Source organism: Streptomyces sp. NPDC058373 (assembly GCF_042723275.1).
Classification (GTDB): Bacteria; Actinomycetota; Actinomycetes; order Streptomycetales; family Streptomycetaceae; genus Streptomyces.
The window spans coordinates 57,672-114,874 of record NZ_JBHXJE010000014.1 but is presented as its reverse complement, the minus strand read 5'-3'; the positions used below and the strand labels follow the sequence as shown (position 1 = coordinate 114,874).

General features: G+C 73.3%; 49 protein-coding genes and 1 riboswitch (2 of these 50 cut by a window edge). Of the genes, 37 read left to right on the top strand and 12 right to left on the bottom strand.

The window, feature by feature from the left end:
• Window positions 1-526 carry the 5' end (the start) of a DNA topoisomerase (ATP-hydrolyzing) subunit A gene (locus ACFWMZ_RS11815; RefSeq protein WP_383176210.1) on the bottom strand. 1,922 nt of this gene lie to the left of the window's left edge, so 526 of the gene's 2,448 nt are visible here — the first part of the coding sequence; the start codon lies at window positions 524-526; the stop codon falls past the left edge of the window.
• Between the two features lie 197 nt (window positions 527-723).
• Between ACFWMZ_RS11815 and ACFWMZ_RS11810 the strand changes: the two genes are divergently transcribed.
• From ACFWMZ_RS11810 to ACFWMZ_RS11795, 4 genes are all read left to right on the top strand, one after another.
• Complete coding sequence (locus ACFWMZ_RS11810) at window positions 724-2,079, top strand: M16 family metallopeptidase (protein ID WP_383176213.1); 1,356 nt, start codon at window positions 724-726, stop codon at window positions 2,077-2,079.
• Window positions 2,080-2,095: 16 nt separating this feature from the next.
• Window positions 2,096-3,463 (top strand): M16 family metallopeptidase, encoded by a 1,368-nt coding sequence (locus tag ACFWMZ_RS11805; RefSeq protein WP_383176384.1) that lies wholly within the window; start codon window positions 2,096-2,098, stop codon window positions 3,461-3,463.
• Window positions 3,464-3,708: 245 nt separating this feature from the next.
• Window positions 3,709-3,861: riboswitch (cyclic di-AMP (ydaO/yuaA leader) on the top strand.
• A 13-nt stretch (window positions 3,862-3,874) separates the two neighbouring features.
• Complete coding sequence (locus tag ACFWMZ_RS11800) at window positions 3,875-4,648, top strand: M23 family metallopeptidase (RefSeq protein WP_383201072.1); 774 nt, start codon at window positions 3,875-3,877, stop codon at window positions 4,646-4,648.
• A 213-nt stretch (window positions 4,649-4,861) separates the two neighbouring features.
• Complete coding sequence (locus tag ACFWMZ_RS11795; protein ID WP_383176219.1) at window positions 4,862-5,548, top strand: GntR family transcriptional regulator; 687 nt, start codon at window positions 4,862-4,864, stop codon at window positions 5,546-5,548.
• A gap of 861 nt (window positions 5,549-6,409) precedes the next feature.
• On the opposite strand, the gene ACFWMZ_RS11790 is transcribed toward ACFWMZ_RS11795, so the two are convergent.
• Window positions 6,410-6,691 (bottom strand): HPr family phosphocarrier protein, encoded by a 282-nt coding sequence (locus ACFWMZ_RS11790; protein WP_383176386.1) that lies wholly within the window; start codon window positions 6,689-6,691, stop codon window positions 6,410-6,412.
• A gap of 228 nt (window positions 6,692-6,919) precedes the next feature.
• Here ACFWMZ_RS11790 and ACFWMZ_RS11785 point away from each other — a divergent pair, with 228 nt between their 5' ends.
• The 3 genes from ACFWMZ_RS11785 to ACFWMZ_RS11775 all read left to right on the top strand — a co-directional run bounded on the left by ACFWMZ_RS11785 (window position 6,920) and on the right by ACFWMZ_RS11775 (window position 11,652).
• Window positions 6,920-9,799 carry a GNAT family N-acetyltransferase gene (locus ACFWMZ_RS11785; RefSeq protein ID WP_383201069.1) on the top strand — a complete coding sequence of 960 codons (2,880 nt, stop codon included), beginning with the start codon at window positions 6,920-6,922 and terminating at the stop codon, window positions 9,797-9,799.
• Between the two features lie 72 nt (window positions 9,800-9,871).
• Window positions 9,872-10,471 (top strand): DUF5998 family protein, encoded by a 600-nt coding sequence (locus ACFWMZ_RS11780; RefSeq protein WP_383176225.1) that lies wholly within the window; start codon window positions 9,872-9,874, stop codon window positions 10,469-10,471.
• Window positions 10,471-11,652: an alkaline phosphatase family protein gene (locus ACFWMZ_RS11775; protein ID WP_383176228.1), complete on the top strand. Its 1,182-nt coding sequence runs from the start codon at window positions 10,471-10,473 to the stop codon at window positions 11,650-11,652. Before ACFWMZ_RS11780 ends, ACFWMZ_RS11775 begins: the two co-directional genes overlap by 1 nt.
• A gap of 42 nt (window positions 11,653-11,694) precedes the next feature.
• Here the strand turns inward: ACFWMZ_RS11775 and ACFWMZ_RS11770 are convergent, their stop codons facing one another.
• Window positions 11,695-12,435, bottom strand: coding sequence for a VOC family protein (locus tag ACFWMZ_RS11770; RefSeq protein WP_383176389.1), 741 nt, complete (start codon window positions 12,433-12,435; stop codon window positions 11,695-11,697).
• Between the two features lie 380 nt (window positions 12,436-12,815).
• On the opposite strand from ACFWMZ_RS11770, the gene ACFWMZ_RS11765 reads away from it, so the two are divergent.
• Window positions 12,816-13,643, top strand: coding sequence for a sulfurtransferase (locus ACFWMZ_RS11765; RefSeq protein ID WP_383201066.1), 828 nt, complete (start codon window positions 12,816-12,818; stop codon window positions 13,641-13,643).
• Window positions 13,644-13,733: 90 nt separating this feature from the next.
• On the opposite strand, the gene sepH is transcribed toward ACFWMZ_RS11765, so the two are convergent.
• On the bottom strand, window positions 13,734-14,768 hold the full coding sequence (sepH, locus tag ACFWMZ_RS11760) for a septation protein SepH (protein ID WP_383176234.1): 1,035 nt from the start codon (window positions 14,766-14,768) through the stop codon (window positions 13,734-13,736).
• A 477-nt stretch (window positions 14,769-15,245) separates the two neighbouring features.
• Here sepH and ACFWMZ_RS11755 point away from each other — a divergent pair, with 477 nt between their 5' ends.
• Window positions 15,246-16,454, top strand: coding sequence for a hypothetical protein (locus tag ACFWMZ_RS11755; RefSeq protein ID WP_383201063.1), 1,209 nt, complete (start codon window positions 15,246-15,248; stop codon window positions 16,452-16,454).
• A 19-nt stretch (window positions 16,455-16,473) separates the two neighbouring features.
• On the opposite strand, the gene ACFWMZ_RS11750 is transcribed toward ACFWMZ_RS11755, so the two are convergent.
• Window positions 16,474-17,820, bottom strand: a complete 1,347-nt coding sequence (locus ACFWMZ_RS11750) for a D-arabinono-1,4-lactone oxidase (protein ID WP_383176240.1) — start codon at window positions 17,818-17,820, stop codon at window positions 16,474-16,476.
• Window positions 17,750-19,021, bottom strand: coding sequence for an MFS transporter (locus tag ACFWMZ_RS11745; protein ID WP_383176243.1), 1,272 nt, complete (start codon window positions 19,019-19,021; stop codon window positions 17,750-17,752). The genes ACFWMZ_RS11750 and ACFWMZ_RS11745 overlap by 71 nt, the downstream gene beginning before the upstream one ends.
• A gap of 119 nt (window positions 19,022-19,140) precedes the next feature.
• Between ACFWMZ_RS11745 and ACFWMZ_RS11740 the strand changes: the two genes are divergently transcribed.
• Both ACFWMZ_RS11740 and ACFWMZ_RS11735 read left to right on the top strand, forming a co-directional pair.
• Window positions 19,141-20,256, top strand: a complete 1,116-nt coding sequence (locus tag ACFWMZ_RS11740; protein WP_383201060.1) for a ferrochelatase — start codon at window positions 19,141-19,143, stop codon at window positions 20,254-20,256.
• Between the two features lie 58 nt (window positions 20,257-20,314).
• Window positions 20,315-21,124: an inositol monophosphatase family protein gene (locus ACFWMZ_RS11735; RefSeq protein WP_383176249.1), complete on the top strand. Its 810-nt coding sequence runs from the start codon at window positions 20,315-20,317 to the stop codon at window positions 21,122-21,124.
• A gap of 111 nt (window positions 21,125-21,235) precedes the next feature.
• Here ACFWMZ_RS11735 and ACFWMZ_RS11730 read toward each other — a convergent pair whose 3' ends face one another.
• Window positions 21,236-21,412, bottom strand: a complete 177-nt coding sequence (locus tag ACFWMZ_RS11730; protein ID WP_383176252.1) for a hypothetical protein — start codon at window positions 21,410-21,412, stop codon at window positions 21,236-21,238.
• Window positions 21,413-21,732: 320 nt separating this feature from the next.
• Between ACFWMZ_RS11730 and ACFWMZ_RS11725 the strand changes: the two genes are divergently transcribed.
• The 4 genes from ACFWMZ_RS11725 (at window position 21,733) to ACFWMZ_RS11710 (ending at window position 25,302) form a co-directional block, all read left to right on the top strand.
• The gene (locus ACFWMZ_RS11725; RefSeq protein ID WP_383176255.1) at window positions 21,733-22,386 is read left to right on the top strand and encodes a response regulator transcription factor; all 654 of its coding nucleotides are present in this window, start codon (window positions 21,733-21,735) and stop codon (window positions 22,384-22,386) included.
• A 5-nt stretch (window positions 22,387-22,391) separates the two neighbouring features.
• Window positions 22,392-23,642, top strand: coding sequence for a sensor histidine kinase (locus ACFWMZ_RS11720; RefSeq protein ID WP_383201057.1), 1,251 nt, complete (start codon window positions 22,392-22,394; stop codon window positions 23,640-23,642).
• 394 nt (window positions 23,643-24,036) lie between these two features.
• Complete coding sequence (locus ACFWMZ_RS11715) at window positions 24,037-24,333, top strand: DUF4193 domain-containing protein (protein WP_003951337.1); 297 nt, start codon at window positions 24,037-24,039, stop codon at window positions 24,331-24,333.
• A 12-nt stretch (window positions 24,334-24,345) separates the two neighbouring features.
• Window positions 24,346-25,302, top strand: coding sequence for a hypothetical protein (locus ACFWMZ_RS11710; protein ID WP_383176261.1), 957 nt, complete (start codon window positions 24,346-24,348; stop codon window positions 25,300-25,302).
• 369 nt (window positions 25,303-25,671) lie between these two features.
• Here ACFWMZ_RS11710 and ACFWMZ_RS11705 read toward each other — a convergent pair whose 3' ends face one another.
• Window positions 25,672-26,130, bottom strand: a complete 459-nt coding sequence (locus tag ACFWMZ_RS11705; protein ID WP_383176264.1) for a DUF3093 domain-containing protein — start codon at window positions 26,128-26,130, stop codon at window positions 25,672-25,674.
• Window positions 26,131-26,188: 58 nt separating this feature from the next.
• Here ACFWMZ_RS11705 and ACFWMZ_RS11700 point away from each other — a divergent pair, with 58 nt between their 5' ends.
• From ACFWMZ_RS11700 to ACFWMZ_RS11655, 10 genes are all read left to right on the top strand, one after another.
• The gene (locus ACFWMZ_RS11700) at window positions 26,189-26,773 is read left to right on the top strand and encodes a PaaI family thioesterase (protein ID WP_383176267.1); all 585 of its coding nucleotides are present in this window, start codon (window positions 26,189-26,191) and stop codon (window positions 26,771-26,773) included.
• Complete coding sequence (dut, locus tag ACFWMZ_RS11695; RefSeq protein ID WP_383176270.1) at window positions 26,770-27,285, top strand: dUTP diphosphatase; 516 nt, start codon at window positions 26,770-26,772, stop codon at window positions 27,283-27,285. Before ACFWMZ_RS11700 ends, dut begins: the two co-directional genes overlap by 4 nt.
• Window position 27,286: 1 nt before the next feature.
• Entirely contained in the window at window positions 27,287-28,042 is a 756-nt protein-coding gene (locus tag ACFWMZ_RS11690) for a DUF3710 domain-containing protein (RefSeq protein ID WP_383176273.1), read from the top strand.
• A gap of 231 nt (window positions 28,043-28,273) precedes the next feature.
• Window positions 28,274-28,918, top strand: coding sequence for a TetR/AcrR family transcriptional regulator (locus ACFWMZ_RS11685; protein ID WP_383201054.1), 645 nt, complete (start codon window positions 28,274-28,276; stop codon window positions 28,916-28,918).
• 16 nt (window positions 28,919-28,934) lie between these two features.
• A complete protein-coding gene (locus tag ACFWMZ_RS11680; RefSeq protein WP_383176279.1) occupies window positions 28,935-29,726 on the top strand; it encodes an SDR family NAD(P)-dependent oxidoreductase in 792 nt (263 codons plus the stop codon).
• Window positions 29,727-29,806: 80 nt separating this feature from the next.
• Window positions 29,807-30,550, top strand: a complete 744-nt coding sequence (locus ACFWMZ_RS11675) for an ABC transporter ATP-binding protein (protein WP_383201051.1) — start codon at window positions 29,807-29,809, stop codon at window positions 30,548-30,550.
• A gap of 70 nt (window positions 30,551-30,620) precedes the next feature.
• A complete protein-coding gene (locus tag ACFWMZ_RS11670; RefSeq protein ID WP_383176286.1) occupies window positions 30,621-33,179 on the top strand; it encodes an ATP-binding protein in 2,559 nt (852 codons plus the stop codon).
• Window positions 33,180-33,208: 29 nt separating this feature from the next.
• Window positions 33,209-33,904, top strand: coding sequence for a response regulator (locus ACFWMZ_RS11665; protein WP_383176289.1), 696 nt, complete (start codon window positions 33,209-33,211; stop codon window positions 33,902-33,904).
• Between the two features lie 48 nt (window positions 33,905-33,952).
• Window positions 33,953-34,360, top strand: a complete 408-nt coding sequence (locus ACFWMZ_RS11660; RefSeq protein WP_383176292.1) for an OB-fold nucleic acid binding domain-containing protein — start codon at window positions 33,953-33,955, stop codon at window positions 34,358-34,360.
• Window positions 34,361-34,363: 3 nt separating this feature from the next.
• Window positions 34,364-35,155, top strand: a complete 792-nt coding sequence (locus tag ACFWMZ_RS11655) for a DUF3159 domain-containing protein (RefSeq protein WP_383176295.1) — start codon at window positions 34,364-34,366, stop codon at window positions 35,153-35,155.
• Window positions 35,156-35,281: 126 nt separating this feature from the next.
• On the opposite strand, the gene ACFWMZ_RS11650 is transcribed toward ACFWMZ_RS11655, so the two are convergent.
• Window positions 35,282-35,995 carry a potassium channel family protein gene (locus ACFWMZ_RS11650; RefSeq protein ID WP_383201048.1) on the bottom strand — a complete coding sequence of 238 codons (714 nt, stop codon included), beginning with the start codon at window positions 35,993-35,995 and terminating at the stop codon, window positions 35,282-35,284.
• A complete protein-coding gene (locus tag ACFWMZ_RS11645; protein WP_383176301.1) occupies window positions 35,992-36,663 on the bottom strand; it encodes an NAD-binding protein in 672 nt (223 codons plus the stop codon). Before ACFWMZ_RS11645 ends, ACFWMZ_RS11650 begins: the two co-directional genes overlap by 4 nt.
• 476 nt (window positions 36,664-37,139) lie before the next feature.
• Here ACFWMZ_RS11645 and ACFWMZ_RS11640 point away from each other — a divergent pair, with 476 nt between their 5' ends.
• Both ACFWMZ_RS11640 and ACFWMZ_RS11635 read left to right on the top strand, forming a co-directional pair.
• Complete coding sequence (locus tag ACFWMZ_RS11640; RefSeq protein WP_383201045.1) at window positions 37,140-39,209, top strand: APC family permease; 2,070 nt, start codon at window positions 37,140-37,142, stop codon at window positions 39,207-39,209.
• Between the two features lie 91 nt (window positions 39,210-39,300).
• On the top strand, window positions 39,301-40,638 hold the full coding sequence (locus ACFWMZ_RS11635; protein ID WP_383201042.1) for a class I SAM-dependent RNA methyltransferase: 1,338 nt from the start codon (window positions 39,301-39,303) through the stop codon (window positions 40,636-40,638).
• Between the two features lie 311 nt (window positions 40,639-40,949).
• Here ACFWMZ_RS11635 and ACFWMZ_RS11630 read toward each other — a convergent pair whose 3' ends face one another.
• Entirely contained in the window at window positions 40,950-41,390 is a 441-nt protein-coding gene (locus ACFWMZ_RS11630; RefSeq protein WP_383201039.1) for a hypothetical protein, read from the bottom strand.
• A gap of 976 nt (window positions 41,391-42,366) precedes the next feature.
• Here ACFWMZ_RS11630 and ACFWMZ_RS11625 point away from each other — a divergent pair.
• The 8 genes from ACFWMZ_RS11625 (at window position 42,367) to ACFWMZ_RS11590 (ending at window position 53,874) form a co-directional block, all read left to right on the top strand.
• Window positions 42,367-44,499: a glycosyltransferase gene (locus tag ACFWMZ_RS11625; protein WP_383201036.1), complete on the top strand. Its 2,133-nt coding sequence runs from the start codon at window positions 42,367-42,369 to the stop codon at window positions 44,497-44,499.
• Window positions 44,500-44,530: 31 nt separating this feature from the next.
• Entirely contained in the window at window positions 44,531-44,902 is a 372-nt protein-coding gene (locus tag ACFWMZ_RS11620) for a sugar isomerase domain-containing protein (RefSeq protein WP_383201033.1), read from the top strand.
• A gap of 308 nt (window positions 44,903-45,210) precedes the next feature.
• Window positions 45,211-46,500, top strand: coding sequence for an ABC transporter substrate-binding protein (locus ACFWMZ_RS11615; protein WP_383201030.1), 1,290 nt, complete (start codon window positions 45,211-45,213; stop codon window positions 46,498-46,500).
• A gap of 32 nt (window positions 46,501-46,532) precedes the next feature.
• Window positions 46,533-47,474 carry a carbohydrate ABC transporter permease gene (locus tag ACFWMZ_RS11610; RefSeq protein WP_383201027.1) on the top strand — a complete coding sequence of 314 codons (942 nt, stop codon included), beginning with the start codon at window positions 46,533-46,535 and terminating at the stop codon, window positions 47,472-47,474.
• Window positions 47,475-47,487: 13 nt separating this feature from the next.
• Complete coding sequence (locus tag ACFWMZ_RS11605) at window positions 47,488-48,315, top strand: carbohydrate ABC transporter permease (RefSeq protein ID WP_383201024.1); 828 nt, start codon at window positions 47,488-47,490, stop codon at window positions 48,313-48,315.
• Between the two features lie 89 nt (window positions 48,316-48,404).
• Entirely contained in the window at window positions 48,405-49,409 is a 1,005-nt protein-coding gene (locus ACFWMZ_RS11600; protein ID WP_383201084.1) for a LacI family DNA-binding transcriptional regulator, read from the top strand.
• Window positions 49,410-49,524: 115 nt separating this feature from the next.
• On the top strand, window positions 49,525-51,459 hold the full coding sequence (locus ACFWMZ_RS11595) for a cellulase family glycosylhydrolase (RefSeq protein ID WP_383201021.1): 1,935 nt from the start codon (window positions 49,525-49,527) through the stop codon (window positions 51,457-51,459).
• A gap of 48 nt (window positions 51,460-51,507) precedes the next feature.
• Entirely contained in the window at window positions 51,508-53,874 is a 2,367-nt protein-coding gene (locus tag ACFWMZ_RS11590) for a glycoside hydrolase family 3 N-terminal domain-containing protein (protein ID WP_383201018.1), read from the top strand.
• A gap of 369 nt (window positions 53,875-54,243) precedes the next feature.
• On the opposite strand, the gene ACFWMZ_RS11585 is transcribed toward ACFWMZ_RS11590, so the two are convergent.
• Window positions 54,244-55,218: a mannose-binding protein gene (locus ACFWMZ_RS11585; RefSeq protein ID WP_383201015.1), complete on the bottom strand. Its 975-nt coding sequence runs from the start codon at window positions 55,216-55,218 to the stop codon at window positions 54,244-54,246.
• A 599-nt stretch (window positions 55,219-55,817) separates the two neighbouring features.
• Between ACFWMZ_RS11585 and ACFWMZ_RS11580 the strand changes: the two genes are divergently transcribed.
• Both ACFWMZ_RS11580 and ACFWMZ_RS11575 read left to right on the top strand, forming a co-directional pair.
• Window positions 55,818-56,570, top strand: a complete 753-nt coding sequence (locus tag ACFWMZ_RS11580) for a type VII secretion system-associated protein (RefSeq protein ID WP_383201012.1) — start codon at window positions 55,818-55,820, stop codon at window positions 56,568-56,570.
• Window positions 56,567-57,203, top strand: the 5' portion of a protein-coding gene (locus tag ACFWMZ_RS11575) for a ricin-type beta-trefoil lectin domain protein (protein WP_383201009.1). 560 nt of this gene lie beyond the right edge of the window; the window shows 637 of its 1,197 coding nt (coding positions 1-637); its start codon is at window positions 56,567-56,569; the stop codon falls past the right edge of the window. Before ACFWMZ_RS11580 ends, ACFWMZ_RS11575 begins: the two co-directional genes overlap by 4 nt.

Sequence of the window (57,203 nt, the reverse complement as noted above, 5' to 3'; positions counted from 1 at the left end):
TGGGGAAGGCGGCGGGGAGCACCACCGGTTCCTGCTCCTGGCCGTCGTAGTTGGGCGCGAAGTCGACCGTGCTCTCCTCGATCGACTCCGTCATCAGGGAGGTGGCGTCGGCCATCCGGCACTCGGTGTACCGCATCGCGGCCGGGGGGTCGTCGTTCCCCAGCGAACCGAAGTTGCCGTGGCCGTCGACCAGCGGCAGCCGCATGGAGAACGGCTGCGCCATGCGCACCAGCGCGTCGTAGATCGAGGTGTCGCCGTGCGGGTGGAGCTTGCCCATCACGTCGCCGACCACCCGGGCGCACTTCACGTAGCCGCGCTCGCGGCGCAGCCCCATCTCGTTCATCTGGTAGACGATCCGCCGGTGCACCGGCTTCATGCCGTCCCGCGCGTCGGGGAGGGCACGCGAGTAGATCACCGAGTAGGCGTACTCCAGGAAGGAGCCCTGCATCTCGTCGACAACGTCGATGTCGAGGATGCGCTCCTCGAAGTCGTCCGGTGGCGGGGTCTTCGTGCTGCGGCGGGCCATCGCTGCTGCGGCTCCTTCACCAACAAGGTCTGGACATGACGCCGACCATTGTGGACCGCGCCACGGACAACGCCGACCGCGCCCCGTCCTTCGCGTGCCTTCCGGCGGGAACTTCGCCCCCTGTCGGCACGGTTGCATAGAGTGACAGGACTGAGAGGACTTCTCCAGAATTCGCGAGCGAAGGGACGTACCTGCCCATGGGTGACACGGCCACAGCGCGGGCCGCCTCCGGCGGCCTGACAGCGACCGAGCACCGCCTGGCCAACGGCCTGCGCGTGGTGCTCTCCGAGGACCACCTGACCCCGGTCGCCGCGGTCTGCCTCTGGTACGACGTCGGCTCGCGCCACGAGGTCAAGGGGCGCACCGGCCTCGCCCACCTCTTCGAGCACCTGATGTTCCAGGGCTCCGCCCAGGTGAAGGGCAACGGCCACTTCGAACTGGTCCAGGGCGCCGGCGGCTCGCTCAACGGCACCACCAGCTTCGAGCGGACCAACTACTTCGAGACCATGCCCGCCCACCAGCTGGAGCTCGCCCTCTGGCTGGAGGCCGACCGCATGGGCACCCTCCTGACGGCCCTGGACGACGAGTCGATGGAGAACCAGCGCGACGTCGTCAAGAACGAGCGCCGCCAGCGTTACGACAACGTGCCCTACGGCACCGCCTTCGAGAAGCTCACCGCCCTCGCCTACCCGGAGGGCCACCCGTACCATCACACGCCCATCGGCTCGATGGCCGACCTGGACGCGGCCACGCTGGAGGACGCCCGGCAGTTCTTCCGCACGTACTACGCGCCGAACAACGCCGTGCTCTCCGTCGTCGGCGACATCGACCCGGAGCAGACCCTCGCCTGGGTCGAGAAGTACTTCGGCTCGATCCCCGGCCACGACGGCAAGCAGCCCCCGCGGGACGGCTCGCTGCCCGACACCATCGGCGGTGAACTGCGCGAGGTCGTCCGCGAGGAGGTCCCCGCGCGCGCCCTGATGGCCGCCTACCGCCTCCCGGAGGACGGCACCCGCGCCGCCGACGCCGCCGACGTGGCGCTCACCGTCCTCGGCGGCGGCGAGTCCTCCCGGCTCTACAACCGCCTGGTCCGCCGCGACCGCTCGGCCGTCGCCGCCGGTTTCGGCCTGCTGCGGCTGGCCGGCGCGCCCTCGCTCGGCTGGCTGGACGTCAAGGCTTCGGGGGACGTCGAGATCCCCGTCATCGAGGCCGCCGTCGACGAGGAGCTGGCCCGCTTCGCCGCCGAGGGCCCGACGGACGAGGAGATGGAGCGCGCCCAGGCCCAGCTGGAGCGCGAGTGGCTGGACCGGCTCGGCACCGTGGCCGGGCGCGCCGACGAACTCTGCCGGTACGCCGTCCTCTTCGGCGACCCGCAGCTCGCCCTCAGCGCGGTCGGCCGAGTGCTGGAGATCACCGCCGACGAGGTCCGCCAGGCCGCCGCCGAGCGGCTCCGCCCGGACAACCGCGCGGTCCTCGTCTACGAGCCGCTCACCCCCGAGGAAGCCGACAACACCGACGCCGCGACCGGCGAGGAGGCCGCAGCCAGTGAGTGACGTCATCACCCCCGCCATGGATCTCCACCCGCAGCCGGCCGGGGGAGCGCCCCGCCCGTGGGCCTTCCCCGCCCCCGAGCGCACCACCCTGGACAACGGCCTGACGGTGCTGCGCTGCCACCGCCCCGGCCAGCAGGTCGTCGCCGTCGAGGTGCTCCTCGACAGCCCGCTGGACACCGAGCCCGCCGGGCTCGACGGCCTCGCCACCATCATGGCGCGCGCCTTCAGCGAGGGCACCGACCGGGACAGTGCCGAGGAGTTCGCCGCCGAGCTGGAGCGCTGCGGCGCCACCCTCGACGCCTACGCCGACCACCCCGGCGTCCGGCTCTCCCTGGAGGTCCCGGTCTCCCGGCTGGAGAAGGCGCTCGGGCTGCTCGCCGACGCGCTGCGGGCCCCCGCCTTCGAGACGGCCGAGGTCGAGCGGCTGGTCCGCAACCGCCTCGACGAGATCCCGCACGAGCAGGCCAACCCGGCCCGCCGCGCCGCCAAGGAGCTGTCCCGGCAGCTCTTCCCGGCCGACTCGCGCATCTCCCGGCCCCGCCAGGGCACCGAGGAGACCGTCGAGCGGATCGACGCGGCGGCCGTCCGCGCCTTCTACGAGCGGCACGTCCGCCCGGCCACCGCCACCGCCGTGGTCGTCGGCGACCTGGAGGGCACCGACCTCGACGCCCTCCTCGCCCAGAGCCTCGGCGCCTGGCAGGGCGACGCGGGCCGGCCCAACCCGGTCCCGCCGGTCACCGCCGACGACACCGGGCGCGTCGTCATCGTGGACCGCCCCGGCGCCGTCCAGACCCAGCTGCTCATCGGCCGTGTCGGACCCGACCGGCACGACCGGGTCTGGCCCGCCCAGGTGCTCGGCACGTACAGCCTCGGCGGCACCCTGACCTCCCGTCTGGACCGCGTTCTGCGCGAGGAGAAGGGCTACACGTACGGCGTGCGGGCCTTCGCCCAGGTGCTGCGCTCCACCCCGGAGGGGACCGGCGCGGCGATGCTCGCCATCAGCGGCTCCGTCGACACCGAGTCCACCGGACCGGCCCTGGATGACCTCTGGAAGGTGCTGCGCACCCTCGCCGCCGAGGGGCTGACCGACGCCGAGCTGGACACGGCCGTCCAGAACCTCGTCGGGGTGGCGCCGCTCAAGTACGAGACGGCCGCCGCCGTCGCCTCCACCCTCGCCGACCAGGTCGAGCAGCACCTGCCGGACGACTTCCAGGCGCGGCTGTACCGCATGATGGCCGACACCGGCACCACCGAGGCGACCGCCGCCGTGGTCAGCGCCTTCCCGGCCGACCGGCTGGTGACGGTGCTGGTCGGCGACGCCTCGCGGATCGCCGAGCCCGTGCGCGCGCTCGGCATCGGCGAGGTCAGCGTGGTCACCGGCTGACGAACGATCAGCTCCTCTCGGCTGACATCCGCTCAGCCGCGGACGCGGAACCCCGGAAGCCCTCGCGGCGGCCGGGGTTCCGTCATGTCCACGCCTCGCCGCTGATGTCCGGTTCGCGGGGGTGACACCCTGTCTGCCCTGTGGTGTGCGCTACAAAAGCGGCGTTCGGTTTGTAGCGCGACAGAAGTGCCGATTAACGTCTCTGCGGCTGTCCGGCCGACGCATCCGCCACACCCGTGGCGAACGGGCAGTCATCGCCGAATCCCCGCAGGGCGCGAGCCCGGGGAACCGGGGACCCACGTCCCAGGGGTGAATCGGGTGCCTCTCGCGAGGGGCCCGTAGGAGACCTTCCTGCTCCGAACCCGTCAGCTAACCCGGTAGGCGAGAAGGAAGGAAAGGACCAGCCGCTCCATGGCGTTCACCCGTCCCACCGGGAAGCACCGGCGTCCCTCCCGCCGGGCCACCCGCACCGGGGCCGGCCTGGCCGGCGTCGCCGCCCTCACCACCACCGGCGTGGTGAGCACCCTCGCCTCCCCGGCCGCGGCCGCCGAGGCCCCCGTGCACACCGGCTTCACCCAGGCCATCACCATCGGCGACAGCCTCGCCGACCGGATCGGCGACCAGGCCGCCGCCCAGCGCCTCGCCGCCGAGGACGCCGCCGCCGAACAGGCCGTCGTCGAGGCGGCGCGCCTCCGGGCCGCCGAGGCCAAGCGGGCGGCCGAGAAGAAGCGTGCTGAGAAGGTCCGGGCCGCCCGCGCCGCCGAACGCGAGCGCCTCAACCGGTACGTCAGCCCCGTGGAAGGCTCCTACGTCTCCACCGGCTACCAGACCGGCGGCAGCCTCTGGTCCTCCGGCAGCCACTCCGGCGTCGACTTCCACGCCCCCTCCGGCAGCGTGGTCCGCGCCGTCGGCGCGGGCACCGTGGTGGAGACGGGCTGGGGCGGCGCCTACGGCAACGAGGTCGTCATCAAGATGCACGACGGCACCTACACCCAGTACGGCCACCTGACGTCGGCCACCGTCCAGGTCGGTCAGACCGTCACTCCGGGCCAGCAGATCGCGGTCTCCGGCTCCACGGGCAACTCCACCGGCCCGCACCTGCACTTCGAGGCCCGCACCGGCGCCGAGTACGGCACCGACATGGACCCCGTCGGCTACCTGCGCGGTCACGGCGTCGACGTCTGACCCACCCCGCCCGCGCACTCTTCCCGAAGGCCCCGGATTCTTCCCGAACCGGGGCCTTCGGCATACCCGGGCGCACGCCGCCTGCTAACGCTTTCCGGCCAAAAGATATCCATGAATTACCTGGCGCCGTCGGAAATCGGCCCGTCCTGCCTTAGAGTCGCGGAAAGAGAACTCGGACGTCCGCGTTTCGCGGTACGGAGGCGGAGGATGGGTATGGGTGTTCCCGCGCAATCGGTATGCACCGCGATCAGGGAGGACATCGTCTCCGGTGTGCACGAGCGCGGCTCCCGCCTCACCGAGGAGCAGCTCGCCCGCCGGTACGGCGTCTCCCGCGTCCCGGTCCGCGAGGCGCTGCGCACCCTGGAGGCCGAGGGGTTCGTCGTCACCCGCAGGCACGCCGGGGCGTGCGTCGCCGAGCCCACCGAGCAGGAGGCGGCCGACCTGCTGGAGATCCGCCTGCTGCTGGAGCCGCTGGGCGCCGCCCGCGCCGCCAGGCGCCGCACCGACGCCCACCTGAAGGTACTGCGGGGCCTGGTCAGGCTGGGCCAGGAGCGCGCCCGGCTGGGGCAGGGGGAGGACCTGCGGTCCCTGGGCGTCTGGTTCCACGAGACACTGGCCCAGGCCTCCGGCAGCCCCGGCCTCACCGCCCTGCTGACCCAGCTGCGGCAGAAGGTCACCTGGATGTACGCGGTCGACCCGCCCGCCGCCCCCGTCGAGTCCTGGGCCGAGCACGGGGCGATCGTCGACGCGGTGGCGCGCGGCGACGCGGAGCGGGCACGCGCCCTCACCGCCCAGCACGCCGAACGCGCGACAGCGGTCCACCGCCTCCGCTTCGGCCCCCGGTCCGCCGGCGTGAGCAGTTCGCAACATGCCGTCAACACTTCGGGGGGCCGCAATTAACACGGGCACCGTATACAAAGAAAAGCGAATTCCGAACGGCGTCGCAGGCGGCTTCCGCGGCCTGCACGTGTTCCGTGAATTCCCACGCCCGAGGCGGGAGGAATGACACACCGGCAGCGGGCTGATTCGGCATGCGCGAATTACCTGGACGCCACAGGAATTCCAGCAGTGCGGGCGGGACGCCCCGTTCCGGGTGCCTCCCGGTCCGCCATGCATCGGCCCCGTATCCGCGCAATGGCCCGTCTTCTGAATGTCGCGGGGACTTCCGGCCGTCGGGGTCGGGGCGGGGAAGAGCCTCGGGCGCTTCGGGCTGGGCTCCGGCGGGGACACGTGCGGGCCCTCGGCCATGCGCTGGCGGGTCGTCACGGCGTCCGGAACTCACGCGTACGACAGCGCGCCGCACCTGACCACCGGACACGGCGGCAAGCGGGCGGGACGGCACGAACCCATGCGGGGCCGGACTCCGCGGGCGCAGAACGGCACCGTCGGGCGGGGCCCTGACGCGAGTGCGGCACGCGACCGGGGGCCGGCCCAAGCCCCTGTGCGGGCGCGGGAGGCACGCCGGCGCTCGAAGCCCCGAAGCGGGCGGCGAATGTGTCCCCGCGACCGGAATCCCGAGACGGCGGCGAACGCGCCTCGGGCGAGGAGCCCGCAGGTGGACGCGGCGCACCCCTTTCGGTTGCCGGAGCCCCCGACCTGACGCCCCGTCCCGAGCGGCCGAGTCTCCGGCGCGGGCGCGGGAGCGAGACGACCCAAGCCGTCAGGCGGCCAGCCCCCGGGGCCGAGCCCGTGGCGAACCCACCCGCCCCCGCGCCTCACGCGCGGCCAAAACCGCCCCCGGGCGGGTCGCCCCCCGCCCCCTCAGACGGTCTCGGGAAGCTCGTCCAGCCCCTCGGCCACCAGCTTCGCCAGCCGCTCCAGGGCGGCCTCGGCGCCCTCGGCGTCGGCGGCCAGGACGATCTCCTCGCCGCCCTGCACGCCGAGGCCGAGGACCGCCAGCATGGAGGCGGCGTTGACCGGGGCGGTGTCCGGCTTGGCGATGGTCACCGGCACGCCGGAGGCGGTGGCGGCCCGGACGAAGATGGAAGCGGGGCGGGCGTGCAGGCCCTCGGCCCAGCCGACGTTGACGCGGCGCTCAGCCATGTTGTTGCTGCCCTTCACGAATCGGACGTTCCGTCCGTCATCTGCCGGACGATGTTGTCTAGACCAGACTCCCACACGTCGGGGAGCGGTCCCGTCAGGGACATCCGCACCCGGCCCGCGCCCCGCCGAGTCCCCGCCCCGCGACGCCCGCCCCACCCTGCGGCGGCCCGCGGAACAAGGCCCAGCCTGCCCCGTGCCCGACCGCCCCGCGACCCGTACGCTGCTCCCATGCAGACCCCGTCGGACCAGCACGCCTACCCCGCCCACTGGGAGGCCGACGTCGTGCTCCGCGACGGCGGCACCGCGCGCATCCGGCCCATCACCGCCGACGACGCCGACCGGCTGGTCAGTTTCTACGAGCTGGTGTCGGACGAGTCGAAGTACTACCGGTTCTTCGCGCCCTACCCGCGGCTGTCCGCCAAGGACGTCCGCCGCTTCACCCACCACGACCAGGTCGACCGGGTGGGGCTGGCCGCGACGGTCGGCGGCGAGTTCATCGCCACCGTCCGCTACGACCGGATCGACGCCCGCGGCATGCCCGCCTCCGCCCCGGCCGACGAGGCCGAGGTCGCCTTCCTCGTCCAGGACGCCCACCAGGGCCGCGGCGTCGCCTCCGCCCTGCTGGAGCACATCGCTGCCGTCGCCCGCGAGCGCGGCATCCGGCGCTTCACCGCCGAGGTGCTCCCCGCCAACACCAAGATGATCAAGGTCTTCACCGACGCGGGCTACCAGCAGAAGCGCAGCTTCGAGGACGGCGTGGTCCGCCTGGAGTTCGGCCTGGAGCCCACTGACCGCTCGCTCGCCGTCCAGCACGCCCGCGAGCAGCGCGCCGAGGCCCGCTCGGTCCAGCGGCTGCTGGCCCCCGGCTCGGTCGCCGTGGTCGGCGTGGGCCGCGCCCTGGGCGGCGTCGGCCGCAGCATCCTGCGGAACATCCTGGGCGCCGGGTTCACCGGTCCGGTGTACGCCGTCAACCAGGGCTTCCCCGACACCGGCGACACCCTCGACTCCGTCCGCGCCCACCGCTCCGTCCGCGACATCGCCGAACCCGTCGACCTGGCGGTCATCGCCGTCCCCGCCGAACGGGTGCCCGAGGCCGTCGCCGAGTGCGGCGAACACGGTGTCCAGGGGCTCGTGGTGATCTCCGCGGGCTACGCCGAACAGGGCCCCGAGGGCCGCGAGCGCCAGCGCGCCCTGATCCGCCAGGCCCGCTCGTACGGCATGCGGGTCATCGGCCCCAACGCCTTCGGCGTCATCAACACCACCCCCGAGACCCGCCTCAACGCCTCCCTCGCCCCCGAACTCCCCGTCCCCGGCCGCGTCGGCCTCTTCACCCAGTCGGGTGCCATCGGCATCGCCCTGCTCTCCGCCCTCCACCGCGACGGCGGCGGCGCCGACGGCGTCCCCAACCCGACCGGCGTCTCCACCTTCGTCTCCGCGGGCAACCGCGCCGACGTCTCCGGCAACGACGTCATGCAGTACTGGTACGACGACCCGCACACCGACGTCGCCCTGATGTACCTGGAGACCATCGGCAACCCCCGCAAGTTCGCCCGCCTCGCCCGCCGCACCGCCGCCGCCAAGCCGCTGGTCGTCGTCCAGGGCGCCCGGCACAGCGGCATCACCCCCACCGGCCACCCGGCCCCCGTCACCCGCCTGCCCTACGCCACCGTCTCCGCGCTGCTGCGCCAGGCCGGCGTCATCCGGGTGGACACCGTCACCGAGCTGGTCGACGTCGGCCTGCTCCTCGCCGGGCAGCCGCTCCCCGCCGGACCGCGCGTCGCCATCCTCGGCAACTCCGAGTCGCTCGGCCTGCTCAGCTACGACGCCTGCCTCTCCGAGGGACTGCGCCCGCTGCCGCCCCGCGACCTGACGACCGACGCCACCCCCGAGGACTTCCGGGCCGCGTTGGCCGCCGCCCTCGCCGACGACGGCTGCGACGCCGTGGTGGTCACCGCCATCCCCTGGGTCGGCGCCGACGGCGTCCCCGAACGCCCCGACGGCGAGGCCCTCGGCGCCGCCCTGCGCGCCGCCCACGCCACCGCCCCCGACAAGCCCGTCGTCGTGGTCCACGTGGAACTCGGCGGCCTCGCCGAAGCCCTCTCCGCCGCCGCGGGCACCGGCCCGGGCAGCCCCGCCACCCAGCGCGGCCCCGCCCCCGGCCCCGCCGCCCCGGACCCCGGCGCCGCCACGGACGACGAGGCGCCCCCGGCCCCCCGCACCCGCCGCATCCCCGCCTACCCGGCCGCCGAGCGGGCCGTCCGCGCCCTCGGTGAGGCCGTCCGGTACGCCCAGTGGCGCCGCGAGGCGCAGCGGCCCGGCGGCGTACCGGAGTACGAGGACATCGACGAGCGGGGCGCCGCCGCCGACATCACCCGGCTGCTGGCCGCCGCCGACGCCCAGGCGCCCGGCGGCGCGCCGCGCGCCCACACCCTCGGCGCCGACGACACCCGCGCCCTCCTCGCCCGCTACGGCGTCGACGTCCGCCCCACGCTGCCCGCGCCGGACCCCGACACCGCCGTCCGGGCCGCCGCCCACCTGGGCTACCCGGTCGCCCTCAAGACCACCGCGCCCCATCTGCGCCACCGCGCCGACCTGGGCGGGGTCCGCCTCGACCTCGCCGACGAGACCCAGCTGCGCCAGGCGTACGCCGAGCTGACCGGCCTCTTCGGCACCCCGGCCGAGCTGCGGCCGGTGGTCCAGCCGATGGCGCCGCGCGGCGTCGACACCGTGGTGCGCACCGTCATCGACCCGGCTGCCGGGGCGGTCCTCACCTTCGGCCTCGCCGGGGCCCCCTCCGAACTCCTCGGTGACACCGCCCACCGCCTCGTCCCCGTCACCGACCGGGACGCCACCGCGATGGTCCGGTCCATCCGGACCGCCCCGCTCCTCTTCGGCTGGCGCGGCTCCGCACCCGTCGACACCCCGGCCCTGGAGGAGCTGCTGCAACGGGTCTCGCGGCTGGTCGACGACCACCCCGAGGTGGTCGACGTGCAGTTGGAGCCGGTGGTCGTCGCCCCCCGCGGCGTCAGCGTCCTCGGCGCCGCGGTCCGCCTCGCCCCGCCGCCCGCCCGCGACGATCTGGGCCCGCGCACCCTGCCCGCCTACTGACCCTCGCGCGGGCACAGGACACCTCGTCCGGGCCGTCCCCAGCGGTCGGTGCGCCCCCGTAGGATGGTCGGCATGGCAAAGACCGGTACGACGACCCAGGGGCTGCGCGCGGCGATCGAGCGCAGCGGCTACTACCCGGCCCTCGTGGCCGAGGCGGTGGAGGCCGCCGTGGGGGGCGAGCCCGTCGCGTCGTACCTGGTCCATCAGGAGACCACCTTCGACGCGAACGAGGTCCGCCGCCACGTCACGGTCCTGGTCCTCACCCCCACCCGGTTCATCGTCAGCCACACCGACGAGCAGGCCGCCGACTCCGGCTCGCCGACGCCCCTCGCCACCACCTCCACCGAGTCGGTGAAGACCGGCCGGATCTCCTCGGTGGTCCTCAGCCGCGTCGTCGCCAACCCGGAGTCGTACACCCCGGGCACCCTGCCCCGCGAGGTCGTCCTGACCATCGGCTGGGGCGCCGTCGCCCGCATCGACCTGGAGCCCGCCGCCTGCGGCGACCCCAACTGCGAGGCCGACCACGGTTACACCGGCAGCTCCACCGCCGACGACCTGAGCCTGCGCGTCAGCGAGGCCGGCGACGGCCCCGACACCGTCCGGCAGGCCCTCGCCTTCGCCCAGGCACTCTCGGAGGCGACGGCCGCCACCGCCACGCCGGCCGGCCGCTGATGGGCCACTCCGTCTGGCCCGAGCCCCTCTCCGTCGCCTCCGCCCCGGTCCCCGCCTACGGCACCGGCTCCCTCGCCGACCTGCTGCCGACGCTGGCCGCCGGTTCCGGCGTAGCGGGCCTGACGGCGACCCTCCCCGAGCTGCCGCCCGCCGACCGCAACTGCGTCTTCCTCATCGACGGGCTCGGCTGGCACCAGCTCCTCGCCCACCCGGCCGAGGCGCCGTTCCTCTCCTCCCTCATCGCCACCTCGCGTGGCGGCACCGGCCGGCCGCTCACCGCGGGCTTCCCCGCCACCACCGCCACCTCGCTCGCCTCCGTCGGCACCGGCCGCGCCCCCGGCGAGCACGGCCTGCCGGGGTACACCGCGCTCAATCCGGACAGCGGCGAGTTGATGAACCAGCTCCGCTGGAAGCCGTGGACCGACCCGCACGCCTGGCAGCCGTACCCCACGGTCTTCTCGCTGGCCGACGCGGCCGGGGTGCACACCGCCCAGGTCTCCGCCCCCGGCTTCCACCACACCCCGCTCACCCGGGTCGCCCTCAGCGGCGGCACCTTCCACGGCCGCCTCTCCGGCGAGGAGCGGATGGACCTGGCCGCCGCCCAGCTCGCCGCCGGGGACCGCGCGCTGGTCTACACGTACTACAGCGAGGTCGACGGCAAGGGCCACCGCTTCGGCGTCGACTCCGACGCCTGGCGCGGCCAGCTGATGTACGTCGACGGGCTCGCCCAGCGCCTCGCCGAGCAGCTCCCGCCGCGCAGCGCCCTCTACGTCACCGCCGACCACGGCATGGTCGACATCCCCTTCGGCGACCACCACCGCTTCGACGTGGACGAGGACTGGGAGCTGAACGCCGGCGTACGCCTCCTCGGCGGCGAGGGGCGCGCCCGCCACGTCTACGCGGTCCCGGGTGCCGCCGCCGACGTGCGCACCGTCTGGCGCGAGGTGCTGGGGGAGCAGTGCTGGGTCGCGGGCAAGGACGAGGCGATCGAGGCGGGCTGGTTCGGCCCGCACGTCGAGAAGCGGGTCCGCGACCGGCTCGGCGACGTCATCGTCGCCGCCCGCGACGACGTGGCGATCACCGCCACCCGCCGCGAGCCCAACGAGTCGGCCCTCACCGGCATGCACGGTTCGATGACTCCGGCCGAGCAGCTGGTGCCGCTGCTGGAGGTCCGCACCTGACGCCCCGGCCCGGGCGGGGCACCGCCCGGGCCCGGTCGGCCGTCAGGCCGCGTTCCCGGCCGCCCTCGGCCCCAGGGGGCGGGCCACCGTGAAGACGGCGCCCGACGGGTCGGCCACCGTGGCGGTCCGCCCGTGCGTGCCGTCGCGCGGCGGTCGCTGCACCCGCCCGCCCAGCTCGATGACCCGGTTGACGGTCTCGTCCGGGTCCTCGACGGCGAAGTGGGTCCGCCAGTGCGGCGCCTCGTGCTCACCGAGCGCCTGCCCGGCCCCCTGCACGGAGGCGACCGGACGTTTCTCCAGCAGCAGCGTCACCGAGTCCTCCTCGGTCGCCACCGGCTCCGCCTCGAAGCCGAACGCCGTCTGGTAGAAGGGGAGGACGCCTGAGGTCGCCGGTGTCACCAGCTCGTTCCAGAGCACCGACCCGGCTACCCCCTCGACGGCGGCACCCCGGTGTTCGCGGCCCTGCCAGATCCCGAAGATCGCACCGGACGGATCGGTGGCGATGGCCATCCGCCCGGCGTCCTCCGCGTCCAGCGGACCCACTCCGACCGTGCCGCCGCAGTGCCGCACCGTCCCGGCCGTCTCGTCCGCGTCGTGCGCCGCCAGATACGGCGTCCACGCCACCGGCAGCCGCCGCCCCTCGGGCATCCGCCCGATCCCGGCCACCACCCGGCCGTCCAGCAACGCCCGCGTGTACGGTCCCAGTTGCTGGGGCCCGGGCCGGAACTCCCAGCCGAACAGCCGCCCGTAGAACTCCTGGGTCGCTTCCAGGTCGTTGACCATCAGGCTCACCCAGCAGGGTGTTCCGGGCACCGGCCGCTCCAGGCTGCCGGCCGGCTCGCCTCTCCGGTCCATTCCCTGCCCCCGCACCGCTCTCATCTGCCACTCTCTCCTCGGACCGTCCGTCGATGGGCGCGCCGCGCTCCGCCGGTCCGCCGCCGTCGGCGTCCCGCACGGCCGGGCGCCACACCCGGACCGCACCACGCGTAAGCGCAGCCTGCCCGATCCGTCGTTTCTCATCCGTTGCCACGCCATGGCCCTGAGGTCACAGTCCGGGATCACCCGGTGTACGTGAGTCCGTACAGACGGTACGCCGTCCGGTCGGTCCGGTCAGCTTCTGCGGGAGAGCGGAGGGCCGCGCGCCGGTGCGCGAGGATGGCCCCATGAACGCGATCATCTCCGCAACCGAACTCGCCGGGGAGCTGGCGGGCCCCCGCCCGCCCGTGCTGCTCGACGTCCGCTGGCAGCTCGGCGGCCCGGACCAGCGCCCCGCCTACCTGGCCGGCCACCTTCCCGGCGCCGTCCACGTGGACCTCGACCGCGAGCTGTCCGGTGGCCCCGGGCAGGGCGGCCGCCACCCGCTGCCCGACGTGGAGCGGTTCGGCGCCGCGATGCGCGCGGCCGGGGTGGGCACCGCCCGCCCGGTCGTCACCTACGACGGTGGGCAGGGCTGGGCCGCGGCGCGCGCCTGGTGGCTGCTGCGCTGGGCCGGACACCCCTCGGTACGGGTCCTCGACGGCGGGCTCGCCGTGTGGGAGGGCCCGCTGGAGACGGACGTGCCGGAGCCGGAGCCGGGCGACTTCGTCCCGGACCCGGGCCGGTTGCCGCTGCTGGACGCGGACGGCGCCGCCGCGCTGGCCGCCTCCGGGGTGCTCCTGGACGCCCGCGCCGCCGAGCGCTACCGGGGCGACATCGAGCCGATCGACCGGGTCGGCGGCCACATCCCGGGCGCCCTCTCCGCCCCGACCACCGAGAACACCACCGACGACGGCCGTCTGCGGCCCGCCGCCGAACTCGCCGACCGCTTCGCCGCCCTGGGCGCGGGCCCGGACCAGGAGGTCGGCGTCTACTGCGGCTCCGGCGTCTCCGGCGCCCACGAGGTGCTGGCCCTGGCGGTGGCCGGGGTGTCGGCCGCCCTCTACGTCGGCTCCTGGTCCGACTGGTCCTCCGACCCCGGCCGCCCGGTGGCCACGGGGGCGCAGCCGGGCTGATCCCGTACACGGCGGAACGGCCCGTACACCTCACCGGTGTACGGGCCGTTCTCCTCAGTGCCTCAGCGGGCCGGCGGCGCGCAGGTGTCGCTACTCCTTGTTCTTGCGGCGGGTGCCGAAGACGATCTCGTCCCAGCTCGGCACGGCCGCCCGGCGGCCGGGCCGGACGCCGTCCGCCTCCGCCTGCCGGTCGGTGGAACCGATCAGCCGGTCGCGGTGGGCCGCCACGGCCCTCGGCATCAGCACGTCCGCGTAGGCCGAGCCGGCCGAGGCGGCGGGAGCGGGCGGCTCCTCGGCCTCCTGCTCCTGCTCGGGCTCCTCCAGCGGGCGCTCGGCGGACGGGCGCTCCGGCACGACCATGTCGCCGCGGAAGCTCGGCACCGCTTCCAGCAGGCTGGTCAGTGAGTCCCGGCCGCCCTGCTCGGCGGTGGCGGGCAGCTCCTCGGAGTCCGGCTCGGTGGTGTGCGGGCCGCGCTCGGGGCGCTCCGGACGCTCCCTCGGCAGCCGGGCGATGCGCGGCACGAAGGGGAAGCTGGGCTCGGGCGCCGAGACGTCCTCCGCCTCGCCGATCAGCGAGCGAGCCTCGTCGTCCACGGCCTGGACGAGCCGGCGAGGCGGGTCGTAGCTCCAGCTCGCCGAGTGCCGCTCACCGGCGACGCCGTAGACCAGCAGGACTTCCCAGGTGCCGTCGTCGCGGCGCCAGGAGTCCCACTGCACGGTGTCGCGGTCGGCGCCGCGCAGCAGCAGGCGCTCGCGCACGGCCTCGCCGAGCTGGGGGCCGGTGTTCTCACCGGGGCGGCGGACGGGTGTCTTCCGGGCGCGCTCGGCCATGAAGGCGCGCTCGGCGAGAACGGGGCCCTCGAAGCGGCGGACGCGGTCCACGGGGATTCCGGCGAGCGAGGCGACCTCCTCGGCGGAGGCACCGGCCCTTATCCGCGCCTGGATGTCGCGTGGGCGCAGGTGGCTCTCGACCTCGATCTCGATCTGGCCGAGACGGGGGCGGTCACCGCGGACGGCGGCCCGGAGCCGCTCGTCGATCGGAAGCGTGTACTCCGTACTGTCCGCAGCTTTGAGCACCAGCCGTGTGCCGTCGTTGCTGACGGCCACGACACGCAGTTCGGGCATGGGGACCTCCCGGGTGGTGCCTGCCGACGTCACGTGCGTCGCTGCTTCCGCTAGTCGTGTGTGGTCTGCCCGGGTGCAGCCGACCACAACCTTGCCGAGTTGCCCGGCGGGCCGGACGTGAGTCCCGCGCCACCGTGATGTCGCCGTTCCTGATTCCGCCGCGCGGCGTGCCCGCGCTGCTCACCCGGTGCCGTGAAGCCCTCTCCCGACGACTCCGGCCGACCCCTGCGGGCCTGAAGGAAACCCAGGTGGGAGACCGGACCCAGGGCTCGCAACAGTACTCCATTCGGGCCACGGGGGTGGACCGGCACGCCGCTGAACTTCTCACAGGGAGCGGGAGTTGGTCGACGCATTTGCCGTCCGGCGGGCCCGCGAGGTGGCCTGCTTCACAAAACCCTCAGAAGTGGAACCATTCGATTCGCCCAATTGTCGTTTTGTGGTGCAGGGTGAACGAGAAGGGCGAAAACGAGGCGGGAGATGCGCGAGACCACGCAGGTGAAGGAAGTCGATCCTCAAGGCGGCGAGGAGCCCCAACAGGAGGAGAAGCGCATCGACCTGAGTCTCCCCCAGGTCGCGGGCAGCGCCGTGGCCGCGGTCGCGGGCGCCGTCGCCGCCTCGCAGCTCGGTGTCTACGGCACCGTCATCGGCGCGGGCGTGATGAGCGTGGTCGCCACCACCGGGGGCACCGTCTTCCAGCACCTGTTCCGCCGCACCGGCGAGCAGATACGTGACGTCGCGCACGCCCGCCCCAAGGGCGAGGTCGGCCCGGACGTCCCCGGCACCTTCCGCGCCGAGCCGGACCCCGGCCCGCTCGCCGACCCCGCCCCGGGCCGGGTGGCCGCCGCGGACCCCGCTCTCCTCTCCCACCCCGCCCCGGGCGAGCCCCCGGCCGCCGTCGAGGCGACCCAGCTCCTGGGCCAGGTGGACCCGGCCGCCCCGCGCCCCGAGGGCCCGGCGTCCCCGCCGCACCCCGCCGGCCCGGCGGCCACCCAGCTCCTAGGCCAGGCCACCCCGGAGGGGACGGCCGGCCCCGAGGCGGCCCGGCTCCCCGGCCCCGCCGGCTCCGGCGCGACCCGCCCGTTCGGCAGCCAGGCCGAGGCCGCCGCCGAGGCGGACCAGGCCACCCGCCTGCTGCGGACCGCGCCGCCTGCCTCGGCCCCGGCCCCCGGGCACTTCGGCGAGGCCACCACCCACCACACCCGGACCCGCCGCTGGAAGCGCCCCTTGATCAGCGCGGCCGCCGTCTTCGTCCTCGCGATGGGCGGCATCACCGGCTGGGAGCTGGTCTCCGACCACGCCCTGAGCGGCGAGGCGGGCCCCACCGTCAGCAACCTCATCGGCGACCGCTCCCGGCCCTCCGACGACCAGGACGAGGAGAAGCCGCCCGCGCCGGGGGAGAGCCCGTCCGGGCAGTCGCCGTCGGACGACCCCTCCGGCACCCCGGCCCCGCAGGACCCCGAGGAGGGGACGGAGTCCACCGGCACGCCCGAGGGCGGCTCCAGCCCCGCACCCACCGCGCCGGGCCAGGAACCGGGCACCCCCGAGGACTCCACCGGCGAGGGAGAGACACCCGCCCCGACCCCGACCCCGACGCCCTCGACCGGGGCGCCGGAGCAGCCGACCGGTCAGCCCTCCCAGGGCGCGCCCTCCGGCGGTGCCCCCGGGGAGGACGCCCCCGCCGGGTGACCGGCGCGGGGCCGCGCGGTCAGTCGCCGAGGACGCGCCGCAGGTAGTCGTTGCCGAAGACCCGGTCCGGGTCGAGCCGGTCGCGCACCGCGGTGAACTCGGTGAACCGCGGGTACACCTCGGCGAAGTACTCCGCGTCCCTGGTGTGGATCTTGCCCCAGTGGGGCCGGCCCTCGTGGGCGGTGAAGATCCGCTCGGCGGCGGTGAAGTACGCCTGGTACGGCGTGCCCTTGTAGAGGTGCACCGCGATGTAGGCGGTCTCGCGGTCCGAGGCGGTGGAGAGGGTGATGTCGTCGGCGGGCGCCGTCCGCACCTCCACCGGGAAACTGACCCGCAACGGGGAGCGGTCCACCATCGCGCGCAGCTCGCGCAGGGCGGGGACCAGGGCCTCGCGCGGCACCGCGTACTCCATCTCCACGAAGCGGACCCGGCGCGGGGAGGTGAAGACCTTGTACGGGATGTCCGTGTAGGTGCGTGCGGAGAGGGCACGGCTGGAGACGCGGGCCAGGGAGGGGATGGTGGCGGGGACGGCGCGGCCCAGGGAGTTGGCCGCCTGGAAGACGCCGTTGGAGAGGAACTCGTCCTCGAACCAGCCGCTGAGGCGGCTCACCGGAGCGGCGGGGCCGGCGCTGCGGTTGTTCCGCTTGGTGGAGCAGTTGCCGGTGTGCGGGAACCAGTAGAACTCGAAGTGCTCGTTCTCCGCGACGAGCTGGTCGAACTCCGCGGTGACCTGCTCGAAGCCCATCGGCTCCTCGCGGGCCCGCAGCAGGAAGACCGGCTCCACGGCGAAGGTCAGCGAGGTGATCACGCCGAGCGCGCCGAGACCGATCCGGGCGGCGGCGAAGACCTCCGGGTTCTTCTCGCGGGAGCAGGTGAGGACCGAGCCGTCGGCGGTGACCAGCTCCAGCGCGGTGATCTGCGCGGAGATCGACGCCGAGTCGCGCCCGGTGCCGTGGGTGCCGGTGCTGGCGGCCCCCGCCACCGTCTGCTCCATGATGTCGCCCATGTTGGTCAGCGACAGGCCCTCGCGGGCCAGGGCCACGTTGAGCCGCTTCAGCGGCGTCCCGGCGGCGACCGTGACCGTGCCGGCGTCGCGGTCGATCTGGATGCCGGTGAGCAGCTCGGGGCGTATCAGCAGGCCGTCGGTGGCGGCCGCCGCGGTGAAGGAGTGGCCGCTGCCGACCGCCTTCACCCGCATCCCGCGCGACGCGGCGTCGCGTACCGCGCCCGCCAGTTCCCCCGTGGAGGCCGGGACGGTCTCGCGTGCGGGGCGCGCCGCGACCGTCCCCGCCCAGTTACGCCAGGTCCCGTTCCGGGTGCGTACCGGGCTCGCCGTCCTTGTGCTGCCCTGCGTCTGCTCGTCCATCAGGCCCCTCCCGCTGCGGCGCCGGGCTGCTCAGCCGGCGGTACCCCAGGAACCCGACGAGGACCGCGGCGGCCCCGGCGGCCGCCGGAACCCAGTACCCCGCCTTCGCCCCGGCCGCGTCGATCACCCAGCCGGAGACCGACGAGCCGAGAGCGACGCCGACCGCCAGACCCGTACTCACCCAGGTCATGCCTTCGGTCAGCTTCGTGCGGGGCACGTGCTGCTCGACGAGGGCCATCGTCGTGATCATCGTCGGCGCGATGCACAGGCCCGCCACGAACAGTGCCACGGCCAGAAACGGCAGGTTCCCGACCAGTTGGAGGGGGATCATACTCACGCCCATCGCGCAGACCCCCAGCAGCCACCTGCGGGCCGGCGCCCCGCCGAAGTGCAGGAGCCCGAAGACGACCCCCGCCAGACACGATCCGGCGGCGTACGTGGCGAGGACCAGGCTGGCCGCGCCCTTGTGCCCCTGCTCCTCGGCGAAGGCCACCGTGACCACGTCGATCGCGCCGAAGATCGCGCCGGTCGCCACGAAGGTGCCGACCAGCACCTGGAGCCCGGTGGAGCGCAGCGCCGAGCCCTTGGTGTGGTGCTCACGCGGGTGGGGGACCGGTTCGGTGGAGCGCTGCGCGGTGAGCGAGAAGACGCCCGCCGCCAGGAAGACCGCCGCCAGCAGCGGCCCGGCCTCCGGGAACCACGCCGTCGACAGGCCGATGGAGACGATCGGGCCGAAGATGAAGCAGGCCTCGTCGATCACCGACTCGAAGGAGTACGCGGTGTGCAGCTGGCGCGGCTGGTCCCGGTAGAGCGCGGCCCACCGGGACCGGACCATCGAGCCGATCGAGGGCACCGCGCCGATCCCGGCGGCGAAGACGAAGAGCGTCCAGTCCGGCAGCGAGAACTTCGCCGAGAGCAGCAGCCCCGCCACCGCCGCCAGCGCCACCACGGTGGCCGGGCGCAGCACCCGCCGCTGGCCGTGCAGGTCGACCAGGCGGGAGATCTGCGGGCCGGCCAGCGCGGCCGACAGGGCCACCATCGCCGACAGCGCCCCGGCCAGCCCGTACCTGCCGGTGAGCTGCGAGATCATCGTGACGATGCCGATGCCCATCATGGAGAGCGGCAGCCGGCCGACGAAGCCCGCGGCGGAGAAACCCCTGCTGCCCGGGGCGGTGAAGATGGCGCGGTACGGGCTGGGCAAGGGGGGCTCCGGAGCAGCTGAACGTAAGGTGTGAGAACGGCTCGTACAGCTTACGGGCACGCGCGGCGCGGAGGCAGCCCCGGTTCCTCGCGCGGGCGGGCGAGTGGCAGGATCGAGACATGTCCGATGTGCGCGATGCCACCCCCTACGACGCCCTCCTGCTGCTCTCCTTCGGCGGCCCCGAGGGACCTGGCGACGTCGTCCCCTTCCTGCGGAACGTGACGCGAGGCCGCGGAATCCCCGAGGAGCGGCTGAAGGAGGTGGGGCAGCACTACTACCTGTTCGACGGGATCAGCCCCATCAACGCCCAGAACCGCGACCTCCTCGACGCCCTGCGCGCCGACTTCGCGGAGCACGGCCTGGAGCTGCCCACCTACTGGGGCAACCGCAACTGGAGCCCGTACCTGCCGGACACCCTGCGGGAGATGGTCAAGGACGGGCACCGCCGCATCGCCGTCCTCGCCACCAGCGCGTACGCCTCGTACTCCGGCTGCCGCCAGTACCGCGAGAACCTCGCCGACGCGCTGGCGGTGCTTCAGGGGGAGGGGCTGCCGGTGCCGCGCGTCGACAAGCTCCGCCACTACTTCAACCACCCGGGCTTCCTGGAGCCGATGATCGACGGGGTGCTCGCCTCCCTCGCCGACCTGCCCGAAGAGGTACGCGACGGCGCTGAGATCGCCTTCACCACCCATTCCATCCCGGACGCCGCCGCCGACACCTCCGGCCCCCGGGAGGACCACGGCGACGGCGGCGCGTACGTGGCGCAGCACCTGGATGTCGCCCGGGTGATCGCTGACGCGGTCCGGACGCGCACCGGTGTCGACCACTCCTGGTCCCTCGTCTACCAGTCGCGCAGCGGCGCCCCGCACATCCCGTGGCTGGAGCCCGACATCTGCGACCACCTGGAGGAGCGGCACGCGGCCGGTGTCCCGGCGGTCGTCATGGCGCCGATCGGCTTCGTCTCGGACCACATGGAGGTCCGCTACGACCTCGACACCGAGGCCACCGCCAAGGCCGCCGAGCTGGGCCTGCCGGTCCGCCGCTCCGCCACCGTCGGCGCCGACCCGCGCTTCGCCGCCGCCGTCCGCGACCTCCTGCTGGAGCGGGCCGCCACCGAACGCGGCGAGCACCCCGCCCGCTGCGCCCTCGGCGCGCTGGGCCCCAGCCACGACCTCTGCCCGGTCGGCTGCTGCCCCGCCCGCTCCCCGCGCCCCGCCGCCGCCGGGATGGACTGAGACCCGTCCTTCCTGCCCGCCGGACCCTCCCCCCCCCCGACCTAGGAGCAACCAGCCCGTGACCGACCCCAACACCGGACTGCTCGCCCTCGCCCTGGAGGCCGCCCGCCGCGCCGGGGACTTCCTGCGCGACGGCCGCCCCGCCGACCTCGCGGTGGCCGCCACCAAGACCAGCGCCATCGACGTGGTCACCGAGATGGACATCGCCTCCGAGAAGATGATCACCGGCTTCCTCGCCGACCGCCGCCCCGAGGACGGCTTCCTCGGCGAGGAGGGGGCCAGCACCGAGGGCACCAGCGGCGTGAAGTGGATCATCGACCCGCTCGACGGCACGGTGAACTACCTCTACGGCCGTCCCGCCTGGGCCGTCTCCATCGCCGCCGAACGCGACGGCGTGACGGTCGTCGGCGTCGTCCACGCGCCGATGCGCGGCGAGACCTGCCGGGCCGTCCTGGGGGGCGGCGCCCACCTGGACGACACCCCGGCCCGGGTCAACGCGGCCCCGGCGCTGGACCGCGCCCTGGTCGGCACCGGCTTCGGCTACCTCCACGAGCGCAAGGCCCACCAGGCCGCGGTCGCCGCCCGGATCATCCCCGAGGTCCGCGACATCCGCCGGGGCGGCTCCGCCGCCATCGACCTGTGCGACGTCGCCACCGGCCGCCTCGACGCGTACTACGAGCGCGGCCTCAACCCCTGGGACTACGCGGCCGGGGAGCTGATCGCCCGGGAGGCCGGCGCCCTCACCGGCGGGCGCCCCGGAGCGCCCGCCTCCACCGAGCTGGCGGTGGCGGCCCCGCCCGGGCTCTTCGAGCCGCTCCAGGAGCGCCTGGAGGCCTACGGGGCCTGGCACGACGGCACCCTGGGCTGACCGGAGACCGCGCACGAGCCACGCGCACGAAGCCGGGCCCCGACCCCCTCTCGGCAGAGGGGCCGGGGCCCGGCTTCGTACGCGCGGCTCGTGCTGCTCGGTGGGTGTGCGTCAGGCGGTGGAGGCCTGGTGGAGCTGGACGCCGTGCTCGGCGGCCAGGCGCTGGAGATCCTCCAGTTCGCCCTGCTCGACCTCGGCCAGGAAGTCGTCCCCGGTCTCCTGGGCCCGGGTCAGATCCGACTCGGCGGCCTCTATGCGCTGAAGCAGACCTGCGGTGAAAGCGTCCATGGTGCGCCCCCTCGTCAAGGTGGGTGGGTCGGCGGCACGGGGGTGTGCCTCGAAAAAGGGGTGATCACGACTGGGGCGGCTCCGCCGGGGAATGCGAGACGTGGCATGAGCCACATGCCAGGCGTGATCGCGGGTGTGCAGTCGTCCTCCCCGCCGCCCGGACGCCGGAAACCTCGGGGGTCCCGCCGACTTGCGGAATCGTTCCTTCCTACTGGGGAGGCTCTCGCCTTACCGCCGGTTTATGGCCGAAAGGGGCAGGATGGAGCCCCATCCGAAGGACCGGCGCCCGGCTAGGGGTGCCCTGCGAAAGGACCAGCGACGTGCGTGTACTCGTCGTCGAGGACGAGCAGCTGCTCGCCGATGCGGTGGCCACCGGACTGCGCCGGGAGGCCATGGCCGTCGACGTCGTGTACGACGGGGCCGCGGCGATGGAGCGCATCGGCGTCAACGACTACGACGTGATCGTCCTCGACCGGGACCTCCCGCTGGTCCACGGCGACGACGTCTGCCGCAAGGTGGTCGAGCTCCAGATGCCCACCCGGGTCCTGATGCTCACCGCCTCCGGTGACGTCAGCGACCGCGTCGAGGGGCTGGAGATCGGCGCCGACGACTACCTCCCCAAGCCCTTCGCCTTCACCGAGCTGATCGCCCGGGTCCGCGCGCTGGGCCGCCGCACCAGCCTCCCGCTGCCGCCCGTCCTGGAGCGCGCCGGGATCAAGCTCGACCCCAACCGCCGCGAGGTCTTCCGGGACGGCCGCGAGATCCAGCTCGCCCCGAAGGAGTTCGCCGTCCTGGAGGTGCTGCTGCGCAGCGAGGGTGCCGTCGTCTCCGCCGAGCAGCTGCTGGAGAAGGCCTGGGACGAGAACACCGACCCGTTCACCAACGTGGTCCGGGTCACCGTCATGACGCTCCGCCGCAAGCTGGGCGAGCCCGCGGTCATCGTCACCGTGCCCGGCTCCGGCTACCGGATCTGACCGGCGTGGCCGCGAGCCCGGCGCCGCCCCCCGCGCCCCCCAAGCCCACCTGGGACCCGCGCCGCCCGCCGCAGCAGGCGTGGCTGCGGCCCACCATCCGGATACGGCTCACCCTGCTCTACGGCGGCATGTTCCTCATCGCGGGCATCCTGCTGCTGTCGATCATCTACCTGCTGGCCGCCCAGGCGGTCCACGTCGGCAACGAGCTGCCCTTCCAGGTGGTGACCGGCGAGATGACGATCAACAGCAACGTCTGCCCGGCCCTCTCGGGGCGCCGGTTCACCAGCTCCGACGTCTTCAACGACGCGATGAAGCTCTGCATCGACCACCAGCGCCAGCAGGCGCTGGACGATCTGCTGAGCCGCTCGCTGCTGGCGCTGATCGGCCTCAGCGTGATCGCCTTCGCCTTCGGCTACGCCATGGCAGGACGGGTCCTCGCCCCGCTGGGCCGGATCACCCGGACCGCGCGGAGCGTGGCCGGTTCCGACCTCTCCCGGCGGATCGAGCTGGACGGGCCGGACGACGAGCTGAAGGAGCTGGCCGACACCTTCGACGACATGCTGGACCGCCTGGAGCGGGCCTTCACCGCCCAGCAGCGGTTCGTCGCCAACGCCTCGCACGAGCTGCGCACCCCGCTGGCGATCAACCGGACCCTGCTGGAGGTGCAGCTCTCCGACCCCGGCGCGCCCCCCGAGCTCCAGCAGCTCGGCAAGAGCCTGCTCGCCACCAACGAGCGGAGCGAGCAGCTCGTGGAGGGCCTGCTCCTGCTGGCCCGCAGCGACAACCAGATCGTCGAGCGCAAACCGGTGGACCTCGGCGAGGTCGCCACCCGCGCCGTCGAGCAGGTGCGCGGCGAGGCCGACCAGCGCGGCGTCGAGCTGCGCCCGCGCATCGCCGAGGCGATCGTCCAGGGCAACGGCGTCCTGCTGGAGCGGATCGCCCTGAACCTCACGCAGAACGCCGTGCGCTACAACCTGCCGCCCGGCGAGGGCGGCTGGGCGGAGGTGGTCACCGAGCTCCAGCACGGGCAGGCGGTGCTGATCGTGACCAACACCGGGCCGGTGGTCCCGGCGTACGAGATCGATCAGCTCTTCGAGCCGTTCCGGCGGCTGAGGACCGAGCGGACCGGCAGCGACAAGGGCGTCGGGCTCGGCCTGTCGATCGTCCGGTCGGTGACCCGGGCGCACGGCGGACGGATCACCGCGGAGCCGAGGGAAGGCGGAGGACTCGTGATGCGTGTCACACTTCCCCTGTAACGCCCCTCGGGGCATTCGTTTCCTTGTTCGCTTTGAGCGGAATTTTCCCGGCCTGCAACCGGTTCTCCGCTGTGTGATCGATCACAGGATTGAATGATCGTCCTTCTACTCTCCGTGACCGCAAAGGCCCCTGGAAACCCTGCAAATTGCGGGTTTTCCGGGGTCGCGATCACGGGAAGTGCACAAGGTGGCCCGTGCGGGGCGGGGCGCCGGGACCGTGTACGGTCCCCTTCGCCATCCAAGACGATCACCTCTTCCGAGGTGCGTTTGGGTGTCGATTGAGTAACAGACCTTGATGTGAGGCAAAATCTCCGCCTCAGGTCGGGCACAAGTCCGGCCTCCCAGGCGTTACCGCGCTGGAGATATCACAGACACCCAGAGGGGGAGAGCTGACATGGCAACGGACTACGACACCCCACGCAAGACCGATGACGACCTCAACGAGGACAGCATCGAGGAACTCAAGGCCCGGAGGAACGACAAGTCCACCTCCACGGTCGACGTCGACGAGTTCGAGGCCGCAGAGGGCCTCGAACTTCCCGGGGCGGACCTCTCCAACGAGGAGCTGGCCGTCCGGGTGCTGCCCAAGCAGCAGGACGAGTTCACCTGCATGAGCTGCTTCCTGGTGCACCACAGGAGCCAGCTCGCGCGCGAGAAGAACGGCCAGCCCATCTGCCGCGACTGCGACTGAGGCAGGCCGGCCGTGACAGGCACGAGACCGCCGCGGAAGTTCCCCTTCCGCAAGCGGCGGGGGGACGGCTCGCCGTCCCCGGCGGTATCTGACGGCGAGCGGGGCCTTGGGGCCTCGCTCGAAGCAGAGAACACCGCGGACGGGGCTCCAGGGCCCCAGGACGGCGGTACGGGCACGGGGGAAGGCCCGTCGACGTCCCTGACGTCCACACCCGCCCCAGGCCGCGTGGCGGCCGTACGGGACGGGCTGATCCGGCACGGGCGCAACGCCAAGGCCGGACTCGGCATCCTCGCCGACCGCGTCATCGAGATCGCCCCCCGCGTCCCGGTGCGCGATCTGCACACCCTCCGCGAGCAGTTCCCGGGCCTCGGCCCCGAGCAGCTCGCGGACCGGCTCATCAACGGCGCCGCCCACGGCACCTCCACCGTGGGGGCCTCAGTGGGCGCCGCCGCCATGCTCCCGGTCCCGCCGGCCATGCCGGCCGAACTGGCCGCGGAGATCACCGCCGTGGCCGCGATAGAGATCAAACTCATCGCCGAGCTCCACGAGGTCTACGGACAGCGTCCCGAGGGCGGCCCGGCCCGCCGTGCCGCCGCCTACCTGACCTCCTGGACCCACGAGCGGGGCATCGACGTGATCCGCCCGCTCACCGTCACCACGGCGCTCAGCGGGCCGCTCAAGCGCGAACTGCGCCAGCAGATCACCAAACGCATGATCCGCAACCTTCCGAACCTCGTCCCCTTCATGGTGGGCGCGGCCGTCGGCGCCGTCATGAACCGCCGCGACACCCGCAAGCTCGCCGAGCGCGTCCGCAAGGACTTGCGCGCCGCGCAGGTTCCCTGGGACCGGCTCACCGGGCTCCCGCCGCTGGAGAAGCCCGGGTTGCCTCCGGTGGCCTTCGGGGCCGAGGAGGCGGAGCGCGCCGACCGGCCCGGCCCTCGCGACGCCCGCGACGAAGGAGACGCCTGAGCGGCGCCCCGACTCGGCCGGCTCATGGTCCGGCCCCCGATTCCCGCCCGCCTCCGCGGGACACCCCCGGCCGTAGCGGCACCGCCGCGCCCGCCCGCCGTAGCGGCCTGCCACCCGTGCCTGGCGTATCCGTCCGGGTTCCGCCCTCGTGGGGCTCGGGCGGGGTGGCCTCAAGCGCCGGCCGGGCTTGAACGGGCCCGGTTGCGAGCCGGGCTCGCGGTGACCTGAGGTGGGTGTCGGACGCCGGCCGAAATCAAGCCCGGCCGGCGTTTGAGGCCACCCCACCGGTACCGGGGCCGGTGCCGAGCGCGCCCCCACCCCGGCCCGGAGGGCGGACCCGCCGACCCCACGCCCGACGCGCCCCGTGCGTCATCCCTCGCGTACAGGTGCCAGCGCCGCCGCCAGGCGCTCCGGGTGGCGGGTGGAGAGGTACAGGTACGGCGTCGGGTCGGCCGGGTCGGTGACCTCGACGCGCAGGGCCGTCGGGATGTAGCTGCGCAGCAGCATGAACGCCCGCGGGTCCGCCTTGTGGCTGCGCCACGCCACGGTCTCCTCGGCGTCCAGCGGCTGCGCCGCGCCGAGCGCCGCCAGCGGGATGCGCGCGTCGCCCGCGACCAGCGCGTCCCCCACCACGCGGATCTGCGCCGAGCCGTAGGTGCTCAGCCCCGCCGCGCCGATCGCCGTGCCGACGACCAGGCCGCCGAGCATCGCCAGCACGCCGAGCGGCAGCACGATGAGGGCCGAGGTGATGCCGACGATCGCCACCAGCGCCCACCAGGTGCGGGGTGCGGTGAGCCGCTCGGTGTACTGCGGAGTGTTGGGATGCATGGGATCAAGCTTGGCACGGTGCCTGCCGAGAGCCGACGCACGGGTAAGGTCTGCGCCTGTGAGTGGACGAACACCTGCGTTGACGCCCCCGGACAGCGCCCTGGCGCCGGTGCGGCATCCCGATGCCCCGGCCCCCGGCGAGCCCATCGGTACGCATTACGAGCACTGTTTCGGCTGCGGCGGCGACCAGCCGCACGGACTGCACCTCGCGGCGACGGCCGGCGAGGACGTCTCGGTGACCGCCGAGTTCCTGGTACGCCCCGAGCACCAGGGCGCCCCCGGCCTCGCCCACGGCGGCCTGCTCGCCACCGCCCTCGACGACACCCTGGGCGCCCTCAACTGGCTGCTGCGCGTCATCTCGGTCACCGGCCGCCTGGAGACCGACTACCTGCGCCCCGTACCGGTCGGCACCGTGCTGCACCTCTCCGCCGAGGTCACCGCCGTCGACGGCCGCAAGATCTACGCCACCGCCGAGGGCCGCCTGAACGCCCCGGACGGCCCGCTCGCGGTCCGCGCCGACGCGCTCTTCGTCGAGGTCAAGGTCGAGCACTTCACCGAGAACGGCCGCCCCGAGGAGATCCGGGCCGCCATGGACGACCCCGACCAGCTCCGCCGCGTCCGCGCCTTCGAGGTGAACCCGTGACCCGCCTCCCGCTCGACCTCCGCGTACGGCGACTGGACCCCGACGTCCCGCTGCCCTCCTACGGCAACCCCGGCGACGCCGGCGCCGACCTGCGCACCACCGAGGCGGCCGTGCTCGCCCCGGGGGAGCGGGTGGTGCTGCCCACCGGGATCTCGATCGCGCTGCCCGAGGGGTACGCCGCCTTCGTCCACCCCCGCTCGGGCCTCGCGGCCCGCTGCGGCCTTGCGCTGGTGAATGCCCCGGGGACGATTGATGCCGGGTACCGTGGGGAGATCAAGGTGATCGTGGTCAACCTCGACCCGCGCGAGAGCGTGCGGTTCGAGCGCTTCGACCGGATCGCCCAACTGGTCGTCCAGCAGGTCGAGACGGTGCGCTTTCACGAAGTGTCGGAGCTTCCCGGCTCGGTGCGGGCCGAAGGGGGCTTCGGGTCCACCGGCGGACATTCCGCCGTGGGCGGCGGCGAGGGTGGGAACCACTACGCTTCGGTCGTATCCGACCGGGAAGGACAGTGACGTGTTCGGACGTCGCAAGAAGACCGACTCCGCCGACGACACGGCGGACGTGACCGGCGAGACCGGGCAGGCCGAGGAGAGCGAGGACACGGGGACGCGCCGGACGGCGCTGCCGCCGGCCCCGCGCCCCGACGGCCCCTGGGACGCCTCGGAGGTCCGCGAGCCCGGTGAGGGCCGCGTCGACCTCGGCGGTCTGTTCGTGCCCGGGGTGGAGGGCATGGAGCTGCGCGTGGAGGTGGCCGGGGACGCCATCGTCGCCGCCACCGTGGTCCTGCGGGACAGCGCCATCCAGCTCCAGGGCTTCGCCGCCCCGAAGAAGGAGGGGATCTGGGGCGAGGTCCGAGAGGAGATCGGCTCCGGCATCACCCAGCAGGGCGGCATCATCGACGAGGTCGAGGGCCCGCTCGGCTGGGAGCTGCGCGCGCAGGTCCCCGTCCAGCTGCCCGACGGCAAGAGCGGCTACCAGGTCGTCCGGTTCGTCGGCGTCGACGGGCCCCGCTGGTTCCTGCGCGGGGTCATCTCCGGCCAGGGCGCGGTCCAGCCGCAGGCGGCCGGCCTCCTGGAGCAGATCTTCAAGGACACCGTCGTGGTGCGCGGCGAGGGCCCGATGGCCCCCCGCGACCCGATCGTCCTGAAGCTCCCGGACGACGCCCAGATGGTCCCCGAGGGGGTCCAGCAGGAGGACCAGCAGACCTCCCGCTTCTCCGGCGGCATGGGCCAGCTCGCCCGCGGCCCGGAGATCACCGAGATCCGCTGACCGCCCGCACCACCGCACACCGCCGCCGCACGGGCCGCACCCTCGTCAGGGGTGCGGCCCGTCGCGCTGTCCCGCCCCGCCGCGCGTACCGGCCCGGAGCCGCGGCGGCACGGTCCACGCGCGGAACCGCACCGCCCCGATTTGTTCCCGGTCATGGCCCCGCCCGGCTGAGAGGTACGTCCCACCGGGACACATGTCCCTCCCGGACGCCTCGGGAGTAACGTCGCAACCATGAAGGCGACGGAGACTTCGGGGGAGGACCGCAGACGGCTCAAGGCCCGGCGGACCCGGACCGCGCTCGCCGCGGCCGCCCTCGATCTCGTCCTCGAACGCGGCCTGACCGCCGTGACCGTCGAGGCCGTCGCCGCCCGCGCGGACGTCACGCGCCGTACCTTCAGCCGCCACTTCGGCGGCAAGGAGGACGCCGCGCTCGACTTCACCCGCGACGACGGCGCCGCCATCAACGCCGCGCTCCGCGCCCGCCCGGCCTGGGAGCCCCCGCTCGTCGCCTACCGGCGCGCCGTACGCGACTGGCTGGCCGGCACCCGCACCCCCAACTGGCACCACTCGCCCCGGGTGCGCTCCCTGCTGGCCCTCGTGGACGACGAACCCACGCTCTTCGCCGCCTTCGAGCGCATCCGCGCCGACGCCCAGGAGGAGTCGGTCCGCATCATCGCCGAGCGGCTCGGCACCGACCCGGCCAAGGACCCCGGTCCCGGTGTCGTGGTCGGCGCCGCCGCCGGCGTCCTGACGGCCGCCCTGCGCCAGTGGTGGCGCGGCGCCCCCGACAGCGCCGAGCACCTGCCCGACCTGGTCGAGCAGAGCTTCGACGTGCTCCTCGGGGAGGTCGCCCTGGCGGCCCCCCACGCACCATGAACAGAGAGACAGCACCATGAGCATCAGCGCACCCCTCCCCACCGCCACGCCCGTCTCCCCCGACGAGTTCGCCGGGCGCACCGCCCTCGTCACCGGCGCCGCCTCCGGCATCGGCCTCGCCACCGCCCGCCGCCTCGGCGAAGGCGGCGCCCGCGTCGTCATCGCCGACTACAACGCCGAGGGCGCGGAGGCAGCCGCCGCCACGCTGGAGGACGAGGGCATCGAGGCGGCCGCCGTCACCGTGGACGTGACCGACCCGGCCTCCGTCGAGTCCGGCGTCCGCTTCGCCCAGTCCACGTACGGCGCCCTGCACCTGGCCGTCAACAACGCCGGGATCGGCGGCGACTCCGCCCCCACCGGCGAGTACGACGTCGACGTCTGGAACCGCGTCGTCCGCACCAACCTCGACGGCGTCTTCCACTCCATGCGGTACGAGATCCCGGCCCTCCTCGCGGCCGGCGGCGGCGCCATCGTCAACACCGCCTCCATCCTCGGCTCGGTCGGCTTCGCCGGTTCCCCCGCCTACGTCGCCGCCAAGCACGGCGTGGTCGGCCTGACCAAGTCCGCCGCCGTCGAGTACGCCGCCCAGGGCGTCCGGATCAACGCCGTCGGCCCCGGCTTCATCGACACCCCGCTGCTGCAGGGCATGGAGAAGCAGGCGTACGACGGCCTGGTCCAGCTCCACCCCGCGGGCCGGCTCGGCCGTTCCGAGGAGGTCGCCGAGGTCATCGCCTTCCTCCTCTCCGACCGCGCCTCCTTCGTGAACGGCAGCTACCACCTGGTCGACGGCGGCTACACCGCCCGCTGACCCGGTTTCCGCCGCCCCTTGCCCGGCCGGGCGCGGCCACCGATACTGGCGCCCGGCACGGCACGACGGGGGAGTGGGACATGGCGGGGCGGACAGCAGGGGGCGGCACGCTCACCGAGGACGCGGGCGCGGCGGTGGGCACCGGCGAGGAGCCGATGGTCAAGGTCCGCGGGCTGCGCCGGTCGTACGGCACCGGGAAGGGCGCCGTGCACGCGCTGCGCGGGGTCTCCTTCGACATCCCCCGCGGCGAACTGGTCGCCCTCAAGGGCCGCTCCGGGTCCGGCAAGACCACCCTGCTCAACCTCGTCGGCGGCCTCGACGAGCCCGACGACGGCTCCGTCGTGGTGGACGGCCGCGAGCTGCGCGGACTCGGCGAGAAGGGCCTGCTGGAGCTGCGCCGCGACCGGATCGGCTTCATCTTCCAGTCCTTCGGGCTGATCCCCGTGCTGAGCGCCGCCGAGAACGTGGGCGTGCCGCTGCGGCTGCGCCGCGCCGAGGCCGCCGAGCGCGAGGAGCGCGTCGCGCTGCTCCTCTCCCTGGTGGGCCTCGCCGACCACACCCGCCAGCGCCCCGGCGAACTCTCCGGAGGCCAGCAGCAGCGCGTCGCCATCGCCCGCGCCCTCGCCAACCGCCCCGCCCTGCTCATCGCCGACGAACCGACCGGCCAGCTCGACGCGGAGACCGGCCTCGCCGTCATGGAGCTGCTGCGCGCCGTGGTCCGCAGCGAGCGGGTCACCGCCCTGGTCGCCACCCACGACACCACCCTGCTCGGCCTGGCCGACCGCGTCCTGGAACTCTCCGACGGGGAGCTCACCGAGCAGTAGCCGCCAGGGGGCGCCCAGGAGCCGGCGAGACCCGGTCCGGGCCCGCCGCGCGCTCGCGGACAATGGGGCCATGGGACGAGGCACACTGCGCATCTATCTGGGCGCCGCACCGGGCGTCGGCAAGACCTACGCGATGCTCTCCGAGGCGCACCGCCGGGTCGGCCGCGGCACCGACTGCGTGATCGGCTTCGTCGCCCACCACGACCGGCCCCGCACCCGCGCCCTCCTCGAAGGGCTGGAGCTCATCGAGCCCCTGGGCGGCCCCGACGGGCCCGAGGGGACGCCGGCCGCGCCCGAGATGGACGTCGAGGCGGTCCTCGCCCGGCGCCCGGCGGTGGCCCTGGTGGACGAGCTGGCCCACACCAACGCCCCCGGCGCGCGGAACGCCAAGCGCTGGCAGGACATCGAGGAGCTGCTGGCCGCCGGGATCTCGGTGATCTCCACCGTCAACATCCAGCACCTGGAATCCCTCGGCGACGTGGTCGAGGCGATAACCGGCGTACGGCAGCAGGAGACCGTCCCCGACGAGGTGGTCCGCCGCGCCGACCAGATCGAACTGGTCGACATGTCGCCCCAGGCGCTCCGCCGCCGCCTCGCCCACGGCAACGTCTACCAGTCCGACAAGGTCGACGCCGCCCTCTCCAACTACTTCCGCCCCGGCAACCTCACCGCCCTGCGCGAACTGGCCCTGCTCTGGACCGCCGACCGGGCCGACGAGTACCTCCAGAAGTACCGGGGCGAGCACAACATCCGCTCCACCTGGCAGGCCCGCGAACGCATCGTGGTCGGCCTGACCGGCGGACCCGAGGGCCGCACCCTGATCCGCCGCGCCGCGCGGATGGCCGCCAAGGGCTCCGGCAGCGAGATCCTCGCCGTCTACATCGCCCGCAGCGACGGCGGCCTGACCTCCGCCTCCCCGAAGGAGCTGGCGGTCCAGCGGACCCTGGTCGAGGACCTCGGCGGCACCTTCCACCACGTCATCGGCGACGACATCCCCTCCGCCCTGCTGGCCTTCGCCCGCGGCGTCAACGCCACCCAGATCGTCCTCGGCTCCTCCCGCCGCAAGGCCTGGCAGTACGTCTTCGGGCCCGGCGTCGGCGTCACGGTGGCCCGCGAGTCCGGACCCGACCTCGACGTGCACATCGTCACCCACGAGGAGGTCGCCAAGGGCCGGGGCCTGCCGGTGGCCCGCGGCGCGCGGCTCGGGCGCTCCCGCATCCTGTGGGGCTGGTTCATCGCGGTCTGCGGCCCCGCCCTGCTCGCCACCGTGCTCTCCACCCTCGACCACGGTCCCGGCCTCGCCAACGACGTGCTGCTCTTCCTCTCGCTGACCGTCGGCGCCGCCCTGGTCGGCGGGCTGCTCCCGGCCCTGGCCTCCGCCGCGCTCTGCTCGGCCCTGCTCAACTTCTACTTCACCCCGCCCACCCGCACCCTGACGATCTCCGACCCGGAGAACATCGTCGCCATAGTGATCTCCTTCGCGGTCGCCGTCTCGGTCGCCTCCGTGGTCGACCTGGCCGCCCGCCGCACCCACCAGGCGGCCCGGCTCCGGGCCGAGTCGGAGATCCTCTCCTTCCTCGCCGGCAGCGTGCTGCGCGGCGCCACCACCCTCGACGCCCTGCTGGAGCGGGTCCGGGAGACCTTCGCCATGGAGTCCGTCGCCCTGCTGGAGCGCGAGGACGACCGGGCCCCCTGGACCTGCGCCGGCAGCGTCGGCCCCCGCCCGCTGGAGCGCCCCGAGGACGCCGACGTGGACATGCCCGTCGGTGACCACATGGCGCTCGCCCTCTGCGGCCGGGTGCTGCCCGCCGAGGACCGCCGCGTGCTGGCCGCCTTCGCCGCCCAGGCCGCCGTCGTCCTGGACCGCCAGCGTCTCCAGGACGAGGCCGACCAGGCCCGCCGCCTCGCCGAGGGCAACCGCATCCGCACCGCCCTGCTCGCCGCCGTCAGCCACGACCTGCGGACCCCGCTCGCCGCGATCAAGGCCTCCGTCTCCTCGCTCCGCTCCGACGACGTCGCCTGGTCCGAGCAGGACCAGGCCGAGCTGCTGGCCAGCATCGAGCACGGCGCCGACCGCCTCGACCACCTCGTCGGCAACCTCCTCGACATGTCCCGCCTCCAGACCGGCACCGTCACCCCGCTGATCCGCGAGATCGACCTGGACGAGGTGGTCCCGATGGCGCTCGGCGGCGTCCCGGAGGGCAGCGCCCACCTGGACATCCCCGAGTCGCTGCCGATGGTCGCCGTCGACCCCGGCCTGCTGGAGCGCTCCGTCGCCAACGTCGTGGAGAACGCCGTCAAGTACGCCCCCGACGGCGCCCCCGTGCTGGTCGCCGCGAGCGCCCTCGGTGACCGGGTGGAACTGCGCGTCATGGACCGCGGCCCCGGGGTGCCCGATGACGCCAAGGACCGGATCTTCGCCCCCTTCCAGCGGTACGGTGACGCCCCGCGCGGCGCAGGGGTCGGCCTCGGCCTCGCCGTCGCCCGCGGCTTCGCCGAGGCCATGGGCGGCACCCTCAACGCCGAGGACACCCCCGGCGGCGGCCTCACCATGGTCCTGACCCTGAGGGCGGCCACCGGCGGCCGCGGCGGGGCCCGTACCGTACTTCCCGCGCAGGTCACGTCATGACCCGCGACCGGACAGAAAGGCACCCCGAGATGACCCGGGTCCTCGTGGTCGACGACGAACCGCAGATCGTCCGTGCCCTGGAGCTGAACCTCCGGGCACGGAAGTACGAGGTCGACTCCGCCGGCGACGGCACCACCGCGCTCCGGCTCGCCGCCGAGCGCCACCCCGACGTGATCGTCCTGGACCTCGGCCTGCCCGACATGGACGGCGTCCACGTCATCCGCGGCCTGCGCTCCTGGACGCGCGTCCCGGTGCTGGTGCTCTCCGCCCGGCAGAGCTCCGACGAGAAGGTGCAGGCGCTCGACGCGGGGGCCGACGACTACGTCACCAAGCCGTTCGGCATGGACGAGCTGCTGGCCCGGCTGCGCGCCGCCGTCCGCCGCACCGAGCCGGCCGCCGCCGACGAGGAGGCGGAGGTGGTGGACGCCGCGGACTTCACCGTCGACCTCGCCGCCAAGCGCGTCCACCGCCAGGGCCGCGACGTGCGGCTCACCCCCACCGAATGGCACCTGCTGGAGGTCCTGGTCCGCAACACCGGCCGCCTGGTCAGCCAGAAGCAGCTCCTCCAGGAGGTCTGGGGCCCTTCCTACGGCACCGAGTCCAACTACCTGCGCGTCTACATGGCCCAGCTGCGCCGCAAGCTGGAGACCGACCCGGCCCACCCGCGCCACTTCATCACCGAGCCCGGAATGGGATACCGGTTCGAGCGCCGCCCGCAGGGGTGACGGCGGCGTGACCTCCGCCCGGCGGCCGTGCTTGGGTAGGCTGCATCCATGAGTGCAGCCCCGCGTCCCGAGAAGCCCGCCGGACGGTTCCGGCGCATGCTGGACCGGCTGTCGGACATCTCCGCCTCCCCGGAGCGGCTCGAGTCCGACGAGCTCCGCGAGGAGTCCGCGACCAGCGGCTGCGCCCGGATCGACACCTGCGGCGACCGTGAGATGGTCACCGTTACTGGTACCTTGCGCACGGTCACCCTCCGTCCCCGGGCGGGGGTGCCCGCGCTGGAGGCGGAGCTGTTCGACGGCTCCGGCTCGCTCGACGTGGTCTGGCTCGGCCGGCGCTCCATCACCGGCATCGAGCCGGGCCGCAAGCTGATCGCCTCGGGCCGGGTCGCCATGAGCCACGGCCGCCGCACGCTGTTCAACCCGAAGTACGAACTGAGACCGCTCGGACGGGAGTGACCGGTGACGTCCATCGACAAGCCGACCGACCACCGGAGTGCGGCGTCCGACGCCGACGCCCCCCACAGCGCCACCGACCCCCAGCCCCCCGCCGCGGAGCAGAGCGAGGAGGCGGCGGCCCGCGCCGTCACCGAGGCCGCCCTCTTCGAGGCGTTCGGCGGGGTCCGCGGCATGGTCGAGACGGTCCTGCCGGGCCTGCTCTTCGTGACCATCTACACGGTCAACGCCGACCTGCACGTCTCCGCCATCGCGGCGCTCGCCGTCTCCCTGGTGCTGGGTGTCGCCCGGCTGGTGCGGCGGGACACCGTCAAGCACGCCTTCAGCGGTGTCTTCGGCGTCGCCTTCGGTGTGGTCTTCGCGATGATGACGGGCAACGCCAAGGACTTCTATCTGCCCGGCATGGTCTACACGCTGGGGCTGGCCGTCGCGTACATCGGCACTGCCGTCGCGGGGGTGCCGCTGATCGGGCTGATCCTCGGGCCGATCTTCAAGGAGAACCTCTCCTGGCGGACGCGCAACCCCGGCCGCAAGAAGGCGTACACCCGGGCCAGCTACGCCTGGGGGTTCATCCTTCTCGCCAAGTGCGCCATCCTCTTCCCGCTCTACTGGTGGGCCGACACGACGCAGCTGGGCTGGGTGCTGGTGTCGCTGAAGATCCCGCCGTTCCTGCTGGCGGTGTGGCTGACCTGGGTCTTCCTGGCGAAGGCGCCCGCGCCCATCGACGTCTTCGCCGAGATGGAGGCCGAGGAGAAGGCCGAGAAGGAGCGCGAGGCCGCTCGGCGCGGGGAGAGCTGACGCTCTCGGCCGGCGCCGTCCCGTACCCCGAAGGGCCCGGAACCGGTCTGGTTCCGGGCCCTTCGGCTGGGCCGGGGTGGCCTCAAGCGCCGGCCGGGTTTGAGCTTGCCGGGCTTGATCTGCCGGTCAGTTGTCGCGCGGCCGGTCTTGTCGGGGGCTGCCCGGGCCGCCGCCCGTGCCGTGCCGGGCCGAGAGGAGTTCCTCCAACTGTTCCTCGCGGGCCTGGGCGGCCACGAAGAGGAGTTCGTCGCCGGGCTCCAGGGAGTCGTCCGGGGTCGGGGCCAGGACGCGGGAGCCCCGGATGATGGTGACCAGGGAGGTGTCCTCGGGCCAGCGGACGTCGCCGACGCGGATGCCGGCCAGGGTGGACTCCGGGGGGAGCGTCAGCTCGACCAGGTTGGCGTCGCCCTGGCTGAAGCGCAGCAGGCGGACCAGGTCACCGACGCTCACCGCCTCCTCGACCAGGGCCGACATCAGGCGGGGGGTGGAGACGGCGACGTCGACACCCCAGGACTCGTTGAAGAGCCACTCGTTCTTCGGGTTGTTCACCCGGGAGACGACGCGCGGGACGCCGTACTCCGTCTTGGCCAGCAGCGACACCACCAGGTTGACCTTGTCGTCCCCGGTGGCGGCGATCACCACGTGGCAGCGCTGGAGCGCCGCCTCGTCCAGCGAGGTGATCTCGCAGGCGTCGGCGAGCAGCCACTCGGCGCGCGGCACCCGCTCCACCGAGATCGCGCTCGGTGTCTTGTCGATCAGCAGGATCTCGTGGCCGTTCTCCAGCAGCTCACCGGCGATCGACCGGCCCACGGCCCCCGCCCCGGCAATGGCGACCCTCATCGGTGTCCGTCCTCCTCGGGCCCCTCGGCGAACGCCGCCTCGACCTCGGCGACGTCCTCGGGACGCATCATCACGTGTACGAGGTCGCCCTCCTGGAGCACCGTCTGGGAGGTCGGCAGCATCGCCTCGCCCAGCCGGGTCAGGAACGCCACCCGCACCCCCGTCTCCTCCTGGAGCCGGCTGATCTTCTGGCCGATCCACACCGGCGAGGTGTAGACCTCGGCGAGCTGCACCCCGCCCGTCGGGTCCCGCCACAGCGGCTCCGCCCCGGAGGGCAGCAGCCTGCGCAGCATCTGGTCGGCGGTCCAGCGGACCGTGGCCACGGTGGGGATGCCGAGCCGCTGGTAGACCTCGGCGCGCCGGGGGTCGTAGATACGGGCGGCGACGTTCTCGATGCCGAAGGTCTCGCGGGCGACCCGGGCGGCGATGATGTTGGAGTTGTCGCCGCTGCTCACCGCGGCGAACGCGCCCGCCTCCTCGATCCCGGCCTCGCGCAGCGTGTCCTGGTCGAAGCCGACCCCGGTGACCCGGCGCCCGCCGAACCCGGCGCCCAGGCGCCGGAACGCCGTGGGGTCCTGGTCGACCACGGCGACCGTGTGCCCCTGCTGCTCCAGGGTCTGCGCCAGCGTGGAACCCACCCGGCCACAGCCCATGATGACGATGTGCACCGATCCCTACCCCGCAGTCCTGGTCTTCGGGCTGATCTGCGACAACACCCTGCTCACTCTTCTCCTCGGCCGGGCCGGGCGCCCCGTGCGGCGCGCCCGGATCGGGCCGCCGCCGCGACGGCCTGCCCGGCACGAGCTTAAGGGTCCGGGACCGCCCGCCGGGCCGGTGGGCCCGCGCCCCGCACCGCCCTGGCGCCAGGGGGTGTCAAGAGGCCGTCAGGGACACCGTCAAGAACGTGTGAGCGGCTCGTCAAGAAGGCGTCAAGGCGCCGCGTGGCACACCCCGGGCAGCTGTGGCACGCCTCACGGGCACCCTTGCCCCCGCGCCGCCCAAAACCCCTGGAACACCACGAGGCGGGCACCGGAAAAGGTGCGTGACGTCACCTTTCCGGCGCACGCCGGGTGGGCCGCCCGACCCGCCCGGCGGGGTCTCGGCTGCGCGGCGGCGTCCTCGGGCAGCGCTTACGATCCCCACCGTGTCCAAACTGACCGACGTGCCCAAACGCCTCCTCATCGGGCGCGCACTGCCCAGCGACAGGTTGGGGGAGACCCTCCTTCCCAAGCGGATCGCCCTCCCCGTCTTCGCCTCCGACCCGCTCTCCTCGGTCGCCTACGCGCCCGGCGAGGTCCTGCTGATCCTCTCGCTGGCGGGCGTGTCGGCGTACCACTTCAGTCCCTGGATCGCCCTGGCCGTCGTGGTGCTGATGTTCACCGTCGTCACCTCCTACCGCCAGACCGTGCACGCGTACCCGAGCGGCGGCGGCGACTACGAGGTGGCCACCACCAACCTCGGCCCCCGCTCCGGCCTCACCGTCGCCAGCGCCCTGCTGGTCGACTACGTCCTGACCGTCGCCGTGTCGGTCTCGGCGGGTATCGAGAACCTCGGCTCCGCCGTCCCCTTCGTCGTGGAGCACAAGGTGCTCTGCGCCTCGGCGGCGATCGTGCTGCTCACCCTGATGAACCTGCGCGGCGTCCGCGAGTCCGGCAAGCTCTTCGCCGTCCCCACCTACGTCTTCGTCGGCGGCGTCTTCCTCATGCTGGCCTGGGGCGCCTTCCGCTCGCTGGTCCTCGGCGAGTCGATGGCGGCGCCCACCGCCGACCTCGACATCAAGCCCGAGCACCCCGGCCTCACCGGCTTCGCCCTGGTCTTCCTGCTGCTGCGGGCCTTCTCCTCCGGCTGCGCCGCCCTCACCGGCGTCGAGGCGATCAGCAACGGCGTCCCCGCCTTCCGCAGGCCCAAGAGCCGCAACGCCGCCACCACCCTGGCGATGATGGGGCTGCTCGCCGTCACCATGTTCTGCGGCATCATCGCGCTGGCCCGCGCCACCGGCGTGCGCATGGCCGAGTACCCGGCCAAGGACCTCTTCCGCGACGGCGTCCCCGTCGGCCCGGAGTACGTCCAGCACCCGGTGATCTCCCAGGTCGCCGCGGCCGTCTTCGGCGACGGCACCTTCCTCTTCGTCCTCCTCGCGGTCGCCACCGCCCTGGTGCTCTTCCTCGCCGCCAACACCGCCTACAACGGCTTCCCGCTGCTCGGCTCGATCCTCGCCCAGGACTCGTACCTGCCCCGTCAGCTGCACACCCGCGGCGACCGCCTCGCCTTCTCCAACGGCATCGTGCTGCTGGCCGGCGCCGCGATCCTGCTGGTCGTCGTCTACGGCGCGGACTCCACCCGCCTCATCCAGCTCTACATCGTCGGCGTCTTCGTCTCCTTCACCCTCAGCCAGACCGGCATGGTCCGGCACTGGAACCGCGAACTGCCCGGCGAGAGCGACCCCCGGCGCCGCCGCCACATGGTCCGGGTCCGCGCCATCAACGCCTTCGGTGCCGTCGTCACCGGCCTGGTCCTCGTCGTCGTCCTGATCACCAAGTTCAGCCACGGCGCATGGGTCGCCGTCCTCGGCATGGTCATCTTCTACGCCACCATGACCGCCATCCGCCGCCATTACGACAACGTCGCCGACGAGATCGCCGCCCCCGCCGACGAGGACCCCGGCGACACCACCCTGCGCCCCTCCCGGATGCACTCCATCGTGCTCGTCTCCAAACTCCACCGCCCCACCCTGCGCGCCCTCGCCTACGCCAAGCTGATGCGCGCCGACAGCCTGGAGGCGCTCACCATCAACGTCGACGCCGACGACACCCGTGCCCTGCGCGAGGAGTGGGAACGCCGCTCCATCGACGTCCCGCTGAAGGTCATCAACTCGCCCTACCGCGAGATCACCCGCCCCGTCATCGAGTACGTCAAGCGCCTGCGCAAGGAGAACCCCCGCGACGCGGTCAGCGTGATCATCCCCGAGTACGTCGTGGGCCACTGGTTCGAGCACTTCCTGCACAACCAGTCCGCCCTGCGCCTCAAGGGCCGCCTCCTCTACACCCCCGGCGTGATGGTCACCTCCGTCCCCTACCAGCTCGAGTCCTCCGAGGCCGCCAAGGTCAGGGCCCGCCGCCGCGCCAACTGGTCCGCCCCCGGCGCCGTCCGCCGCGGTCCCGTCGAGAAGAAGGGCACGGCCGACGGCCGCAAGGAGCGCGGCCGCCGCCCGTGACGAGGGACCCGCCGGGCGCCGTACACTGGGAGGTTGCGGCCGTCGACCGCGCGCCGCCCCTCCCCGTTCCTTCCTTTGGAGTCACCCCCTCATGCCGCAAGAACCGCAGACGTCTCCGGGGTCACTGGTCGGGGAGGAGTACGAGGTCGAGGTCGGCCCCGTCGCCCACGGCGGCCACTGCGTCGCCCGCACGGAGGCTGGACGCGTCCTCTTCGTCCGCCACACCCTGCCCGGCGAGCGCGTCGTCGCCAAGGTCACCCACGGCGACGAGACCTCCCGCTTCCTGCGCGCCGACGCCGTCGAGATCCTCGACGCCTCCAAGGACCGCGTCGAGGCCCCCTGCCCGTACGCCGGCCCCGGCCGCTGCGGCGGCTGCGACTGGCAGCACGCCAAGCCCGGCGCCCAGCGCCGCCTCAAGGGCGAGGTCATCGCCGAGCAGCTCCAGCACCTCGCGGGCCTCACCCCCGAGCAGGCCGGCTGGGACGGCACCGTCGCCCCCGCCCCCGGCGACAAGCTCCCCGCCGGCGAGGTCCCCGCCTGGCGCACCCGCGTCCAGTACGCGATCGACGCCGACGGCCACGCCGGACTGCGCCGCCACCGCTCGCACGAGGTCGAGCCGATCGAGCACTGCATGATCGCCGCCGAAGGCGTCAGCGAGCTCGGCATCGAGCAGCGCGACTGGAGCGGCATGGAGTCCGTCGAGGCCATCGCCGCCTCCGGCTCCGGCGACCGCCAGGTCGTCCTCACCCCGCGCCCCGGCGCCCGCCTCCCCCTGGTCGAGCTGGACCGCCCGGTCTCCGTCCTCCGCGTCGACGAGCGCGACGGCGGCGTCCACCGCGTCCACGGCCGCGCCTTCGTCCGCGAACGCGCCGACGACCACACCTGGCGCGTCGGCAACGGCGGCTTCTGGCAGGTCCATCCCAAGGCCGCCGACACCCTGGTCGAGGCCGTCATGCAGGGCCTGCTCCCGCGCAAGGGCGACACCGCCCTCGACCTCTACTGCGGCGTCGGCCTCTTCGCCGGCGCCCTCGCCGACCGCGTCGGCGACAAGGGCGCGGTCCTCGGCATCGAGGTCACCAAGCGCGCCGTCGAGGACGCCCGCCACAACCTCAAGGACTTCGACCGCGTCCGCATCGAACAGGGCAAGGTCGAACAGGTCCTCCCCCGCACTGGCATCACCGAGACCGACCTCATCGTCCTCGACCCCCCGAGGGCGGGCGCGGGCAAGCAGACGGTGGCGCGGCTGACGTCCCTGGGGGCGAGGCGGATCGCGTACGTGGCTTGCGATCCGGCGGCGCTGGCGCGGGACTTGGGGTACTTCCGGGAGGGCGGGTACCGGGTGCGGGTGCTGCGGGCGTTTGATCTGTTTCCGATGACGCATCATGTGGAGTGCGTGGCGATTCTGGAGCCTGCCACAAAGGGGACCTGACCTGCATTTTCCTGGTTGTTCAGGCGTGGCCGAGTGTGCCCGACCTGTCTGCCGAAATGCATCATGGGGACCCGAGGGCCATCTGGGTTGGCCATCGGGCTCGAACTGCTGGCAGGGCCGAAGAGGCGTGGGCCCGGCGTCGCACGGCGTGTGCCGTCGACTCCCTGCATGTGGATCTCTGCCGATCCGAGAAACACGTGTGGACGCCGTTGCGTCCGGAGTCGTTGCTCAGACATCGTGAGAGCGTCTCCGGCCGTTGGCGAGAAATCCTCACTCTCCTGGCAGCGGTTGACCAGTCGTTTCCGACGTGTTCACGAGGCCACCGCATCGTCCGCGGAGCCGTCAGCGATGGGGGTCGTCGGAAGGGTGCGGGTGCTGAGCGCGAGGTTGTTGCCGACTGTGTAGTAGGGGCGCAGGCGCACCGTGCCGTCAGTGGTGGAGCGCTCCATGTCGGGGCGGAGGTCCGTGGCCTTGCGGTCGGAGCTGTCAGCCCCGATGCGGGCCAGCGTGACCGGTTGGTGCCCGGACGCCAGGCGCAGGTGGAGGTCCCAGATCGTCTGTTCCTTACCGCCTGCGTGGTGGGCGGTAAGGAGATGCTGGACGGGCAGAATGGCGCGCCAGATGCCGCCCGGTGAGAGGGAAGCCGGGTACTCGAGTGGAGCTCCGACGTCGGGCTCGCGTGGCGTCGCTGTGAGGATGGTGCTGGCCTGCGGTGGGTTGGCGCCCGTGGGCTCCACATCGGTGGTGGGCACGCCGTTGGGTATGGACAGGGTGCGGGTGCCGACGCCGGGGAGCGCTTCGCGGTAGCGGGCGGGTCGGCCTCGGAGACGGTGACGAATGCGTCCAGCTTCGCAGGGCTCGGTTCTGGTCATCACGCAGCTGGTCGGTGAGGTGTTCCTGTCCGACACGCGGGTATCGGGGGCCGCCGTACCGGGCCAGGTGGCCGTTCAGGATGGGACGCGTTGGCGATGACAACTTCCGCGTCGGTGGTCCGGAGGAACTCGCGGACTTTGTCGTCCGTCAGTGCGCTCGGCGCCATGGGTCCGAAGGCGACGCCCTGGTCCTCGAACATCTCAGTCGGTTCCGCAGCTCGCCGATGCCCGCCGTCCCAGGTGGGGAGGTCTCTCGCCAGTCCAGGAGAGCCCGCAACTCGACGGCCGGGTCCGTAGGCAGCTGGGGGAGGTCCGCGGGGCGGTGAACCGGTACGACGCTCACCTCGTGCTGACGCAAGGTTGCGAGCGCGGAAGGCAGGTGCAGCGTGGAGCGGATGGTGCCGCCGATGCCGTAGGCGTTGTAGATCAGAAGGCGATGCGCATCTGGGTCCTTCTGCTCGTGCACTCGGGCTGGGAAGCGCCTCCCCTCTTGTCCACCCGCCCCTCCCTCTTCGGAAGGCCCGTGCGGTGCACCTCGGGAATGTCACGAAGGATGACCGTGAAGAGAGGGGGAAGGTTGTGGTGGCACGGCGAGCAACGTGATCGCCTTGTGATTACGCAGGAAGTTGTTCGGTGGTGCTGATCGACCAGACTGCGTCGAACGTCTCGGAGCGGGCTTTACGGGCAGTGGTGGGTCTGAGGGACGAGCCGTTCGTCCTGACGCCCTTGGTGGCCGGCCCATCGACGTGAACGTCGATTGTGCAGTTCCTGCCGTGGGGCAGCCGGGCCGTCACTGGCTGGAACGTCATCGAGGAGGCGACCACGTCCCATACGGGTGATGTACAGGAAGGCATACGTGAAGATCGCGTTTCTCATCAACAACGCCTACGGCATCGGCGGCACCATCCGAGCCGTTGTGAACCTCTCGGGTGCGCTCGCTGCCACACATGAGGTGGAGGTGGTCAGTGTCCACAGGGTCCGGGCCGAGCCCTCGCTGCCCCTCGACGGGCGGGTCACCCTCACGTCGTTGATCGACATGCGCAGGGACTCGCTCTCCAGCGAGCGTGGTCACCCGTCGCTGCGGCAGCCGAGCGTCATGTTCCGCTATCCGGACGCGGTCGAGCGAACAGGTCGGATCGGCTACTCGGCCCTGCACGACGAGCGCATCGAAGGCTGGCTCTCCCGGACCGACGCCGATGTCGTGATCGCCACTCGTCCCGACCTGAACGGCTATCTCGTCCGTTACGGCCGCAGCGGCTACGTGCGCATCGGACAGGAACACCTGAGCCGCGCCCACCTCAGCCCCGCGATCCGGGAGCACCAGAACCGTGCCGTGCGCGAACTGGATGCCTTCGTGACGGTGTCGGAGGCCGACGCGGCGGACTACCGCGCCGCGAACCCGGATGCCCGTGCGCGCGTCCTGTGCATCCCCAACGGCGTTCCACAGCCGGTAGTCGAGCCGTCAGCGCTCGACTCGAACGTCATCGTCGCCGCGGGCCGACTCGTGGGCGTCAAGCGCTACGACCGGCTCATCGACGCCTTCGCTCTGCTGGCGAGTGATCACCCCGCCTGGTCCCTGCGCATCTACGGCGGTGGCACGGCGGAGCCGAAGCTGCGGCGGCGCATCAAGCGGCTCGGGCTGTACGACCGTGTGTTCCTGATGGGCCAGGTCTCGCCGATCGAGACGGAGTGGGCCAAGGGGGCGATCGCAGCGGTCTCCTCCGACTTCGAGTCCTTCGGTATGACCATCGTCGAGGCCATGCACTGCGGTGTGCCGGTCGTCGCCACCGACTGCCCGCACGGGCCCGCCGGGATCATCCACCACGGGGACGACGGACTCCTGGTCCCCTTGGAGGACGGCGTCGAAGGCTACGCGCGAGCGCTCGACCGGCTGATGAGCGACGCGGACCTGCGGGCGAGCATGGGGAAAGTCGCTCAGCAGACGGCCGCGGCCTACGCTCCGCACCACATCGTCCACCACTACGACTCCCTCTTGCGGCAACTGTCCGACGCGCGCCCCGCCCCGCAGCCGGCCAAGCCCAAGGCATCGTTGTGGACTCGTCTGCGTACGGTGTTGCCTGCTCGCGCCGAGGTCCGTGACGGTGAGGAGTCCGTCGAGACCCCGCGGCCGAAAAAGCCACGGCCGACGGCCCGCGCCAAGGCCGCACCGGACGGGGGTGTCAGCGTGAGCGTGGAAAGGGCCACGCTTCCCGCGGGACCACTGGACTTCATCGCCCGTCTGCGCCACGACTCCGAGCAGCGGGAGATCCGCATACCTGTCCCGATGTCGGACGCCGATGCGGCCAGGGGGACGAGCCAGATCGTCCTGCACCCCGACGAGCACGATCTGGCCGAGGGACGCTGGAACTGCTACATCAGTCCCCAGGGGGACGATGGCAAGCGAAAGCGATTGCTCTGCGCCATGTCCGAGCAGGCACGGCTGGTGGGGCGCATGCCGACCCTCCATGAGGGCCGAGTAACCGCGTGGATCCCCTACACCGCAGCCGACGGCACTCTGGCCATACGCTCGTGGCAGCGTCCGGCTCACGCCGAAGTGACGGGCTGGAGGGTGGACCCGCAAGGAGCGGTCATCACCGCACGTCTGCTGGCGGACGGCGCCGTGAGGCTCCTGGAGGACGCTACCGTCATCGCCGCTTCCCGCGAGGGCGCGGAGTACGACTTCACCCTTCCGGTGATCCGGTCCAGCCAGGACGAACCGGATTTCACCTTCACGGTCCCCTTCGAGCGGGCTCTCGCTCTGCGCAGCGTCGAGCACGACGTGTGGGATCTGCGGCTGAGCACGGGCGATGCGCGCCCGCCCATACCCATCGGCCGTATCGGAGGCGACATCATTGACCGGAAGAGGATAGACACCGTCCCGGCGGTCCGCCTGAGCCATCCTGACCGAGGTCCGACCAGGACAAGGCCCTTCTACACCGTCGGCAACGACCTCGCCCTCAGCCTCCGCGACGCCGAAGCCGACGCCTGACCAAGCTGGCGCGAACAAAGCCGACTCCGTCGTGGAGATGGCCGCCCTCGTCAAGGGACACGGGCACCCGCTGATCGCCATCACCTCTGCCGCGCACGGCACCCGGGCGGTCTCCCGCCACCCCTCCGGCAAGCGGCTGGTGGACTTCGCCGACGTCCTCCTCGACAACGGCTCCCCCTTCGGCGACGCCCTCCTCGAGCTCCCCGGCGGTGGCGCGGCCTGCGCCGTCTCCTCCATCACGGGCGCGTTCCTCGTCCAGCAGGTCGCCGTCGAGACGATCCGGCTGCTGCTGGCCCAGGGCACCACCCCGCCGGTCTATCTCTCGGCCGACATCCCGGCCGGCGACGAACACAACAGCGCACTGGAGGCCCAGTACGCGGGCCGGATCAACCGGACCGCGTAAAGCAGTGGCACGGCCAGAACCTTCCCCGCCAGGGGGAGCGCGCCGCAGTCGCGCACCTTCTCCGGGACCCCGCCAGCATGGGCCGTGAGGGGGATGGCCACCCTCGCCGGGGCCCGAGGCGCGGCGGGCGCATCCGGAGGGGCCGTGATGCATCGCGCGTCGCGCCCCTACCTCGCGTCCGGAATGTCGGGGTGTTCATCCCGCGCAACCAGGGGTTGACCGACGCCTCATGTGTCTCTAGGTTTCTCGCAACCCGCTGGTATATCGATTAACCAGCGCCGTCGCCCCCTGGTTGGAGACATCTCGCTGTGCGCTCACCTCTGAGTCGGCGCGGCTTCCTCGCTGCAGGCTCCGGCCTCGCTGCCGCCACCGCGTTCCCCGCCCTGTCCGGTTGTTCCGCCCTCGCCTCGACCGATTCCGATCCCGGGAGCCTGGTCGTCCACACCCAGCTCGGCACCACCGCTCCCGGGTCGCCCACGTACCGGGCGCTGGTCAAGGAGTTCCACGCGGAGCATCCCGGACTGCGGATCAAGAACCTGGTCAACGGCGACGACCTCCCGCAGGTGTACGAGACCTCGCGGCTGGCCCGTAAGGAGCCGGACGTCGTCATGGTCAACCTGTACGACAAGACGCTGGCCTGGACCGAGCTCGGGGCCACCGTCGACGTCAAGGGGTACCTGGACGACTGGGGGCTGCGGGAGCGGGTGCTGCCCGCCGCGCTCGAGGAGTGGACCGACGGCGAGGGACGGTTGCGGGCCTTCCCCTACTTCGCCGCCAACTGGCCCGTCGCCTTCAACACCACCCTGCTGGAGCGGGCCGGGGTCGGTTCCGTGCCCACCACCGGCGACCAGCTCATCGGCGCGGCCCGCAAGCTGAGGGCGAAGGGCATCGCCCCGGTGACCGTCGGCGGCAACGACTGGACCGGGCAGAAGCTGCTCGCCCAGATCATCCAGACCTTCCTCACCCCCGAGGAGGCGCGGAAGGTCTACGCGAGCGGCGACTTCGGCGGCCGGAGGGTGCGCGAGGGCATCGACTACTTCGTCGAGCTGCGGGACGCCGGCGTCTTCGCCGACAAGGCCCAGGGACTCACCTCGGACAGCATGACCACGCAGTACAACACCGAGGCCGCCGCGATCCAGTCCGCGATGTCCTCCGCGCTGGCGAAGGTCCCGGCGAGGACCGCCGCGCACAGCGAGGTCGGCGGCTGGCCGCTGGCACCGGGGGCGGCCCACGGCAAGCCGACCGTCATGCGGTCGTACACCCTCATCGGCTTCTGGATCAGTCCCAACGGGGTCAAGAAGATCTCCTCGGTCGAGAAGTTCCTGCGGTTCATGTACCGGCCCGAGAACGTCTCGCGCTTCATCACCGAGAGCGGGCGGGACATGGCCCTGGTGACCGACACCGTCAGCAAGGACTTCCCGCTGGTGGCGGCGGCGCAGCGGCTCGGTGACCGGGTCGGCCAGGTGCTCCTGCCCGATCTGTACGTCCCGCCGACCGCCACCCAGCCGCTGATCACGGCGACCAGCACCGCCTTCACCCGCGGCACCAGCGCGGCCACCGTGCGCTCCGCCCTCGAATCCGCCTACCGCACGGGCTGATCCCGCGCGCCGAGTCCCCAGGGGGATTCCCCATGACGTTGCTCTCGTCCGCCCCCGGCGGCGCCCCCGTCGCCCGGAGCACCCCGTCGGACCCCGCTCCCGGCCCCCGCCGCAAACGCGCGCAGGGCGGGGTCATCCTCGCTGTCCCGGCGCTGGCCTGGTACCTGCTCTTCATGGTCGGCCCGCTGGTCGCCATCTTCGTCATCGCCGCCCTGCACTGGCCCGGCATGCTCCAGCCGGTCTCCTTCGCCGGCCTCGGCAACGTCCGCACCGTCCTGGCCGACCCGGTCTTCGCGGACGCAGTGGCCAACACCGCCGTCCAGTTGGCCGTCGCGCTGCCCCTGATGATCGTGGGCGCGTACATGCTGGGCTACTACGTGGCGCAACAGCCCCCGGGCCACCGGATCCTGCGCTATCTGCTCTTCATCCCCGGCCTGATCTCCACGCCCGCCAAAGCGATGGTCTTCTACGCCGTCCTGTCGCCCGACGGCCTCTTCAACGGGGCGCTGGACAAGGTGGGCCTCGGATCGCTGACCGACGCCTGGCTCGCCTCGCCGTCGACCGCCCTCGCCTGCCTGATCGTGCTGGACGTGTGGAGCGGCATCGGGTTCACCGCCGTCCTCTTCGCCGCCCGGCTGGGCAGTGTGCCGGACGAGGTCGGGGAGGCCGCGCAGCTCGACGGAGCCGGGCACTGGCGGGCCATGTGGCGCATCCACTTCCCCATGATCCGGGACTTCGTGGGGGTCGTGACCATGCTCCAGTTCCTGTGGACCCTCTTCGGGTCGGCGCAGAACGTCCTGCTGCTCACCCAGGGCGGACCGGGCTCCTCGTCGACGACCCTCTCCTTCCTCGTCTACCAGAAGGCGTTCATCGCGGCCGACCTCGGCTACAGCCAGACCGTGGGCGTGTTCCTGTTCCTGGTCGGCCTGGCCGGGCTGCTGACCATCCGTCGCGTCTTCCGCCAGAACTACTGATCGGAGCGGTCCCATGAAGTTCGGAAGGTCCTGGCTGCCGGCCCATCTCCTCGCCTGGCTGTACGCGGCACTGCTCCTCGTCCCCCTCTACTACCTGCTGGTCTCGGCGTTCAAGACGAACGACCAGATCTTCGGCTCACCGTTCGCCCTGCCGACCTCGCTCTCCGCGCACAACTTCACCGAGGCGTTCACCTCGGCCGACCTGGGGGCGGCGGTCCTCAACTCCGTCCTGGTGACGGCGCTGGCCCTCGCGCTGACCCTGGCGCTGGCAATCCCGGCGGCCTTCGCCATCGCCCGTACGGAAGGGCGGCTCGGCGCGCTGGTGGAGCGGGTCTTCTCCCTCGGCTTCCTCGTACCGACGTTCGCCGCGCTCTTCCCCACGTTCCTGCTCGCCGCCGCGACCGGCCTGTTCCACACCCGGGCCTTCATGGTGCTGTTCCTGCCCGCCACGGCGATGCCGCTGTCGGTGGTGATCCTCGTGCAGTTCATGCGGACGATCCCGCGTGAGATGGAGGAGGCGGCGCGCATGGACGGCGCGTCCACCTTCGCCGTGCTGCGCCACGTGTACACCCCGATGTGCATGCCGGGCATCGCGACCATCCTGCTGCTGAACTTCCTGACCTTCTGGAACGAATACCTCTACTCGCTCGTCATCATCGGCCCCGACCCCGACCTGCGGACCGTGCAGGTGGCGCTGCCCACCCTCAAGTCCCTCACCGGCACCGACTACGGCATCCTGACCGCCGGCACGGTGCTCACACTGGTCCCGGTCTGGGCGGTCTACACCGTGCTGCAGAAGCGCATGCAACAGGCACTCGTCAGCGGGGCGGTGAAGATGTGAAGGAACGTCTCAAGGGACGGCCGGGCGAAGGCGTCTCCGGCCGACCGGAAGCGGGCTCCGGCAACGCGGCCCGGCCGACCATCAAGGCGGTGGCCGCGGCGGCGGGCGTCTCCACCGCCACGGTCTCCCAGGCGGTCAACGGAACGGGCCGGATCTCGGAGGCGACCCGCCACCGGGTCCTGGCGGCGGCGGCCGAGCTGGGCTGGTCGCCCAGCGCGTCGGCGACCGCACTGCGCCGGGCCAGGACCCGGACGATCGCCCTCGTGGTGCGCCGCCCGACCGACGTCCTGGGCGCCGACCCCCACTTCAGCGAACTGATCACCGGCCTGGAGGGCCAACTGGCCCCCCGCGGCTACGGTCTGCTCCTGCACCTGGTCCCGGACATGGCCGAGGAGAGCGCGCTGTACGAACGGCTCGTCGCCGAGGGCAGGATCGACGGCGCCGTGCTGACCGACGCCCGGGCGGACGATCCGCGCCCCGGTCTCCTCAAGGGCCTCGGGCTGCCCGCCGTCCTGCTCGGCGCGCCGGACCCCTCGGCGCCGGTGCCCGGGGTGGGCCTCGGGCAGCAGGGCGCGGGCGTCCGCGAGGCCGTCGCCCACCTGCTGGAGCTCGGACACCGGCGTATCGCCTACGTCGCGGGCCCCGCGGATCTGGTGCACTCCGGGGTGCGGCGGGCGGCGTTCGAGGGGGCGCTGGCCGAAGCGGGGCTGCGGCCGGCGGCCGTCCGGCACACCGACTTCACCGAGGAGGCCGCCGTCACCGTCACCGCCGGACTCCTCGCGCGCCCGGACCGGCCGACCGCCCTGGTCTTCCCCAACGACTCCATGGCCGTCTGCGGGATGGGCGCGGCCCAGCGCGCCGGACTGCGCGTGCCGGACGACGTCTCCGTCGTCGGCTACGACAACCTGCCGCTCGGCCGGTGGCTGCACCCCCGCCTCACCACGGTGGACCAACAGGTCCAACGGGTCGGCGCGGCGGCCGCCCTCACCCTCCTCGCCGGGTGCGGCGAGGAGGTCCCGCCGCCGCTCCTGGACGGCCGGCCACGGCTGGTCGTACGGGAGTCGACCGGCCCGGCGCCCGCCGCCCGGTCATGACCACCGCACCGCGTACCGCACGCGGGCCGCCGGGCCCGCTCCGTACCGCCGCCGGCTGGAACGCCCGCGCGACCGGCCCACCGAACCCGTACCCCGAGAGCATCCGAGAAGGATCATGCGACGCCACAGCGCCCAGCTCACCCATGACCACGCCGTGCTCCCCTGGCTCGGCGCCAACTTCTGGTCCCGCACCGGCGGGCCCCTGATGTGGCGGAACTACGAGCCGAAGACCGTGCGCGAGGAACTGGCCGTCCTGCGGGAGCACGGACTGACGATGACCCGCTCCTTCTTCTACTGGCCGGACTTCCACCCCGAGCCCGGCCGGATCGACGAGGAACTCTGCGACCGCTTCCGGGACTTCCTCGACGCCCACACCGAGGCGGGGATGGGGACCGTGCCGACGTTCATCGTCGGCCACATGTCAGGAGAGAACTGGGACCCGGTCTGGCGCGGTGGGCGGGACCTGTACGAGGACGTGTGGCTCGTCGGGCGGCAGGCGTGGTTCGTCTCCCAGATGACCCGGCGGTTCAAGGACCATCCCGCCGTGACCGGCTGGCTGATCACCAACGAGATGCCCGGCTACGGGCGGATCTACCAGGAGAACCCGCCCTCCAGCGACGTGGTGACCGCCTGGGCGCAGTTCATGTGCGACGCCGTCCGCGCCGCGGGCGGCACCCAGCCCGTGTCGCTGGGCGACGGGGCGTGGGGCATCGAGGTCACCGGCCGCGACAACGGGTTCTCGCTGCGGGACACGGCCGAGTACGTCGACTTCGTCGGGCCGCACGTCTACCGCTCGGACACCGACCGCCCCCGCCAGCACTACCGGGCCGCCTTCGAGTGCGAACTCGCCGCCGTCACCGGGCAGCCCGTGGTGCTGGAGGAGTTCGGCCTCTCCACTGACACCGTCTCCGCGGCCAACGCGGGGGTGTTCTACCGGCAGACCCTGCACAACTCGCTGCTCGGCGGGGCGACCGGCTGGATCGCGTGGAACAACACCGACTACGACGACCTGTGGGACCAGTCGCCGTACGACCACCACCCCTTCGAGATGCACTTCGGGATCACCGACAGCACGGGACACCCCAAGGAGCCGCTGCGTGAACTCGCCGACTTCGCCAAGGTGTTGGAGCGGGTCGACTTCGCGCGCTGCATGCGCACCGACGCGGACGCCGCGCTGGTGGTGCCCGCCTTCCTGGAACGCGGCTACCCCTACAGCCGCCCCGCGGACCGGCCGCTGATCTTCACCTCCCTGCACCAGGGGTACGTGGCGGCGCGCGGCGCGGATCTGCCCGTCGCCTTCGCCCGGGAGGCCGACGGACTGCCCGAGGACGCCGCGCTCTATCTGCTCCCCTCGACCCGGCAGTTCACCACCCGCACCCGCCGGGCGCTGGAGCGCCGGGCCCGGGAGGGGGCCACGGTCTACCTGTCGTTCTGCTCGGGCGAGCACCCGGGGACGCGCGGCCCGTGGTTCGACGACCTCGACGGCCTGTTCGGCGTGGAGCTCCAGCTCTCCTACGGCGTCGCCGAGCCGATCGAGGACGACGTCCTGGAGATGACGTTCACGGAGGACTTCGGGACGATAGCCGCGGGCGAGACCCTGACCTTCCCGGTCGCCGGCAACGAGGACAGCCGGGCCTACCTGCCGGTGGCCCCCAGGGGTGCCCGGGTGGTCGCCACCGACGCGCACGGTCGCCCGGCGCTGCTGCGCCACGACACGGGGCGGGGCCGCACGGTCCTGGCGACCTACCCGCTGGAGCACATGGCGGCCCGCACCGCCCGCGTCAACCCGGAGCAGACGCACCGGCTGTACGCCGCGCTCGCCAAGATCGCCGGGGCGGCGCGGCCGGTCACGGTGGACAGCCCGTACGTCGCCGCGGACACCCTGGTTCACGAGGACGGCAGGCACTTCGTGTGGTTGGTCAGCCAGTCCGGCACGGAGGTGACCGTCCGCCCGTCGGCCGACGGCGTACTGCACGGACTGGACGGCGAGGGCCCGGTGCGCGACGTGACGATTCCGCCGTACGGGGTGCGCGTCCTGGAACGGCGCTGAGCCGTCGCCCCTTCCCTCCCTTCCGCCGTGAGGTCAGGAGACCCAGCCGTGGCCGATGCCCTCTTCCGCGACCCCGCCGCCCCCGTCGCCGCCCGGGTGCGCGACCTGCTCGCGCGGATGACCCTCACCGAGAAGGTGGGCCAGGTCAACCAGCGGATGTACGGGTGGCACGCCTACGAGCGGACCCCGTCCGGACACCGGCTCACCGAGGCGTTCCACGCCGAGGTCGCCGCCTTCGACGGGATGGGCGCGCTGTACGGGTTGCAGCGCGCGGACCCCTGGTCGGGTGTGACGGCCGGGACCGGCATCGGCGCCGCGGACGGCGCGCGGGTCTCCGACGCCGTCCAGCGGCACGTGGTCGAGAACACCCGGCTGGGCATCCCGGTCCTGATGGTGGAGGAGATGCCGCACGGCCTCCAGGCGCTGGACGGCACCCTGCTGCCGGTGAACCTGGCCGTGGGGGCCACCTGGAACCCGGAGCTCTACGAGGAGGCCGTCGCGTCGGCCGCCGCGCAGCTGCGGGCGCGGGGCGGCCATGTGGCCCTGGTGTCGGCGCTCGACCTGGTGCGCGATCCGCGCTGGGGGCGGGCGGAGGAGTGCTTCGGCGAGGACCCGTACCTGGCGGCGCGGTTCACCGAGGCGCTGGTGCGCGGTGCGCAGGGACCGCCCGGCGAGCGGTTCGCGCCGGACCGGGCGGCCGTCGTGCTCAAACACTTCGCGGGCCAGGGGGCGACGGTCGGCGGCCGCAACAGCGCGGCGACCGAGCTGGGCGTCCGGGAACTCCACGAGATCCACCTGGAGGCCGCGCTGGCGGGGGTGCGGGCCGGGGTGGCCGGAGTGATGGCCGCGTACAACGAGTTCGACGGACTGCCGTGTGCCGCCAACCGTGAGCTGCTGACCGGCATCCTGCGGGAGAAGTGGGGGTTCAGCGGTGTGGTGATGGCTGACGGGCTGGCCCTGGACCGGCTGGTGCGGCTGGCCGGGGACCCGGTGGCGGCCGGGGCGACGGCCCTGGCGGCCGGCACCGATCTGAGCCTGTGGGACGGCTGCTTCCCGCGTCTGGCCGAGGCGGTCGAACGGGGGCTGGTCGACGAGGCGGCGCTCGACGTGGCGGTGGGCCGCGTCCTGGCCCTGAAGTTCCGGCTCGGCCTCTTCGAGCGGCCGTACACCGGTGAACGCGCCCCGGTCGCAGGACCGCGCGAGCTGAGCCGACGCATCGCCCGGGAGTCGGTCACGCTCCTGGCGAGCGACGGAGCGACGCTGCCCCTGACCGGCCGGGCGCGGATCGCGGTGCTGGGTCCGAACGCCGACTCCGTGCCGCAGCAGCTCGGCGACTACACCGCACCCCAGCGCCCCGGCTCGGGCATCAGCCTCCTCGAAGGGGTGCGGGCGGCAGCCCCGGCGGAGACCGAGGTCACGTACGCCCGCGGCTGCGACCTCGTCGGCGCGGACCGGTCGGCCCTCCCGGAGGCGGTGGCCCTCGCGGCCGGGGCGGACGTCGCGGTACTGGTGCTCGGCGGGTCGAGCGCCCGGGCGGCCGAGACGCACTTCGACGCCAACGGGGCGGCCCAGGTCACCGGCGACCCCGGTGGAATGACCTGCGGCGAAGGCGTGGACCTGGCCGAACTCGCGCTCCCCGAAGGCCAGTCGGCACTGCTCGACGCGATCGCGGCGACGGGCGTACCCGTGGTGGCCGTGCTGGTCCAGGGGCGGCCCCACGCGCTGCCGGACCTGACCGGGCGGGCGGCGGCGCTGCTCAGCGCCTGGTACCCCGGCCCCTGGGGCGGGCGCGCGGTGGCCGACGTGCTGTTCGGCACGGCGGAACCCACCGGGCGGCTCCCGGTGTCGGTGCCCCGGTCAGCCGCCCAACTGCCGGTCTTCTACAACGGGAAGGACCACGGCTACCGCGGCTACGCCGACCAGCCGGCCACCGCCCGCCACGCCTTCGGACACGGCCTGTCCTACACCACGGTGGAGTACGGCGCTCCGCGACTCACGCGCCCGGTCGCAGCGGTGACGGAGCTCGACGCGGAGGGCGGTGGGGCATCAGTGGTGTGCTCGGTCGAGGTGCGCAACACGGGGGACCGGCCGGTGCGCGAGACGGTCCAGCTCTACGTACGCCGCCTGCTCGGCGGAACCTCCTGGCCCCGGGTGCGGGAACTACGCGGCTTCCGCCACGTCGACCTCGGCCCCGGGGACGCGGCCGAGGCCTCCTTCACGATCGACGCCCGGGCGCTGGCGTCGGTCTCCCGCTCGGGAGAACGGGAGGTGGAAGCGGGGGAGTTCGCCATCGAGACCGGCCCCTCCTCGGACCGGACACAGGCAGCACGGCTCACGGTGCGCCCGTCACCTTCCCCGACGGCGGGGCCTGACCTGTCCGTACCGGCGGAGGACGCCCACGCGGACACCTGCTGACCTCGCCGACCGACCGGAAGCAGGACGCGTCCTGTGACTCCGCAGGCGTCAGCCGTCCTGAGCAGGGGGACCTTCTGTCGTCCTGGGCTGCCTGCCCGGCCACCGAGCGCCGCTGCGAGGCTGCGGACCCGGTCCGTAGCGCCGGCCTACCGGGCGGGCGGACCGTCGTCCTCCCCGGGATCTCCACGGGCGCGGCGCGTGGCGGGGGCCGCTGGAGGGCGCGGCCCGTATCGCCGGGCAGGCGGTTCGGGAGGCCGGGACGCGGATGGTGGAGGTCAGTTTCTTCCTGTTCGGCGAGCGGGCCCGCGAGGCGTTCGCCGCGCGGCTGCGCTGAGTCCTGGCCGGGTCGCAGTGGTGCCGTCCGGAGCGTCAGGTCGACCAGATGGCCTTGCCGTTGTGCAGCACGACCACCTTGCCGTCGGCCCGCAGGACCAACTGGGCGTTGGGGTGGCCGTGGGTGCGTGAGGCCCAGATGGGGCGGTCGTCGCCGTTGTGGATGACGAGGTTGCCGTCCTTCTGGAAGATCGCCCGGTGGTTCTCCCCGAACGTCATCGACGCCCAGATCGGCTTGTTCTTCTCGTTGTGGACGACGAGGTTTCCGTCGGGCTGCATCACCATGCGGATGCGGTTGGTGGTCCACGCCTGGTTGACCTCCAGGACGCTGACGGCGTACACGGTCTCGGTGGTCCAGTCGGGCTTCGGGGCCGCCTTCGGCTTCGGCTCGGCCTTCTTCTCCGGCGCGCTGGTGGCGGGTGCCGGGGGCGGGGCCGGGGCGACGGCCTTCGCCGGTTCGCTCGGCTTCGGCTTCTCCTCGGCCGGTGACGGGCTGGGCTTCTGCGCGACGTAGTCGTCGATGCCCGCGGTGCCCGGAGCCGGGTCCAGGACGGTGTCCGAGTCCTGCGCCGCCAGCTTCTGGGTCCCGTCCGGGCGCTCGCCGTCCTCCGCGCCGCCCGCCAGCAGCAGGGGAACGGCGATGAGCAGGGCACCGGCGAGGGCGGCCCCGGCGAGGACCGGTGTGCGCGGGCGTCCGCCGTCCACGCCGGTGCCCGACTTGGCCGCGGGGGGTACGGCGGCGGCCGCCACTGCGGCACGTTGCTCGGTGGCGGGGGCGGTGGCCTCCGCCGTGGGCCGCGCCTCGGCGGGTTCCGCAGCGGGGGAGGGGGCGGAACCGGCCCCGGCGGTGTTCGGCTTCCCCTCGGGTGCGGCCTGCGCCGCGGGGGCGGTCCCGGCCGCGTCGGAGGCGGCAGGCGGCCGCACGCTCCCGGCCGGTTTCGCGGAGGCGGCCCCCGGGTCGCCGGCGGGCTGCGGCTCCGGGTGCGCGGAGGCGGGGGGTCGGGAGGGCATGCGCGGACTCCTCGGTGAAGAGTTGTCGGGGGTGGCCAGGGGTCGCGCGCCGGGCCGCGCACGGACACCGGGTCGTGTCCTGCGGGCGGGAGCGCGTGCCGCGTCGGGGCGAACTGCTTGATCCTGCCGACGACGACCCCAACGTAGCCCTTCGCGGGGCGACGTGGGCCCCGGGCCGGGAGGTCCGCGGAGGCGTATCGTCCGGTCCTGTGCCACTGGTCCCGGAAAGTCCCCGGAACGGGCAGTGAACGGGCGCTGGGCAGGGCCCTTTCGGGCTCGGCGCGGGCGCCCACGGGCGGAGCCGGTGTGGCATTCTTTGACCTCGGCCGGTCGGTGTCGGTGCGCGCGTGTGCGGCGCGCCGGGGACGGCCGCCAGGGGACGCCCCCCTAGGGGGTGTCTGGCAAACCCCGCACGGCGCCCGAGGCGCCCGGCACGCACTCTCGCCGCACCGGGCGAAAGCCCGAGTACGCCCAGTACGAGGACTTCCGCCCGGCGCGCCGAGAGCACGCACCGGACACCACGGACACCGCACAGGATTGGTCAGACACCCCCTAGGGGGCCGAACGCGCTCAAGAGGTGGCAGGAGTCCAGAAGTTCCGTGAAGATACGGCTCGGAGAACAGCCAGTGGCCGGGCGCGACGCCCAGGCTCCGCTGACCGGTGCCGAACCGCCCGCCGGCCCGGGCCCGCAGGACCTCCCCGCGATACCCGAGGCCGTACGAATCGCCGCGGCGCAGGCACCCGGGCACTGGATCGGCGTGGTCGACCCGGAGTGGACCGCCGAGCGCACACCCCCGGAATGGGCGGTGGCCGGCGAGTGGCGGTCGCAGGACAGCGGCGAGGTCGGGACGTACCGGCCCAACCCGGCCTACCGGCCCTCCGCCCGCGTGCTGGGCTGGCCCGAGCCCACAGACCCGGTCGACGCGGCGGCGCAGCGCGCCGCGACCGGCTACGGATCGGACCAGGAGGCCGTCGCCGCGCTGGCGGAGGCGGAGATCACCGTGGTGGCCGGACCGGACGGCGGACCGCTGCTCGCCGCCGGGCGGGACGGCGCGCCGGTGGTGCTGGTGTTCACCGCGCCGCAGCACGCGTTCACCTCCCCGGTACTTCGGCATGACACCCTCTCCGCCCGGGAGCTGGCCCGTTCGCTGCCCGGTGCCGGTACCCAGTTGCTGGTCAACTCCGGTGCCGCGGCCCCGTTGCTCGTCCCCGCCGACCAGCTCCGCGGCGACGGGCCGACCGCCACCGACCACGACCCGGCAGCCCGCGGGGGCGGTGGCCCCGCGGAACCGGCGGACGGCACCGGCAGCCCCGCCGCACCCTCGTCCCACACCTCACGGAGGTCCCCGTGACGCCTTCGGCGCAGCAGCCACCCACCTCTCCGGCTGCCCGTACCGAGTCCACCGCCGGGCCGCGGCCCGCGACGGGCCCCGACGCCGCGAATGCGGAGGCGGAGGGCGCCGTACTCCCGGAGCAGGAGGCCCCTGGAGCCGGGCGCGAGAGCGCGGCGGAGCCGGAGGCCGGGGCCGGTGAGGGCACCGGGCCCGCCGCACGGCCCGACTCCGGCGCCGGCCCGGCCGCCGAGCCCGGGTCAGCTTCCGCCTCCGGCTCCGCGGCCGGGGCCGGTTCCGCGACCGAGACGGAATCGGCCGCCGAGGCCGACCCCGGCGCCGCCGCCGCTGCCAAGAGCCGACTCCCCGCTCTCGTACGGACCGTGACCACCACCGCCATCGACCGGCCGCAGGAGGCGGCCGGGCCGGTGGGGCGGCCGGGCAGGGCCGTGCTGGCCGCCGCCGCCGTCGCCGGGGCACTGCTCGTCTCCGCGCCGTTCCTGCTGCTCGGCGCGGACGACGACGACAAGGGCGACAAGGCGTCCAAGGCCGCGGCGACCGTGCTCGGCGGCGACGACCGGGGCGACCCGGGCGACTTCGTGGTGAGCCCCCCGAGCGCCGGACCCTCCGAGGACGAGAAGGACGACGAGAAGG

Coding starts and splice junctions, on each gene's coding strand:
- ACFWMZ_RS11805 (WP_383176384.1), top strand. CDS start 2,096: ATGGATCTCCACCCGCAGCCGGCCGGGGGAGCGCCCCGCCCGTGGGCC.
- ACFWMZ_RS11755 (WP_383201063.1), top strand. CDS start 15,246: ATGCGCGAGACCACGCAGGTGAAGGAAGTCGATCCTCAAGGCGGCGAG.
- ACFWMZ_RS11585 (WP_383201015.1), bottom strand. CDS start 55,218: ATGCCCTCCCGACCCCCCGCCTCCGCGCACCCGGAGCCGCAGCCCGCC.
- ACFWMZ_RS11665 (WP_383176289.1), top strand. CDS start 33,209: ATGACCCGGGTCCTCGTGGTCGACGACGAACCGCAGATCGTCCGTGCC.
- ACFWMZ_RS11785 (WP_383201069.1), top strand. CDS start 6,920: ATGCAGACCCCGTCGGACCAGCACGCCTACCCCGCCCACTGGGAGGCC.
- ACFWMZ_RS11790 (WP_383176386.1), bottom strand. CDS start 6,691: ATGGCTGAGCGCCGCGTCAACGTCGGCTGGGCCGAGGGCCTGCACGCC.
- ACFWMZ_RS11680 (WP_383176279.1), top strand. CDS start 28,935: ATGAGCATCAGCGCACCCCTCCCCACCGCCACGCCCGTCTCCCCCGAC.
- ACFWMZ_RS11750 (WP_383176240.1), bottom strand. CDS start 17,820: ATGGACGAGCAGACGCAGGGCAGCACAAGGACGGCGAGCCCGGTACGC.
- ACFWMZ_RS11810 (WP_383176213.1), top strand. CDS start 724: ATGGGTGACACGGCCACAGCGCGGGCCGCCTCCGGCGGCCTGACAGCG.
- ACFWMZ_RS11650 (WP_383201048.1), bottom strand. CDS start 35,995: ATGAGGGTCGCCATTGCCGGGGCGGGGGCCGTGGGCCGGTCGATCGCC.
- ACFWMZ_RS11765 (WP_383201066.1), top strand. CDS start 12,816: ATGAACGCGATCATCTCCGCAACCGAACTCGCCGGGGAGCTGGCGGGC.
- ACFWMZ_RS11775 (WP_383176228.1), top strand. CDS start 10,471: ATGGGCCACTCCGTCTGGCCCGAGCCCCTCTCCGTCGCCTCCGCCCCG.
- ACFWMZ_RS11730 (WP_383176252.1), bottom strand. CDS start 21,412: ATGGACGCTTTCACCGCAGGTCTGCTTCAGCGCATAGAGGCCGCCGAG.
- ACFWMZ_RS11675 (WP_383201051.1), top strand. CDS start 29,807: ATGGCGGGGCGGACAGCAGGGGGCGGCACGCTCACCGAGGACGCGGGC.
- ACFWMZ_RS11740 (WP_383201060.1), top strand. CDS start 19,141: ATGTCCGATGTGCGCGATGCCACCCCCTACGACGCCCTCCTGCTGCTC.
- ACFWMZ_RS11605 (WP_383201024.1), top strand. CDS start 47,488: ATGAAGTTCGGAAGGTCCTGGCTGCCGGCCCATCTCCTCGCCTGGCTG.
- ACFWMZ_RS11795 (WP_383176219.1), top strand. CDS start 4,862: ATGGGTGTTCCCGCGCAATCGGTATGCACCGCGATCAGGGAGGACATC.
- ACFWMZ_RS11685 (WP_383201054.1), top strand. CDS start 28,274: ATGAAGGCGACGGAGACTTCGGGGGAGGACCGCAGACGGCTCAAGGCC.
- ACFWMZ_RS11770 (WP_383176389.1), bottom strand. CDS start 12,435: ATGGTCAACGACCTGGAAGCGACCCAGGAGTTCTACGGGCGGCTGTTC.
- ACFWMZ_RS11800 (WP_383201072.1), top strand. CDS start 3,875: ATGGCGTTCACCCGTCCCACCGGGAAGCACCGGCGTCCCTCCCGCCGG.
- ACFWMZ_RS11610 (WP_383201027.1), top strand. CDS start 46,533: ATGACGTTGCTCTCGTCCGCCCCCGGCGGCGCCCCCGTCGCCCGGAGC.
- ACFWMZ_RS11780 (WP_383176225.1), top strand. CDS start 9,872: ATGGCAAAGACCGGTACGACGACCCAGGGGCTGCGCGCGGCGATCGAG.
- ACFWMZ_RS11635 (WP_383201042.1), top strand. CDS start 39,301: ATGCCGCAAGAACCGCAGACGTCTCCGGGGTCACTGGTCGGGGAGGAG.
- ACFWMZ_RS11705 (WP_383176264.1), bottom strand. CDS start 26,130: ATGCATCCCAACACTCCGCAGTACACCGAGCGGCTCACCGCACCCCGC.
- ACFWMZ_RS11715 (WP_003951337.1), top strand. CDS start 24,037: ATGGCAACGGACTACGACACCCCACGCAAGACCGATGACGACCTCAAC.
- ACFWMZ_RS11595 (WP_383201021.1), top strand. CDS start 49,525: ATGCGACGCCACAGCGCCCAGCTCACCCATGACCACGCCGTGCTCCCC.
- sepH (WP_383176234.1), bottom strand. CDS start 14,768: ATGCCCGAACTGCGTGTCGTGGCCGTCAGCAACGACGGCACACGGCTG.
- ACFWMZ_RS11670 (WP_383176286.1), top strand. CDS start 30,621: ATGGGACGAGGCACACTGCGCATCTATCTGGGCGCCGCACCGGGCGTC.
- ACFWMZ_RS11660 (WP_383176292.1), top strand. CDS start 33,953: ATGAGTGCAGCCCCGCGTCCCGAGAAGCCCGCCGGACGGTTCCGGCGC.